General features: G+C 69.8%; 37 protein-coding genes and 1 pseudogene (1 of these 38 only partly in view). 17 read left to right on the forward strand and 21 right to left on the reverse strand.

What is annotated here, in order from left to right; genetic code table 11:
- Positions 1-32: 32 nt before the first annotated feature.
- Both V6S85_RS17425 and V6S85_RS17430 read left to right on the forward strand, forming a co-directional pair.
- Positions 33-1229 (forward strand): serine hydrolase domain-containing protein, encoded by a 1197-nt coding sequence (locus tag V6S85_RS17425; RefSeq protein ID WP_243410522.1) that lies wholly within the window; start codon positions 33-35, stop codon positions 1227-1229.
- Positions 1230-1342: 113 nt separating this feature from the next.
- Entirely contained in the window at positions 1343-2023 is a 681-nt protein-coding gene (locus V6S85_RS17430) for a hypothetical protein (RefSeq protein ID WP_334349719.1), read from the forward strand.
- A 76-nt stretch (positions 2024-2099) separates the two neighbouring features.
- Here the strand turns inward: V6S85_RS17430 and alaS are convergent, their stop codons facing one another.
- On the reverse strand, positions 2100-4742 hold the full coding sequence (gene alaS, locus V6S85_RS17435; protein ID WP_334349720.1) for an alanine--tRNA ligase: 2643 nt from the start codon (positions 4740-4742) through the stop codon (positions 2100-2102).
- Between the two features lie 175 nt (positions 4743-4917).
- On the opposite strand from alaS, the gene V6S85_RS17440 reads away from it, so the two are divergent.
- Positions 4918-5436, forward strand: a complete 519-nt coding sequence (locus V6S85_RS17440; protein ID WP_334349721.1) for a hypothetical protein — start codon at positions 4918-4920, stop codon at positions 5434-5436.
- Positions 5437-5845: 409 nt separating this feature from the next.
- On the opposite strand, the gene recA is transcribed toward V6S85_RS17440, so the two are convergent.
- Positions 5846-6916, reverse strand: coding sequence for a recombinase RecA (recA, locus tag V6S85_RS17445; RefSeq protein ID WP_116566567.1), 1071 nt, complete (start codon positions 6914-6916; stop codon positions 5846-5848).
- Between the two features lie 252 nt (positions 6917-7168).
- On the opposite strand from recA, the gene V6S85_RS17450 reads away from it, so the two are divergent.
- From V6S85_RS17450 to V6S85_RS26655, 3 genes and pseudogenes are all read left to right on the forward strand, one after another.
- Complete coding sequence (locus tag V6S85_RS17450) at positions 7169-8770, forward strand: EAL domain-containing protein (RefSeq protein WP_116566569.1); 1602 nt, start codon at positions 7169-7171, stop codon at positions 8768-8770.
- Between the two features lie 112 nt (positions 8771-8882).
- Positions 8883-9737 (forward strand): annotated as a pseudogene (locus V6S85_RS26650) (GAF domain-containing protein); the annotation flags it as partial.
- Between the two features lie 96 nt (positions 9738-9833).
- On the forward strand, positions 9834-11363 hold the full coding sequence (locus V6S85_RS26655; protein ID WP_442885684.1) for an ATP-binding protein: 1530 nt from the start codon (positions 9834-9836) through the stop codon (positions 11361-11363).
- Here the strand turns inward: V6S85_RS26655 and V6S85_RS17460 are convergent.
- From V6S85_RS17460 to V6S85_RS17490, 7 genes are all read right to left on the reverse strand, one after another.
- Entirely contained in the window at positions 11360-12988 is a 1629-nt protein-coding gene (locus V6S85_RS17460) for an alkaline phosphatase D family protein (RefSeq protein WP_334349722.1), read from the reverse strand. The two genes, V6S85_RS26655 and V6S85_RS17460, sit on opposite strands and share 4 nt — an antisense overlap.
- 99 nt (positions 12989-13087) lie before the next feature.
- Positions 13088-16324, reverse strand: a complete 3237-nt coding sequence (locus V6S85_RS17465; protein WP_334349723.1) for an outer membrane beta-barrel protein — start codon at positions 16322-16324, stop codon at positions 13088-13090.
- A gap of 91 nt (positions 16325-16415) precedes the next feature.
- A complete protein-coding gene (locus V6S85_RS17470; RefSeq protein WP_116566577.1) occupies positions 16416-17420 on the reverse strand; it encodes a FecR family protein in 1005 nt (334 codons plus the stop codon).
- Entirely contained in the window at positions 17389-17955 is a 567-nt protein-coding gene (locus V6S85_RS17475; RefSeq protein ID WP_334349724.1) for an RNA polymerase sigma factor, read from the reverse strand. The genes V6S85_RS17470 and V6S85_RS17475 overlap by 32 nt, the downstream gene beginning before the upstream one ends.
- A gap of 137 nt (positions 17956-18092) precedes the next feature.
- Positions 18093-19259: a hypothetical protein gene (locus V6S85_RS17480; protein ID WP_334349725.1), complete on the reverse strand. Its 1167-nt coding sequence runs from the start codon at positions 19257-19259 to the stop codon at positions 18093-18095.
- An 85-nt stretch (positions 19260-19344) separates the two neighbouring features.
- Positions 19345-21132, reverse strand: coding sequence for an amidohydrolase family protein (locus V6S85_RS17485; RefSeq protein WP_334349726.1), 1788 nt, complete (start codon positions 21130-21132; stop codon positions 19345-19347).
- A gap of 71 nt (positions 21133-21203) precedes the next feature.
- Complete coding sequence (locus V6S85_RS17490; protein WP_334349727.1) at positions 21204-24239, reverse strand: TonB-dependent receptor domain-containing protein; 3036 nt, start codon at positions 24237-24239, stop codon at positions 21204-21206.
- A 660-nt stretch (positions 24240-24899) separates the two neighbouring features.
- On the opposite strand from V6S85_RS17490, the gene V6S85_RS17495 reads away from it, so the two are divergent.
- From V6S85_RS17495 to V6S85_RS17520, 6 genes are all read left to right on the forward strand, one after another.
- Positions 24900-27395 carry a TonB-dependent receptor plug domain-containing protein gene (locus V6S85_RS17495; RefSeq protein ID WP_334349728.1) on the forward strand — a complete coding sequence of 832 codons (2496 nt, stop codon included), beginning with the start codon at positions 24900-24902 and terminating at the stop codon, positions 27393-27395.
- Positions 27396-27658: 263 nt separating this feature from the next.
- On the forward strand, positions 27659-29263 hold the full coding sequence (locus tag V6S85_RS17500; protein WP_334349729.1) for an NAD(P)/FAD-dependent oxidoreductase: 1605 nt from the start codon (positions 27659-27661) through the stop codon (positions 29261-29263).
- 29 nt (positions 29264-29292) lie between these two features.
- On the forward strand, positions 29293-29691 hold the full coding sequence (locus V6S85_RS17505) for a c-type cytochrome (protein WP_116566651.1): 399 nt from the start codon (positions 29293-29295) through the stop codon (positions 29689-29691).
- A gap of 101 nt (positions 29692-29792) precedes the next feature.
- Positions 29793-30281 (forward strand): RidA family protein, encoded by a 489-nt coding sequence (locus tag V6S85_RS17510; protein ID WP_334349730.1) that lies wholly within the window; start codon positions 29793-29795, stop codon positions 30279-30281.
- Between the two features lie 100 nt (positions 30282-30381).
- Positions 30382-30690, forward strand: a complete 309-nt coding sequence (locus V6S85_RS17515) for a UBP-type zinc finger domain-containing protein (RefSeq protein WP_116487975.1) — start codon at positions 30382-30384, stop codon at positions 30688-30690.
- Between the two features lie 130 nt (positions 30691-30820).
- Positions 30821-33694 carry a TonB-dependent receptor gene (locus tag V6S85_RS17520; RefSeq protein WP_334349731.1) on the forward strand — a complete coding sequence of 958 codons (2874 nt, stop codon included), beginning with the start codon at positions 30821-30823 and terminating at the stop codon, positions 33692-33694.
- 60 nt (positions 33695-33754) lie between these two features.
- On the opposite strand, the gene V6S85_RS17525 is transcribed toward V6S85_RS17520, so the two are convergent.
- The 4 genes from V6S85_RS17525 to V6S85_RS17540 all read right to left on the reverse strand — a co-directional run bounded on the left by V6S85_RS17525 (position 33755) and on the right by V6S85_RS17540 (position 36956).
- Complete coding sequence (locus V6S85_RS17525; RefSeq protein WP_334349732.1) at positions 33755-35428, reverse strand: FAD-dependent oxidoreductase; 1674 nt, start codon at positions 35426-35428, stop codon at positions 33755-33757.
- Between the two features lie 28 nt (positions 35429-35456).
- On the reverse strand, positions 35457-35603 hold the full coding sequence (locus V6S85_RS17530) for a hypothetical protein (protein WP_334349733.1): 147 nt from the start codon (positions 35601-35603) through the stop codon (positions 35457-35459).
- Positions 35604-35725: 122 nt separating this feature from the next.
- Entirely contained in the window at positions 35726-36247 is a 522-nt protein-coding gene (locus V6S85_RS17535; RefSeq protein WP_334349734.1) for a Dps family protein, read from the reverse strand.
- A gap of 121 nt (positions 36248-36368) precedes the next feature.
- Positions 36369-36956 (reverse strand): helix-turn-helix transcriptional regulator, encoded by a 588-nt coding sequence (locus V6S85_RS17540; protein WP_116487972.1) that lies wholly within the window; start codon positions 36954-36956, stop codon positions 36369-36371.
- A 160-nt stretch (positions 36957-37116) separates the two neighbouring features.
- Between V6S85_RS17540 and V6S85_RS17545 the strand changes: the two genes are divergently transcribed.
- Positions 37117-39024 (forward strand): PAS domain-containing sensor histidine kinase, encoded by a 1908-nt coding sequence (locus tag V6S85_RS17545; protein WP_334349735.1) that lies wholly within the window; start codon positions 37117-37119, stop codon positions 39022-39024.
- Between the two features lie 222 nt (positions 39025-39246).
- Complete coding sequence (locus V6S85_RS17550; protein WP_334349736.1) at positions 39247-39657, forward strand: (R)-mandelonitrile lyase; 411 nt, start codon at positions 39247-39249, stop codon at positions 39655-39657.
- Positions 39658-39670: 13 nt separating this feature from the next.
- Here the strand turns inward: V6S85_RS17550 and V6S85_RS17555 are convergent, their stop codons facing one another.
- The 3 genes from V6S85_RS17555 to V6S85_RS17565 all read right to left on the reverse strand — a co-directional run bounded on the left by V6S85_RS17555 (position 39671) and on the right by V6S85_RS17565 (position 41249).
- Entirely contained in the window at positions 39671-40321 is a 651-nt protein-coding gene (locus tag V6S85_RS17555) for a response regulator transcription factor (protein ID WP_334349737.1), read from the reverse strand.
- Positions 40322-40364: 43 nt separating this feature from the next.
- A complete protein-coding gene (locus V6S85_RS17560; RefSeq protein WP_116566600.1) occupies positions 40365-40727 on the reverse strand; it encodes a response regulator transcription factor in 363 nt (120 codons plus the stop codon).
- 87 nt (positions 40728-40814) lie between these two features.
- Positions 40815-41249, reverse strand: a complete 435-nt coding sequence (locus tag V6S85_RS17565) for a transcriptional repressor (protein ID WP_334349738.1) — start codon at positions 41247-41249, stop codon at positions 40815-40817.
- 168 nt (positions 41250-41417) lie between these two features.
- Here V6S85_RS17565 and V6S85_RS17570 point away from each other — a divergent pair, with 168 nt between their 5' ends.
- The 3 genes from V6S85_RS17570 (at position 41418) to V6S85_RS17580 (ending at position 50788) form a co-directional block, all read left to right on the forward strand.
- On the forward strand, positions 41418-42323 hold the full coding sequence (locus V6S85_RS17570) for a LysR substrate-binding domain-containing protein (protein WP_116488211.1): 906 nt from the start codon (positions 41418-41420) through the stop codon (positions 42321-42323).
- 155 nt (positions 42324-42478) lie between these two features.
- Positions 42479-44659: a catalase/peroxidase HPI gene (katG, locus tag V6S85_RS17575; RefSeq protein WP_116566602.1), complete on the forward strand. Its 2181-nt coding sequence runs from the start codon at positions 42479-42481 to the stop codon at positions 44657-44659.
- Between the two features lie 174 nt (positions 44660-44833).
- Positions 44834-50788, forward strand: a complete 5955-nt coding sequence (locus V6S85_RS17580) for a hypothetical protein (protein ID WP_334349739.1) — start codon at positions 44834-44836, stop codon at positions 50786-50788.
- Between the two features lie 22 nt (positions 50789-50810).
- Here the strand turns inward: V6S85_RS17580 and V6S85_RS17585 are convergent, their stop codons facing one another.
- The 5 genes from V6S85_RS17585 to V6S85_RS17605 all read right to left on the reverse strand — a co-directional run.
- On the reverse strand, positions 50811-51320 hold the full coding sequence (locus V6S85_RS17585) for a GNAT family acetyltransferase (protein ID WP_116566606.1): 510 nt from the start codon (positions 51318-51320) through the stop codon (positions 50811-50813).
- Between the two features lie 105 nt (positions 51321-51425).
- Positions 51426-54296 (reverse strand): hypothetical protein, encoded by a 2871-nt coding sequence (locus V6S85_RS17590; protein ID WP_334349740.1) that lies wholly within the window; start codon positions 54294-54296, stop codon positions 51426-51428.
- 315 nt (positions 54297-54611) lie between these two features.
- Complete coding sequence (locus V6S85_RS17595) at positions 54612-56450, reverse strand: DUF885 domain-containing protein (protein ID WP_116566610.1); 1839 nt, start codon at positions 56448-56450, stop codon at positions 54612-54614.
- 198 nt (positions 56451-56648) lie between these two features.
- Positions 56649-57617 (reverse strand): HAAS signaling domain-containing protein, encoded by a 969-nt coding sequence (locus V6S85_RS17600; RefSeq protein ID WP_116566612.1) that lies wholly within the window; start codon positions 57615-57617, stop codon positions 56649-56651.
- Between the two features lie 12 nt (positions 57618-57629).
- Positions 57630-57671 carry the 3' portion of a PadR family transcriptional regulator gene (locus V6S85_RS17605; protein ID WP_334349741.1) on the reverse strand. The gene runs 288 nt beyond the window's last position, so only the last 42 of its 330 coding nucleotides appear in the window; its start codon lies beyond the right edge, outside the window; the stop codon is at positions 57630-57632.

Consider the following 57671-nt stretch of genomic DNA (forward strand, 5'->3'; position numbering starts at 1 on the left):
CCGCGGTCGGCGTCGCCCTGCTGGGCGGCGTGGTGTTCGGCGTCTCGCGCTGCACCCGCGCGCCGCGCGCCGTCGACGACAAGGCGATCGCCGCCGCGGCCACGCCCGTCGTCCTGCCGCTGAAGCCGCAGGACTGGCGCGGCGATATCGACTATCGCGCCCTAGACGCCCGCATCCAGTCGATGATGCACGACCGCTCGATGACCGGACTGGCCGTGGCCGTGGTCGAGGGCGGCCGGCTGTCGTTCGTGAAGGGCTATGGCGTCACCGCGCCCGACGATGGCGAGGCGGTCGGCGCCGACACGGTGTTCCGCTGGGCGTCGCTGTCCAAGACCGTGGCCGGCTCGCTGAGCGCGCGCCTGGCGCAGGACGGCGCCTTCGCGCTGGCCGACCCGCTGGGCAAGTTCCACACCAGCCTGCGCCTGCCGGCCGGGGCCCAGGAAACCCTGACGATCGAGCAGCTGCTGTCGCAGCGCACGGGCCTGCCGCGCAACGCCTATGACGGCTGGCTGGAGGGCGGCCGCGCGCCCAAGATGATCCGCCAGGCCCTGGGCGACGTGCCTCCCCAGTGCCCGCCGGCCACCTGCCACACCTACCAGAACGTCGCCTTCGACACGATCCGCGAAGTCGTCGAGACCACCACCCACCGCCCCTATGCCGAGGAGGTGCGCCAGCGCCTGTTCCTGCCCCTGGGCATGAGCAGCGCCACGATCGGCATGGGCGAGCTCAGCGACGCCAAGCATTGGGCGCGCCCGTCGCGCTACGGCCGTCGCCTGACCCTGGCCGAGGCCTACTACCTGACCCCCGCCGCCGCCGGGGTGAACTCCAACATCGTCGACCTGGCGCGCTGGATGCAGGCCCAGATGGGCCTGGCGCCCGCCGTGCTGCCCCCCGGCGTGCTCGAGGAAATCCAGCGTCCGCGCGTCAACACCGGCAAGCCCTACGGCAACTCTCCGCTGGGCCGCACGCTGGAAAAGCCGGGCTACGGCCTGGCCATGCGCAGCTTCGGATACCAGGGCCACCGCCTGGCCGGCCACAGCGGCGCCGTCGACGGCTACCGCGCCACGATGATGTTCGACCCGCAGAAGAAGACCGGCGTCGTGATGCTGTGGAACAGCGAGAGCAGCCTGCCCTTCAAGCTGCAGGCCGAGGTCTTCGACCTCTATTACCACCGACCGTTCACCGACTGGCTGGAACTGGGCAAGGGCCAGGTTCAGCTGGAGCCCTAGGCGGCGGCCCCGTCCGGTTAAGCTGTCGGACACTCCCGGTGCGGGAAGGTGTCGTCGCGCTTGCCGCGTGCGAGCCTTCCGGGTCTTTCGGCCCGCCGCTTCGAGGAGACGGCATGACGCTGTTTGTCAGCCTGAGGGATTACCAGTCCGGCCATGTCCGGAGCTCCGTGGAGGGCGGCGCGCTGTCTCTCCTGGACGAGACCGTGAAGGCGCGGCTGGAATTGCAGCAGATCGAAATCGACAGGCCAAGCCAGAGGTCGAACCCAGCGCCCACTCTGGCAATGTGGCGCCTCGCCGCCAACGCCTTCGTCTTCAAGGATCTGGTCGATGAGACGGTCGACGAGTCGTATGACGATCAGCGCGACCAGCAGGACGGCGATCTGCACAATGATCTGAAAGCCGTGCGCCAAGCCGTAGCGGACGCCCTGGCCAAGCACCGGTTCGAAACCCACGCCTTGGTTTCTCGAGCCCTGGTCCGCATGGTGCTGGCGGGGCGAAGCCAGGAGCAGAGCCGCCAATACATTCTCGCCACGCTGAACGACGAAAACGTTCGGTTCGACCTGGTCGTCTGGATCATGAATCTGCGCGAGAACCCGATCCTGGGCTCACTTGTCGATGGTGTCGTCGCCGTGACGGTGACGGTATCCCCACTCGACAACGACAATCTCTGCACCAACGAACTGAAGGTGCTGATGGCTCGCCAGAGGGATGCACTTGGCCTCACCTACGATGAGACCATTCGGCAGTATCAGGAAATGGCCAACGCCCATCACGCCTGGGCTCACCGTCGATAGGCCATGACGCCTGAGCGGCGCCGCACGCTATCGGGTCAAGGAGCCGGAGCGACGTCGCCCCGGCTCCTTGGTCGTATCAGCCGGCCAGGACGGCCTTGATCGCCGCCAGGCCGTCGTCGGCCTTGCTGGCGTCGGGCGCGCCGCCCTGGGCGAAGTCGGGCTTTCCGCCCGCGCCCTGGCCGCCCATGGCGATCACGGCGGCCTTGGCCAGGTCCGCGGCGCTGAACTTGCCCACCAGGTCGGCGGTCACGGCCACGGTGACGGCGGCCTTGCCGTCGGTCGTGCCCACCAGGGCCACCACGCCCGAGGCCAGCTGCTTCTTGAACTCCTCGGCCACGCCGCGCAGCTCCTTGCCGCCGACGCCGTCGAGGACGCGGGCGATCAGAGCGGTGCCGTTGACGTCTTCCGGACCGGAGGCCGCGCCGCCGCCGCCCAGGGCCAGCTGCTTCTTGGCCTCGGCCAGTTCCTTTTCCAGCTTCTTGCGCTCGGCGACCAGGGCGTCGACGCGGGCCAGGACCTCGGCGACCGGGGTCTTGAACTGGTCGGCCAGGGCCTTGGCGACGCCGGCCTGGTCGAGCAGGAAGCGGCGGGCCGCCTCGCCGGTCAGGGCCTCGATGCGGCGCACGCCGGCGGCGACGCCCTGCTCCGAGACGATCTTGAACAGCGCGATGTCGCCGGTGCGGGCCACGTGGGTGCCGCCGCACAGTTCCACCGAATAGGCCTTGCCCGCGTCGGTCAGCGAGTCACCCAGGGTCAGCACGCGCACGCTGTCGCCGTACTTCTCGCCGAACAGCGCCACGGCGCCGGCCTCGATGGCCGCTTCCGGAGCCATCTCCTCGGTGCGGGCCGCCACGTTCTGGCGGATGACCGCGTTGACCTCGGCCTCGATGCGCTCGATCTCGTCGGCGCTCAGGGGTCCCCCGTGGCTGAAGTCGAAGCGCATGCGCTCGCCGTCGACCATCTGGCCCTTCTGGGCCACGTGCGGGCCCAGCACATGGTGCAGGGCCGCATGCACCAGGTGGGCGGCGGAGTGGTTGGAGCGGGTGGTGTGGCGGCGATCGGCGTCCACCGAGGCCACGACCTTGTCGCCGACCTTCAGCGGACCGGCCAGCTCGACGCGGTGCACGTGCAGCTCGCCGGCCTGCTTCTGGGTGTCGAGCACGCGGCTCTCGGCGCCATTGGCTTCGATCACGCCGGTGTCGCCGGCCTGGCCGCCGCTCTCGGCGTAGAAGCTGGTGCGGTCGAGCAGCACGTCGACGGTCTGGCCCGCCTGCGCGGCCTCGACCTCGGCGCCGTCGGCGACGATGGCCGTCACGACGCCCGTGGTCTCGGTGGTCTCGTAGCCGACGAAGTCGGTGGTGCCGGCCTTTTCCTTGATCGAGAACCAGGCGGCCGCCGCGCCCTGCTGGCCCGAGCCGGCCCAGTTGGCGCGCGCCATCTCGCGCTGCTTCTGCATGGCGACGTCGAAGCCGTCGGTATCGACAGTCAGGCCCTTGGCGCGAACGGCGTCCTGGGTCAGGTCGAGCGGGAAGCCGTAGGTGTCGTAGAGTTTGAAGGCAGTCTCGCCGTCCAGCACGTCGCCGGTCGACAGGCCCGCAGTGGCCTCGTCGAGCAGGCCCATGCCGCGACCCAGCGTGGTGCGGAAGCGCTCTTCCTCCTGGCGCAGGGTCTCGACGATCGAGGCCTCGGCGCGGCGCAGTTCCGGATAGGCCTGGCCCATTTCGGCGACCAGGGTCGGGGCCAGGCGGTGCATCAGGGGCTCGTTGGCGCCCAGCAGGTAGGCGTGGCGCATGGCCCGGCGCATGATCCGGCGCAGCACATAGCCGCGGCCTTCGTTCGACGGGGTGACGCCGTCGGCCAGCAGGAACGACGACGAGCGCAGGTGGTCGGCGATGACGCGGTGCGACGGGGCCTGGTCGCCCTCGGCCTTGACGCCGGTCAGCTCGACCGAGGCGGCGATCAGCGCCTTGAAGAGATCGATGTCGTAGTTGTCGTGCTGGCCTTGCAGCACGGCGGCGATGCGCTCCAGGCCCATGCCGGTGTCGATCGAGGGCTTGGGCAGCGCCACGCGCTCGCCGCCGGCCAGCTGCTCGAACTGCATGAAGACGAGGTTCCAGATCTCGATGAAGCGGTCGCCGTCTTCATCGGGGCTGCCCGGAGGGCCGCCGAAGATGCCTTCGCCGTGGTCGTAGAAGATTTCCGAGCACGGGCCGCAGGGGCCGGTGTCGCCCATGGACCAGAAGTTGTCGCTGGTCGGGATGCGGATGATCTTGTCGTCGGACAGGCCGGCGATCTTCTTCCACAGATCGGCCGCCTCGTCGTCGGTGTGGTACACCGTGACCAGCAGCTTGTCCTTGGGCAGCTTGAACTCGCCGGTCAGCAGGGTCCAGGCGTGGGTGATCGCCTGTTCCTTGAAGTAGTCGCCGAACGAGAAGTTGCCCAGCATCTCGAAGAAGGTGTGGTGACGGGCCGTGTAGCCGACGTTGTCGAGGTCGTTGTGCTTGCCGCCGGCGCGGACGCACTTCTGCGAGCTGGCCGCGCGCGGATGCGCGGGCGTCTCGGCGCCGGTGAAGACGTTCTTGAACGGCACCATGCCCGCGTTGACGAACAGCAGGGTCGGATCGTTCTGCGGCACCAGCGGCGCCGACGGCGTGACGGCGTGGTCGGCCTTGCCGAAGTAGTCGAGGAAGGTGCTGCGGATCTCGTTGAGGCTAGGCATCGTCGTCTCGGGAATCTCGAAAGGTCCGGTGGCTGCCGGAGGTCGGCGCTGCATAGCGCGGTTTCAAGCTTTGTGGAAATCCAACCTCTGGAATGACCGGCTTTCCAAGGCTGCGCCCTGGCGATGGTCGGCCCTGCGGGGCTATTGAATCCGGATCACGGCCGGGGGAGCGTGGATGTTCGAACGGAATCTTGGCCCGCAGCGCCGGCGTCCTCCACGTCATGTCGGCGAGGTCCGCGTGGAGGGCAAGCGCCTGCCGCCCTGGCCGCTGCGCCTGTTGTTCGCCGCAGCCGTCGTCTCGCCCCTGGCCAGTTCCTGGTACCGCGCCGAACACAAGGCCGGCCTCGAGGCCCGTGCGGAGGAAGCCGTCCGCTGGAGCCTGGACGGAGACCCCTGCCCCGTCATCGCGGCGGCCGACTTCGCGGCCGTCTCCCGCAGGGCGCCGATGACCACCGCGTTCGACGAGGCGCGCCTGTCGCGCCGGATCGGCCACGCGCAATGCTCGCGCCACGTCTATCGCCTGGACGGCCGCAAGCGCGAGGCCCAGGTCTGCGACTTCACCGGCCCCGGCGCCCTGGCGGTGGAGACGCCCAAGGCCCTAGCCTACTGGGCGCCGCCCGCCGCCGCCCGGGTGGCGATCTTCGACGGCCAGCCCCGCTGCGTGCAGCGGGCCGTGTTCCGGATGGGGGAGTAGGCGGGGCGGTCGTGGACGGCCGGAGGCTCCGGGTGCTGGGTGGTCCAGACCGCACGCGCCTCGAAAGCTGAGAACACCCCCCCTCCGGCCCTCCGGGCCACCTCCCCCAACGGGGGAGGATCTGTTGGCGTCGCGCCTCGCACAAACTGGATGCTGCCCCCCTTTGGGGGAGCTGTCGCGGAGGGACTGAGGGGGCTCAGTCCCTCACTTTTCCGTCACAGCGCTTTGCGCCGCCCCACCTCCCCCGTGCACGGGGGAGGAGAAACGAAATCGGACGCCTGGCATGGGGTCCAGGCGTCCGGGGATCGCGGCCGTCGACGGCGGTGTCGTTCCGCCGCGGGCTATTAAGGCGGGGTCGCCCTCGGCGGGCGGCGGCCGCGAAGTTCGGCGCAGGCGCGCGCCGAATTCCCTATTCCTCGTCGCCGTCCTCGGGACCGCCGACCAGCAGTTCTTCCTCGATCTTCTGCGAGGCCTTGCGCACGGCCGTTTCGATCTCGTTGGCCAGGTCCTTGTTGTTCTTGAGGAACTCACGGACGTTGTCGCGGCCCTGGCCGATGCGTTGGCTATTGTAGGAGAACCAGGAGCCGGCCTTGTCGATGATGCCGCCCTTGACGCCCAGGTCGATGATCTCGCCGAGCTTGGAGATGCCCTCGCCGTACATGATGTCGAACTCGACCTCGCGGAACGGCGGGGCCACCTTGTTCTTCACCACCTTGACGCGGACGTTGTTGCCGATGATCTCGTCGCGGTTCTTGACCGAGCCAGTGCGGCGGATGTCCAGGCGCACCGAGGCGTAGAACTTCAGGGCGTTGCCGCCCGTGGTGGTTTCCGGGCTGCCGTACATCACCCCGATCTTGTGACGGATCTGGTTGATGAAGATGACGATGGTGTTGGCCTTGTTGATCGAGCCGGTCAGCTTGCGCAGCGCCTGGCTCATCAGGCGGGCCTGCAGGCCGGGCAGGCTGTCGCCCATCTCGCCCTCGATCTCGGCCTTGGGGGTCAGGGCGGCCACGGAGTCGACCACGACGATGTCGACGGCGCCCGAGCGCACCAGGGTGTCGGTGATCTCGAGGGCCTGTTCGCCGTTGTCCGGTTGGGAGACCAGCAGGTTGTCGAGATTGACGCCCAGCTTGTGGGCGTAGGACGGATCGAGCGCGTGCTCGGCGTCGACGAAGGCGGCCGTGCCGCCGGCCTTCTGGACCTCGGCCACGACGTGCAGGGCCAGGGTGGTCTTGCCCGAGCTTTCCGGACCGTAGACCTCGACGACGCGCCCCTTGGGCAGGCCGCCGATGCCGAGCGCGATGTCGAGCCCGAGCGAACCGGTGGAGACCGACTCGATCTCGACCTTGCCCTTTTCGCCGAGCTTCATCACCGAGCCCTTGCCGAAGGCCCGATCGATCTGCGCCAGAGCCGCTTCTAGCGCCCGCGCCTTGTCGCCTTCTTCTTTGCCCACGAGTTTCAAAGCCGCCTGACTGGTCATTGGATGATCGCCTTATTCCATGATTCCGACCGCTGGGCCGGAAGTTCGGGCGCCGCTACGCCCACCGCCTGTGGAATGATTAATGCGTACACATTTTGTTCCATGTTCGCAAGATGTTCTTTTCGCTTCGCCCGGTCCATTCCGCGACCCGCCGCCGCCGCACTCCGCTCGCCACGCCCCCAAGCCGCGCCCCATGCACGGCTCCTTAAGCTAAGGGGCGCAGGATGAGGCCCTCTGGGGGAGCCTTCGTCCTTGTCTATCGATCCGCGCCGTCTCCTCGGTCTGGCCTTCGCCAGCGCCGACCTGCTTCTCGAACTCGAGGGCGATCGCGTCAGCCTCGCCCTGGGCGCGGCGCAGAAGATCATGGGCAAATCCGAAGTCTCCCTGATGGGCCGCGTCTGGCGCGACCTGTTCACCGCCGCCGACCGCCCGCTGATGGACGCGACGCTCTACGCTCTCGACGAAGGCCAGCGCCGGGGTCCGGTCACCGTCCGCGTCGCCGGCGAGCCGGAACGTTTCGTCGGAGTCACTCTGCGCGCCCTCCCCGACAATTTCGGACGTACCTCGGTGGCGATCACCGCCGCCCGCGCCCCGGCGGGGGGCCTGGACGCCTCCGGCCTGCGCCCGCGCGAGAACTTCGAGGAGATCGCCAAGGGGCTCTTCGAAGCCGCAAGGGTCACGGGGCTCGAACTCGAACTGGCCATGGTCGAGTTCGCGGGCCTTACCGCCCTGCGCGACGGCCTGGCCCCGCCCGAGGCCCTGGCCCTCGACATGAAGATCGCCGGCGCGGTGCGGGCCGAGTCCCATGCCGGGGCCATGGCCACCCAGGTCTCGCCCGAGCGCTTCGCCCTGCTGCGGGCCAAGGACGACCGTCCCGAGGCCCTGGCCGCCCGCCTGACCAAGATCGCCGCCCTCGACGCCAGCGCCCACGTGGTGCCGCTGGACGGCGGAACCTCGTCGCGCGGCCTGCGGGCCCTGCGCTACGCCCTCGACGACTTCCTGCGCGAGGGCCTGAAGGACACCCCGCCGATGACCCTGTCGGAGGCGATGAACCGCTCGGTCAAGCGCACCCTGGCCCGCGCCGGCGCCCTGGGCGCGGCCGTCAGCCAGCGCCGCTTCACCCTCGCCTACCAGCCCGTGGTCGACCTCTCCAACGGCCAGGCCCACCACCACGAGGCCCTCGTGCGCTTCGAGGACGGCGCCAGCCCCTTCGCCCTGATCCGCATGGCCGAGGAGTTCGACATCATCGAGGAGCTGGACCACGCCATCGCCGAGCAGGCGGTGCGCCGGATCGCCGCCGACCGCGCCGGCAATGTTCGCCTGGCCGTCAACGTCTCGGGCCGCACGATCGTCAGCGAGACCTTCGTCGACCATATCGGCCGCCTGCTGGCCGCCACTCCGGCGGCAAAGAGCAAGCTGATCTTCGAGGTCACCGAGACCAGCGCCATCGACGACCTGCCGCGCGCCAACCGCCACATCCAGGCCCTGCGCGGCCTGGGCTCTCTGGTCTGCCTTGACGACTTCGGGGCCGGCGCGGCCTCGTTCGCCTACCTGCAGGAACTGACCCTCGACATCGTCAAGATCGACGGCCGCTACGTGCGCGAACTGGCCGGCAACAGCCGCGACGGGGCCATGGTCCGCCGCCTTGTCGAACTGTGCCGCGACCTCAACGTCCGCACCGTGGCCGAGATGGTCGAGACCGCCGAGGTGGAAGAAGTGGTCCGCAAGGCCGGCGTCGACTTCGCGCAAGGCTGGCTCTACGGCAAGCCGGCCGACCAGCCGCAGCCCTCGCAGAAACCGTCGGCCATCACCCCCATGGCCCGCCGCGCAGGCGTGTCGGAAGGCTGGGGCTAAACAGCTTCACCATACTTGCGTGGAACCCTTGGCCGCGCCAAGCGTCTAAGGGACCGCGCCGGCCTTCCTCGTCGGCGAGTCGACACGCGGGGACCGGGGGGCCGCAACCAGCATGAACGCCGCTGCCGCGTCGGAACGCGAGGCTCGCCGCCTCGCGGCGCTCCGTCGTTACGACATCCTGGACACCCCGCGCGAGGCCGCCTTCGACGAGATCGTCGCCCTGGCCGCCGAGATCTGCGGCGCGCCCATCGCGGTCGTCAACCTGATCGACGAGCACCGGCAGTTCTTCAAGGCCGAGGTGGGCCTGGGCGTGCGCGAGACGCCGCTGGAGAGCTCGTTCTGCGCCAAGGCGATCCTCGAGGACGACTTCCTGCTGGTCCCCGACGCCACGCGCGACCACCGGTTCGACTGCAATCCCCTGGTCACCGGCGATCCGCACCTGCGCTTCTACGCCGGCGCGCTGCTGAAGACGGCCGAGGGCCTGCCGATCGGCACGCTGTGCGTGCTCGACACCGCGCCCAAGGACCTGTCGCCCCTCCAGCAGCGCACCCTGCAGGTGCTGGCCCGCCAGGTGATGAGCCAGCTCGACCTGCGCCTGTCGCTGCAGGCCAGCGCCGACAGCGAGCGCAAGTACCGCACCCTCTTCGACTCGATGGACGAGGGCTTCTGCATCATCGAGTTCCTCGACGGCCCGCACGGCCCCGACAGCGACTACGTCCACATCGACGCCAACACCGCCTACGCCCGCCACGCCGGCATCCCCAACGTCGTCGGCCAGAGGCTGCGCGAGATGGTCGGCGACGAGGCCGACGCCTGGGTGGCGCGCTACGGCCACGTGCTGCGCACCGGCGAGCCGATCCGCTTCGAGCAGGAACTGGTGGCCACCGGCCGTTATCTGTCGCTGTCGTCGTTCCGCATCGAGCCGCCCGAGCGCAGGCAGGTGGCGGTGCTGTTCCAGGACATCACCGAGCGCCGCCGCGCCGAACTGGCCCTGCGCGAGTTGAACGAGACGCTGGAGAGCCGTGTCGCCAGCGCCCTGGCCGAGCGCCGCGTGCTGGCCGACGTGGTCGAGGGCACCAACGCCTTCGTCCAGGTGGCCGACAAGGATTTCCGCTGGCTGGCGATCAACGGCGCGGCCGCCCGCGAATTCGAGCAGGTGTTCGGCGTCACACCCCATCCTGGCGACAACATGCTCGATCTGCTGGCAGGCCAGCCGACCAACCGCGAGCAGGTGCGGGCCGTCTGGTCGCGGGCCCTGGCCGGCGAGGAGTTCGTCCAGGTCGAGGCCTACGGCGATCCGGGCGGCTACCGACGCTTCTACGAGATGCGCTTCGGCGTGCTGCGCGACGACATGGGCCTGCAGGCCGGCGCCTACCAGTTCGTCTACGACGTCACCGCGCGGCTGGAGGAGCAGGAGCGCCTGCGCGAGGCCGAGGAGGCCCTGCGCCAGGCCCAGAAGATGGAGGCCGTCGGCCAGCTGACCGGGGGCCTGGCCCACGACTTCAACAACCTGCTGTCGGGCATTTCCGGCTCGTTCGAGATGATCGGCACGCGCCTGTCGCAGGGTCGCTCGCGCGACGTCGAGAAATACCTGTCCGCCGGCCAGGGCGCGGCCCGGCGGGCGGCCGCCCTCACCCACCGCCTGCTGGCCTTCTCGCGCCGCCAGACCCTGTCGCCCAAGCCGATCGTCATCAACCGGCTGATGGCCGACTTCGTCGAACTGGTGCGCCGCACGGTCGGCCCGTCGATCAAGGTCGAGACCGTGGCGGCCGCCGGGCTGTGGCCCACCCTGGTCGACGACAACCAACTGGAGAACGCCCTCCTCAACCTCTGCATCAACGCCCGCGACGCCATGCCCGACGGCGGCCGCATCACCATCGAGACCGGCAACAAGTGGCTCGATCGCCGCTCGGCCGACGAGCGCGGCATGGAGCCGGGCCAATACGTCACCGTCTGCGTCAGCGACACCGGCGTGGGCATGGACAAGGCGATCCAGGAGCGGGTGTTCGACCCGTTCTTCACCACCAAGCCGATAGGCGAAGGCACGGGCCTTGGCCTGTCCATGGTCTACGGCTTCGCCCGCCAGTCGCACGGCCACGTGCGGATCTATTCCGAGGTCGGCCAGGGCACGATGGTCTGCATCTACCTGCCGCGCCATTTCGGCGAGGAGGCCGCGCCCGAGACCGACGCCCATGCCGTACAGCCCGCCCCGGCGGCGGCCGGCGAGACCGTGCTGGTGGTCGACGACGAGCCGACCGTCCGCATGCTGATCGTCGATGCGCTGCAGGAGCTGGGCTACGCCTGCGCCGAGGCCGCCGACGGCCCGGCCGGCCTGCGCCTGCTGCAATCCAACGCCCGCTTCGACCTCTTGATCACCGACGTGGGCCTGCCCGGCGGCCTCAACGGCCGCCAGGTCGCCGACGCCGCCCGGGCGCTGCGGCCCGGGCTGAAGGTGATGTTCATCACCGGCTACGCCGAGAACGCCGCCCTCAACCATGGCCACATCCAGCCGGGAATGGAGGTGCTGACCAAGCCGTTCGCGGTGTCCGACCTGGCCGCCCGGGTCGACCGGATGATGCGCACGCTCCTCTAGGCGCTGAACGCCCGCCGACCGCGCTCCACCCGCATCCGGTGGCTGCCGGCCAGTTCGGTCGAGCGGGCCTTGATCGTTTGCAGGAACAGCCACTCGCCGGCGACGCTCCTGGGCGTCACCTCGATCATCATGTAGCCGCGCCGGCTGGTGTCGGCCCACTTCAGTTCGGAATTGGCGGCCATGAAGCCCTGGGCCACGACCTTGGGGTCGGCGCCCATATCGCCTTCCATGCCGTTGGAGGTCACCGCCTGGCCGGCGAACTCCACCCCGGCCGGGCGGCCGTCTTCCATGAGGCCGTAGGCCCAGGCGTTGTGGCTGTCGCCCGACAGCATGACGAGGTCGGCGTCGGCCGCCTGGGCGGCCTTGAGCAGGCGCGAGCGGGCGGCCGGATAGCCGTCCCAGCGGTCCATCCACATCGGCACGCCCTGCCCGGCGGCGCGGATGTTGTTGCGATAGCCGGCGACCTTCTTGTCGGCGACCTCGGGCCGCAGCCAGTCGACGGCGTCCCTGGGCATCACGGTGCGGCCCAGGATCGTGCCCATGCCGACCAGCTGCCAGGCCTTCGACGAGGCCTTCATCTGATGCGCCAGCCAGCTCTCCTGGGTCGAGCCCAGCATGGTGGCCGAGGGATCGCGCCAGGCCCCGTCGCGGAACGCTTTCAGCGCAGCGTCCGGATCGGCCGCCTTGAACGCCGCACCCAGGTCGGCGGGACGCGTGCGGCCCAGCAGGCGGGATTCCGTGCGGTAAAGCGTGGCCAGGGCGCCGATCGGATAGGCCTTCCACGGCTCGTCCGAGACCGGCATCCACTCGCGATAGACCTGCATGGCGGCCGCGCGGCGGACGTTCCAGTCGCCCTCCTTGTCGGGCTGGTGGTTCTGGGCCCCGCCCTCCCAGCTGTCGTTGGCCGACTCGTGATCGTCCCACAGCGCGACCATCGGGGCCATCTGGTGCAGGCGCTGCAAATCAGGATCGGCGCGGTAGCTGGCGTAGCGCAGGCGATAGTCGGCGATGGCCAGGATCTCGGTGACCGGCAGCAGCTGTTCCTTGCGGCCCTGCGCCCAGTCGCCCTCGCGGGTCGAGCCGACGCCGTACTCGTAGATGTAGTCGCCGGTGTGCAGCCATAGGTCCAGGTCCTGGCGGGCGGCGGCGTGGCCGTAGGCGTTGAAGTAGCCGTTGGGCAGGTTCGAGCACGAGAACACCGCCAGGCCGAAGCGCGGTACGGGACCGACCGGCAGGGTCTTGGTGCGGCCGACCGGCGACGTCGAACCGTCCGGGGCCACGAAGCGGTACCAGTAGACCGTACCGGGCTTCAGCCCGTCGACCGTCAGCTTGGCGGTCCAGTCGCGATAGGCCCCGGTGCGCACGACGCCGCCGGCGACCACCTTGGCGAAGGCCTGGTCCAGCGCCACCTCGGCCTGCAGCGTGACGACGCCGCCGTCGCCGGCGGGGACAAAGCGCGTCCACAGCAGCATGCTGTCCGGCCCCGGCTCACCGCTGGCCACGTTGTGGGTGAAGCCGCTGGCGCCCAGCAGCTGCCGGGCGGCCGCGCGGCCGGCCGGCATGGCCATGGCCCCCAGGCCCAGGCCGCCCAGCACCAGGCTGCGGCGATCGATGTGCAGAACCACGAAAGACCTCTTCGATCTGAACGACGGAATGACGAGAAGAGAAAAAGGGGGCGGCCGCGCGAAGGGGAGGAACGCGGCCGCCGGGGAGCCGAAAGCGCCTTAGAAGACGCCCTTCAGGCCCACGTTCCACATCGAGCCGTAGATGCTGTACTGCTGCACCCGGCTGCGGACGTTCGAGTAGACGATGTCCGGCTCGTTGAAGATGTTGCGGCCGGCCAGCATGACCTCGAAGCGCTTGTTGATCTTGTAGCTGGCGCTGACGTTCCACAGCTGCCGCTCGGCCCGGTAGAGGATGCCGTTGTTGGCCGTGGTCGGCGTGTTGCTGAGCGCGCTGGTCCGGTAGGCGTCCTGCCAGTTGCCGGTCAGTTGCAGGTCGAACTTGCCGTAGCTGTAGCGCAGGCCCCAGTTGGCCGAGGTCTTGGGCAGGTTCACGCGCTCGCCGTCGGGATCGATCTTGGTGACCGAGGCCCTCAGGCCAAGGCCCCGCCAGGCGCCCGGCAGGAAGACCAGCTGCTGGTCGTACTCCAGCGTGATCCCCTTGTTGGTGCTGGTGCCCGGCAGGTTCTGGGCGCTGCGGAAAGTGTAGCCGGCGTAGTCGCCCGGATTGTAGCCGACGTCCTCGGGATCGACCGTGATGCCGGTGACCTGCATGTCCTTGACGTCCAGCTGGTAGGCCGAGATCCCGACCACGCCCGACGGCTCCAGATAGTACAGCAGGCTGGCGTAGTACTTGGTCGAGTGCTCGGGCTTGAGCAGCGGGTTGGGCACGGTGACGATCAGGTTGTTGTCGTCGACGGCCACCACGCCGCCCAGGTTGCCGTAGTCGGGGCGCAGGATCGACTGGCTGAAGGCCATCTGGCCCACCAGGCGCTTGTTGAAGTCGTACTTCACGCCGCCGCTCAGGAACCAGTCGTCGTACTCGCCCTCGCGGGTCGTGTAGGTCCCGTTGCGGTATTGGTACATCAGGCCTGCGACGGTGCTGGTCGACAGGCCCGCGGCGGCCACTTCCTTGGCCGAGCGGATGTCGGCGACGCGCGCCTGGGTCTTGGTCTTCTCGTAGCGCAGGCCAAGGTCGAACTGGGCCTTGCCCAGACGCGGCTGAGCCTCGACGTAAGCCGCGCTGACCTCCTCGCCGATCTTCTTGTTGTTATCCAGCTGGCGCTTCAGGTTGCCCACGGTGTCGGGCACGAAGTACTCGGGATGGGCCTGGTAGATGTCGTAGACGGCGTAGTTGTTGTCCGCGCGCCAGCCCTGCTCGTTCATGTTGCCGGCGTCGAAGCCGTGGATCTTGAACTGGTAGTTCTGCGTCCAGGGGATGACGGCCTCGGGGGCCTTCTGGGTCAGGTCGCCGGTGGGACCCACGTACTGGAACTGCTTGAACGAGCCTTCGTTGGTCTTCCACATGTTGGTGCGGAAGGCGGCCCCGCCCAGCAGCTTCAGCTGCACGTCGCCGATGGCCAGCTGCTTCTTCAGGTCCAGGTTCACGCCGTACATCTGGTTGTTGGCGTTCGACTGCGACGTGCGGATGTTGTTGCCGATGTCGTCATCGCGATTGAAGTTGGCCGGGTCGCTCCACGAGCGGCCGGCCGTCTGCTTGATGGTCCAGGCGTTCGAGTCCTCCGACGCGCGATCCAGCGTGAACCCGATCCGGGTCAGGTAGCTGTCGGTGCGGGCGAAGAAGCCCTGGTCGTTGTCCTCGAAATTGAACTGCGAGCTGGAATAGTTGGCGCGCAGCAAGGCCTCGAAAGTGTCGCCGCGATATTCCAGCTTCGGCGCGAACACCCAGGCCGGCGTGCCGGCGTAGCGGTGCGAATACTGGGTGTGCAGGCGAGTGTTGGTCGTGCTCGGGTTCACGACGATGTGGGTGGGCGTGGAGTCGGCCGTCGCCCGCGACACCGTCGTCGTGCCGAAGATCAGGTAGGTGTACTGGTTGAAGTACTCGACGTCGTAGAACGAGTAGGTGCTGCGCAGGCTAAGCGCCAGCTTGTCGGTGATCTTGTAGTCGACGCTGAGGTTGGCGGCCTTGCGGCTGGTCAGCTTCGGACCCGGACGCCACATCACCTGGTAGGGCATGACGCGGCCGTCGGCGAGGTAGGACCAGTCGGTCTGGACCCGGTCCTGCTGGACGAAGTTGGCGTTGTAGCTGGCGTTGAACGCCACGCCCAGACGGCCGTCCAGGAACACGTCGCCATAGCCGATCTGCGCCGAGGGGTAGATCGTCATATGCTTCTTGTCGTCGGGCAGGTACTGCCGCGACAGGGTCGAGTCCGAGGTCCCCACGCCGCCGATCTGGAAGCGCAGCAGGCAGCTCTTGCGCTGGAAGGCATACTTGCTGCGCAGGTTGATCGAGCCGCCGGGGCTGTCGGCGTCCATGCTGGCCTGCAGGGTGTTGTTCAGCTCGATGGAGTCGATGCCGGTGATCGACATCTGCTCGAACGAGTTCTGGCGGCCCGAATTGTTGTTCGACGTGGCCGTGGCCATGCGCGCGCCGTCGGTGGTGAAGGTCGAGTACTTGGGATCAAGGCCCCCGATGCGCACGGCCGTGGCGTCGACCTCGGTGTAGTCCAGCGACACGCCGGGCATGTTCTTCATGAACTCGCCGACGTCGCCCATGGTCAGGGCGCCGAAGTTGTCGGCGGCCACCACGTTCTTGGCGTTGGTCGAGGCGCGGCGCTCCATGATGGCGGCGGCCTGGCCGTCGCGGGCGGCGGTGATCGTCACCGCCTCGACCGCGTCGCCGCCGGCGGCGGCATAGGCCGTCAGGTCGAAGGTCACGGCCGCGGTCTGGCCGGGCTCGATGGTGACGACCGTGCGAGCGGTCTCCAGGCCCGTATACTTGGCCACCACGGCCACCTCGCCGGCCGGCACGCCGGTCAGGCGAAAGTCGCCGCCGTCTTCCGAGAAGGCCACGATGGTCGTGCCCTCGACGCGGATCTCGGCGTTGCGGACGTACTGGCCGGTGGCGGTGTTCATCACCTTGCCGCGGACCACGCCCGAGCCGACCGCCGCCGACGGACGGGCCCCGGCCGGACCGGCCGACTTCAGGGTGATCACCTGGCCGTCGTCGCTGTCGATGCGCAGCGGCGTGCCGGCGATCAGCCGCGACAGCGCCGTGCGCACGTCCATGCGGCCCTTCACGGCCGGGGTGCGCACGCCGTCCAGCAGGCGGGCCGGCGCCACGATCTGCACCTGGCCCTGGCGGGCCAGTTCGGGGATGGCGCGCACGGCCGGCTGGGCCGGAATGTCGAAGTCGCGGTCCTGCGCCTGGGCTTGCGAGGCGACGGCGAGCGCCACGGCGGCGACGCCGCAGGCGAGGATGGAGTAGCGGGAATTCATCGGCAGTCAGCCCCCAATCGTCGCCCAGATCGCGACGTCGCGGGTTGAGAGCCGCCGGCCGCGGGCTTCCGTGACCGGTCACAAAAAATTCTCAGTCCGAGGCGCTCGTCTGGGTAGAGGCGCGGCTCAGGACGACCAGGTCGCCCTTCTGGTCCAGGCGGGCGTCGAACACCCGGGCGATGGCCCGACTGAAGCCCACCGGATCATTGGCGGCGAACAGGCCGGCCACCGGCTCGCGGGCGAGGGCCGCGTCGGGGATCGCGATGCGGGTGTCGCTGTAGCGGGCGAAGGCGTCGGCGGCTTCCTTCAGGCTCTCACCCTCGAAGGCCAGCTTGCCCTCGCGCCAGGCCAGTTCACGAGTGATCACCGCCGGGGTGATCGGCTGGGGGCGCGGAACCAGGTCGGCCATCACCAGCCGCGTATTGCCGTCCAGGGCCAGCTGCGAGGCAGGCGCGGCCAGCCTGGGGATCGTCACGTCGACCCGCCCCTGCTGCACCAGCAGGTCGACGGGATCGGCCGCCAGCTTGCGCACCCGGAAACCCGCCTGGGTGGTGCGCAGCCGCCGGCCGTCGATCTCGACCACGAACGGCCGCTCGTCGCGCGCCACCGAGAAATAGGCCTCGCCCTTCAGCAGGGCGACGAACCGCTCGTTCTGGCCATAGCGCACGCGGATGCGGCTGTCGGTGTTGAGCAGCACGGTCGAGCCGTCCTTCAGCGGCACGAGCCGGATCTCGCCGCGCCGGGTGCTGGTCACCGCGCCCGCCGCCGGCACGCCCACGGCCAGGGCCGCCAGCGACGCCGCCGCCCCAGCGCCGCCCGCCCACAGCAGGGCCCCGCGACGCGACAGCCCACGCGGCCTCGGCGCCGCCGGTTCCTGGAAGTCCGCCGGGTCGTAGCGCGCGCCCAGGGCCTGGGCGGACTCGCTCATCATGAACAGCGACTGGGCGCGCAGCAGCGCGCCCCGGCTGCGGGGATCCCCCTTCAGCCAGCCCTGAAACGCCTGGTCTTCCTCCGGAGTCAGCGGCCCACGATCCAGCCGCGCCGTCCAGTTGGACGCCGCTTCGTCAATGTCTCGACTGGTGTCTCGTTCGGCCATCTGGCGAGGCGATCTCCGCATCCACTGTACTAGAGGTTTGGGACCGCTTGTTTCCGCTACGGCCGAACCAATCAATCAAGAACGAAACGCCGCGCGATATATGCGTCTCGACCGTATTCTCCGAAATCCGCATCCGCTCGGCGATCTGGCGCTGTGACAGCCCGTCCACCCGCCGCAGCACGAAGGCCTCGCGAACCTTGGCCGGCATGGCCGCGATCGCCCGGGCCAGCTGCCGCAGCTCGTCCCGGTCCAGCGCGTGCTGCTCGGGCGAGGCGGCGTCGTCGGGATGGTCCAGCCGCTCCAGGTCGCCCACCGCGTGGATCGAGACGATCCTGGCCCGCCGCACGTGTCGCATGATCACCGAGCGCGCCACCTGGAACAGATAGGCCCGGGGATAGCGGATGGTCTCCACCGTCTCCAGCTCGGCCAGGATGGTGTAGGCCTCCTGGATGACGTCCTCGGGATCGACCCCCGCCGGCGTGCTGCGCGACAGCCAGCCGCGCAGGGCCGGCTCGTGCGGCAGGACGTTGCGCACGAACCATCGCTGTCTTTCCCTGTCGGCGCCGGTCATCCTGATCCGCTGGCTGGACGTTGCGCTGGCGCGGGGAGCGGTCCGGGACCGGACTTTCCCCGCAGCGAGTCGGCGCCCTGCCTAGACGCCGATTGTGACAGTCAGTCCCGACCGCTCGTTCCGGGCGAGTTCAGGTCGGCCGCTGTCGCGGGAGCCAGCGGGCGCTCGGCGTCGCCGGTCCAGCGCATCAGGGTCAGGTCGGCGGTCTGCCGGCCGTCGACCTTGGTGTTCGCCGCCACATAGACCAGCCCGCCGCCGATCGGCTGGAAGCCGACATCGGCCTTCTGGTTCCAGCCGCGCACGCCGCTGGCCTCGTCCTTCAGGCCGTCGCCGGCCAGCGGCAGCACCCTGCCCTGCTCCCAACCCTTGCCGCCCGGTCCCGGCACGCCGACCAGGTCGCCTGTCGCCGGCTCGGCCTGCGCGTCGAAGGCGAACAGCAGATAGTTGGGAAAGACCGGCTTGGCGCCCTGGTAGACGCCCATGAACCAGCGCTTCAGCGTCTCGTCATAGGCCAGGGTCTGGACGCCGAAGCGGGTGTTGCCGGTGCGCACGAACACCTTGTCGCGCGGCGCGGCCGGGCCCTCGTGGTGCGGCGCGGCCTCCGACAGCGGCCTGGCCAGCTTCGCCCAGTCGGCGACGTCGTACTGCAGCAGCACCTGGTGGTCGTTGTCGGTCCGCCCCTCGTCGCCATAGATTCCGTAGGCCACCGTCAGCAGTCGCGGTCCGTCCGTGCGCCCGAACGCCGGCCCAAAGCTCACGCCGTCGATGCCCGAGCAGCCGTAGCGATGGTCGCTCGTCCTGGCCGTGTCGCCGTCGAACCGGCCGTCGCCATTGAGGTCGGCGGCATAGTCCTTGGTCACCTCGGGCAGGTAGACGGTGCGGAAGAGATCGCTCTTGGCCGCCTCCACGCCCACCCGGTCCAGCCGGGAAACGTCGATCACGGCGATGTAGAAGGCCTGGTCCTTCTTGTACTCCAGCGAGCCGTACAGCCGGCCGTCCTCGGGATTGAAATCGAGATCGCCCAGGTGCCCGGTCCAGCCGACCAGCGTGCCCACCAGCTTGCCCTTGAAGTCGTACTTCGCCAGCAGGTTGGTGAACGAGTAGTAGACGTAGCCGCCCTTGCGATCGACGGCGACGCCCTGAACGTGGCCCGCGGCCCAGGTCCCGCCGTTCTGGGTCAGGGGCGGAACCGGCGTCGCCGCGGCCGCCGGCAGGGACAAGGCCAGCAGGCCGGCGGCGAGCAGGAGCGAAAGACGCGTCTTCATCATGGGGACCGGGCGCTGGCGGATCGGGAAATCGCCCCTCTAGCGCCCGTCCATGACGGTCCGGCGACAAGCGCCCTTCGCCACGCCCTCAGTAGAACGCCACGTCGTCCAGCTCGAACCACAGCTTGGTTCCCGCCGCGCGCTCGCCCTCGACGCCGACCTGCAGCAGGTCGGTCCCGGTGAAGGCCGGGGCCTCGCCCCGCGCGGCCACCGGCTTGAAGGCGGTGAACGGCAGCTCGACGCTCTTCCACTGCGGACCAGCCTCGACCTTGGTGGTCCAGCGGCCGGCCGCGCCGACCAGCGTCACGACATAGGCGCCGCCGTCGCCGCGCACGGCGAACTTCAGGCCCTTGAACGCGGTGGCGTCGGCCGGAACCACCGAACCCCGGGTCAGGGGCAGCAGCACCCCGGCCGAGGCGTCATCCTTGGTCGCCATGCGCGCGCCGACGCTCAGCACCTTGCCGCCGCCCTCGCGGGTGATGACCTGCGAGACCTCCAGGCTGCGGTCGCGGCCGCCATCGAAGTCGTCCAGCCGCAGGGTGTCCAGGCTGGTGCGGCCGTCGGCGCGCTCGAAGTCGTCGATCAGGGCGCTGGCCTTGACCGCCGGCGGCGTCGGCCTGTCGTTGGCCGGGGCGCGCACCGCGCCAGGGCCGAACACCGCCTGGCCATCGAGGAACACCCGCTCGGTCCGGCGCAGGTCGGTGATGGTCTCCCACGGCTTGCCTGCGACCAGCACGAAATCGGCCCGCTTGCCGACCTCCAGCGTGCCGCGGTCGGCCAGCAAGTTCATGGCCCTGGCGCTGGTGGCGGTGCCGGCCACGAGGGCTTGCGTCGGCGTCAGGCCGGCCTGCACCAGGAGCTCCAGCTCGCGCAGGGTCGAGGGGCCGTGCGGCGTGCCAGGCATGCCGGCGTCCGTGCCCAGCGCCACCGGCACGCCAGCGTCGAACAGCGCCTTCACGTTCCCCAGGGCGTAGCCGAACTTGCGGCGCGCCTGCACATTGCGCGGGCTGTCGGGATCGGCGGGCGGCTTGGCGCCGGGCTTGACCGGCTCGTAGACCGCCAGGGTCGGGGCGTAGAACAGGCCCGAGGCCTTGATCGCCGCGATGGTGTCGGCGTCGACCGGCTCGTCCTGAAGACTGTGGGCGATGACGTCGACGCCGCTGGTCGCCGCCACCTTGCCGCGCTCGACCGTGACGGTGTGGGTCAGGACCTTGAGGTTGTGCTTGTGCGCCGCCTCGGTCAGCGCCTTCAGCGTCCAGGCGTCCATGCTGGTGTTGTCGGGCGCGCTGCCATAGCGCCAGCCGTCGGTGAAGGCCTTGATGGCGTCGGGCTTGTAGGCGGCGATCTCCTCGACCGCCAAGCGCGCGCTCTCGGGGGTGTCGACCCAGCGGGTGGTGGCCTGGTCGGCCCAGTCGGCGCCATGGCCGCCCGGGGTGCTCATCCGGGCGACGAAGTTGACGTGCGGCGCGGTCAGGGTTCCCAGCCACGCTCGGCGCGGCGCGAAGCTCTCCGGCTGCTGGTGGAAGTCGTTCACCGTCGTCACGCCCGAGGCCAGGTAGGCGTCGGCGATCTTCGGCGTGACGGCCGGGGCGCCGGCCGGGGTCCAGTGGGTGTGGACGTCGAACAGGCCCGGGATCAGCGCCGCGCCCTTGGCGTCGACGATGCTGGCGCCCCTGGGGGCCTTCACGGCCGGGCCGACGGCCACGATCCGCCCGTCCTTGACCACCAGCGTCCCGCGATAGGGCGCGGCGCCGGTGGCGTCGAAGATCTCGGCGTTGACCACCGCCAGGGGCCTGGTCTGGGCGACGGCGATCGAGGTGGACAGCGCCGCGGCGCACAGGCCGCCGAGCAGGATGCGGGCGGAACGCGATGTCATGGGATTTCCCCTAACTGATGGAAGGAAGACGCCCGGGCCGCGCGCGGCGGCCCGGGGCTTGCTCGAGCGGCCTAGAACCGCTTCTTGACGTTGAAGTACCAGTAGCGGCCGTACGGCGTGTAGACTGTGCCGTCGTAGCCGGCCGCGCTCAGCGGCGGCTGCTCGTCGGTGATGTTGCGCACGCCCAGCCGCACCTTGGTCCCGATCTCGGCGACGTCGACCTCGCCATAGAGGTTGCCGGTCAGGGTCGAGTCGACCACCCAGGGCTGGCCCGACGAGTCGATCAGGGCGGTGTCGTCGTAGTCGCCGATGTACTGGGTGAAGCCGCCGACCGTGAAGCGGTCGTAGCGCCAGGTCAGGGCCGCCGACCACTTCCATTCCGGCTTGCCGTTCTGGCGCAGAAGGTCGCCGCCGCCGGTGATGGTGGTGCCGGCGTTGATCACCCCGTCCGAGCGCGCCTTCAGCAGTTCGGCGATGCCCGGCGACGGCGACTGGTAGTATTTCAGCAGGTGGGCGACGTTGACGTTCAGGTCGAAGTCGCCGAACCGGTCGGTGCCCAGCTTCCACAGGAAGCCGAAGTCCAGCCCCTCGACCACCTGCGGCTGGAGGTTGGTGTACTTGTCGTTGACGTACAGCACCTGGCCGGCGGCCGTCAGGCCCGTGCCGGCGAAGGCCGCGACGTCGTCGGCGGTCGGCGCGGCGCGCACCACGTTCGGATTGCTCGAGCCCTGCTGACGCAGCAGGTAGTCGAGGATCAGGGCGTTGCCCTCGCCGAACACGCCGATCAGGCCGGTCTGCTTCACCTTCCAGTAGTCGGCGGTGAAGGTCAGCCGGCCGAAGGCCTCGGGCACGAACTTCGGCTCGAAGACCACGCCGTACGACAGGGTTTCGGACTCCTCCGGCTCCAGGTCCGGATTGCCCGCCCGCCGCGCCGTCGTCAGCTGCGAGCGCGAGCACGACGAGAAGGCGCCGATCCGCCCCGCCCGCAGGTCGGCCTCGCAGAAGGCGTAGTCGGTGCGGGTGTTCGAGCGCGAGATGATCGAGGCGTTGATCTGCTCCAGGTTCGGGGCGCGGAAGCCCTGGGCCCACGAGCCGCGGAAGCGCACGCCGTCGATCACGTCCCAGGCCAGGGCGACCTTGGGTTTCGCGGTATTGCCGAAGTCGCTGTAGCGCTCGTAGCGGCCGGCCAGCTGGCCTTCCAGGCGGTGGACCAGCGGGATCGACATCTCCGGCGAGACCAGCGGCACGGCCAGTTCCAGATAGGCCGAGCCCACCGTGCGGTGGCCCTTGGTGTCGGGGTTGATGCTGGAGTTGATCAGGTCGCTCAGCACCGCCCCGCTGACCGGGTCGGTGAAGGTGGTCGTGCCGTCGATGCGGCCGTCGCGGTCGTCCAGCTGGGTCTCGCGGCGGAACTCCACGCCCGAGGCGATGCCAAGGTCGCCGCCCGGCAGGGTCAGGAGGTCGGGGCGCGAGACCTTGAAGTCCCACAGGGCCAGCGTGCTCTTGGTGCGGCGGATGGTCTTGACCCGGATGGCGTCGATGGCCGCCTGGCTGTTGCGGGTGCTGTCGGGGCCGCTGGTGTAGGCGAGGTCCGAGCCGTTAAAGACGTTGTAGGCGTCGGGCGTCGACAGGGCGAGCTGGGCGTAGAGCTTGGTGGTCGAGATGTTGTCGGCCACGTCTTCTGCGGTGGCCTCGGAGTAGACGACCGCCGACTCCCAGTCGAAGCCGAACTTCTCGCCGCGCAGGCCGCCCAGCACGCGGTACTGCTTGTTGGTGACGTCCACCTGGGTGAGGCCCAGGTCGGCGAAGGTGTAGCCGCGCAGCGTGACCGCCAGGCCCGCGGCCGGGACGTTCAGGTTGGGCAGGCGGTTGGGATTGACCGAGCCGTTGGCGAAGACGGCCGGGCCGAACGGGTTCCAGTAGTTGCTGGCCGGGATGGTGATCACCCCCGACGACAGGGTCTGGATCGGCGCCTGACCGGCGTTGGTCTTGGCGTGGTAGACGCCGAGCTCGCCGAAGGCCGTGACGCTGTCGTTGATCTCGTACTTGCCGGTGGCGAACAGGTTGGCGCGCTTGACCGACGGAACCACCGTCGTGCCCAGCGAGGCGGCGTCGAAGCGCAGGTCGCGGTCGACGCCCGAGGTCGCCAGGGCCCCGTCGTCGATGCAAAGCCCGTTGCCGATGTTCAGCTGGCAGCCCGAGAAGGTTGTCGGCTGGATATGGAAATAGCCGGCGCTGCTGGTCAGGGCCGTCGTGCCCTGGCGCACCGTGCCGAAGCTCGCCGGCGTCTGCAGATAGGCCCAGGGCGTGGTCGTGCTGCGACCGTCCAGGCTGGTCGCGCCGGCGAAGCGGGTGTCGGCGAACAGCGAGCGACGATCGGCCGAGGCGGTGAAGGCCTGCTCGTGCGAGCGCAGGTGCGTGCGCGCGTCATAGGAGAAGAAGGCGCTGATGTTGCCGCGGCCCTCGGCGAAGTTGTGGCCGCCATAGGCGTTGAAATTGTACTCCTTGAGGTTCGTGCCCTCGGCGAAGCCGTACTGGGCCGCGACGTTCAGCCCCTCCAGGTCGTCGCGCAGCACGGTGTTGACCACGCCGGCCACGGCGTCGGCGCCGTAGATGGCCGCCGCGCCGTCGCGCAGCACTTCCAGCCGGCGCAGGCCCGTCACCGGAATGGCGTTGGAGTTGTAGGTCAGCACCGGCACCAGGTTGTCGTTGGCCTGGCTGGTCGGGTGGGTCACCACCCGGCGGCCGTTCAGCAGCACCAGGGTGTTGCCGATGCCCAGGTTGCGCAGGTTCACCGAACCGACGTCGCCGCGGGCGCTGTTGCTGGTGCCCGGCAGGTACTGCGAGTTGAAGTTGACGTCGCCCATCTGCGGGATGGCGCGGAACAGGTCGTCGCCCGAGACGGCGGCGGTGGCCTGGATCTGGTCTTCCCCGACCACCGTCACCGGCAGGGCGGCGGTGACCTTGGCGCCCTTGATCTGCGAGCCGACGACGGTGATCTCCTCGACGGTCGCGGCCTCGCCCTCCTGGGCGTTGGCGTGCGCGGCCAGGACGGCGGCGCAGAGAGTCGTGGTCGCCAACAGGGCGACGCGTAGGCGAGTGTTCATGGTATCCCCTCCAGAACTGCGACCCGACGCTCCCCGCCGCACGAGCGCGCCCGCAATCCACATTTCAGGAAATGCCGGCGCGTCGTCCCGATGCTGACGAAACGAACAGGTCGTGCCGGATCATTGCCGGCGCCGGTCAATTCCCACTGAATCGATGGGAATTGAATTCGAGTTTTTCTGAACCGCTTGCGACCAAGTTTGCCGCCGACGCGTCAAAAAATGGGTTGGAACGGCAATTTTCACCACACGCCGTTCGGGCCGGAATCCAGCGCCGACAGGGTCTCGCCGCGATTTCACCGTCGCGGCGGCCTTGGCGCCCGGACCGGGGAACCGTCTGTCGGCGTCGCCGTGCGCGTAAAATCAAACGGCGTTATCCGAGTTGCCGGCGTGATGATCAGCACAATCTGGAAACCTCCGGTCGGCGCCCTGAAATGTGGCGGCCGTATACGAAGAAGGCCCGCAAAGCCCTTCCTCGCCCCCTCCCCCATTGCCGAACCCGCCCGCCTGATCAACGCTGAACCGCGGCCAAAACCGCTGTTCAGTCTAGTATTCGCGTTCCAACAATAAGAACACGATTAGGGCGGACCCCACGAAGGAGCCATCAGTCATGCATTGACTATGCGGAGAGGGGCACTAGTGAACAATAATCTCAAAAAAATCTTGACCGCGAGCATTTCGACTCTGTCGATCGCCATCGGTACTTCGACCATCGCACACGCGGCAGAGCCCGCGCCTGATCCTTCCGTCGAACTCGACACCGTCATCGTCACCGGCACGCGCCAGACCGGCCTGCGGGTCGCCGACAGCCCGGCCCCCGTCCAGGTAGTCGACACCGCCACCCTCGAGCGCACCGGCCAGGTCGACCTGCGCCTGGGCCTGGCCAACCTGGTCCCGTCGTTCAACGCCCAGGCCTTCGGCGGCGACACCGCCAACCTGACCCTGTCGGCGCGCCTGCGCGGCCTGTCGCCGAACCAGGCCCTGGTGCTGATCAACGGCAAGCGCCGCCACACCACCGGCAACTTCGCCGTCCTTTCCGGCCCCTACCAGGGCGCCGCCGCCGCCGACCTCGGCTTCATCCCGATGGCCTCGATCGGTCGGATCGAGGTGCTGACCGACGGCGCCGCGGCCCAGTACGGCACCGACGCCATCGCCGGCGTCGTCAACATCATCCTCAAGAAGTCGGAGTCGGGCGGCGCGGTCTCGGTGACCGGCGGCGAATATTTCGACGGCGGCGGCAAGACCGCCTCGTTCTCGGCCAACCTGGGCACGGCCCCGACCGAGAACAGCTATCTGAACTTCACGGTCGAGAGCAAATACCACGGCTTCTCCAACCGCGGCCTGCCCGACCAGCGCGTCTACAACCCCGCCAGCCCCAGCTACTCGGCCGCCAACAACGCCGTCGAGAGCCAGATCAAGGGCTACCCCAACCTGAACCTGATCTCGGGCGACGCCGAGTACCGGATGCACGTCCTGGCCTTCAACGGCGGGGTCGAGCTGCCCGGCGACTTTGAGGTCTATTCGTTCGGCACCTACGGCCACAAGGACGCCTCGGCCTACGAGAACTACCGCCGCTACAACCGCATCCAGGGCAGGATGGGCGCGGCCGACCGGCCCTTCCCCAACGGCTTCAGCCCGCGCGAGCGGATCATCGAGGACGACTACGCCCTGACGCTGGGCCTGTCGGGCGTGGTCGCCGGCTGGAACCTCGACCTCAGCGCCACCTACGGCAAGGACGACATCGAGGTCCGCGTCGAGGACTCGGCCAACGCCAGCCTCTACACCGACACCTCGACCCTCACGACCAAGGGCTTCACCCCCACCTCGTTCCACGCCGGCAGCTGGCAGACCACCCAGTGGACCAACAATCTGGACCTTTCCCGCGGCTTCGACGTGGGCCTGGCCACGCCGCTGGACGTCGCCCTGGGCATCGAGCAGCGCCGTGACACCTATGCCATCGGCGCCGGCGACGCGGCCTCGACCTACAAGGAAGGCTCGCAGTCCTATCCGGGCTTCTCCAAGACCGACGCCGGCGGCCACAGCCGCACCAGCTGGGCGCTCTACACCGACCTGGCCGTCTCGCCGGTCACGCCCTGGAAGGTCGACGTCGCCCTGCGCTACGAGGACTTCAGCGACTTCGGCGACACCACGGTCGGCAAGCTGACCAGCCGCTACGACTTCAACGAGATGTTCGCCATCCGCGGCACGGTCAGCACCGGCTTCCGCGCCCCGACCCTGGCGGAGTCGTTCTACTCGGCCACCAACGTCTCGCCGACCTCGGCCTTCGTGCAGCTGGCCCCCAACTCGGCCGCCGCCGCCCTGCTGGGTATCGAGAAGCTGAAGCCCGAGAAGTCGACCAACTACAGCTTCGGCGTCGTGGCCCACCCGATCCCGAAACTGACCGCCACGATCGACGCCTACCGCATCAAGCTGGAAGACCGCATCTTCGGCTCCAGCTCGGTCTACGGCCTGCGCAACGGCGTGGTGGTGAACCCGAACGTCAACGCCGCCATCGCCGCCAACGGCAACATCCTCGACAGCACCGTCACCAGCACCGGCATCAACATCTTCTCCAACGGCCTGGACACCCGCACCACGGGCGTCGACGTGGTGGTCTCCTACCCGACCGACCTGGGCGACTGGGGCCGCATCGACTGGACCCTGAGCGGCAACTACAACAAGACCAAGATCACCAGGGTGAAGTCCGCCCCGGCGGCCCTGGGCGTGACCAGCACCGCCTTCCCGACCGGCCAGGTGCTGTTCGCCGGCAACGCCGCCTCGCTGCTCGAGACCGCCGCGCCTAAGTACAAGATCGGGATCAACGGCCTCTACAGCTTCGGCCCGGTCACGGTCAGCCTGACCGAGACCTTCTACGGCAAGGCCTCGGCCCTGGCCGACCCGGGCACCGGGCCGTTGCTCGACACCGTGGTCAGCGCCACCGCCCTCACCGACCTGGAGATCTCCTACAAGTTCCCGGTCGGGGTGGTCGCCGCGATCGGCGCCAACAACCTGTTCAACGAGTATCCGGACAAGTTCTCGGCGGCGTTCCAGTCGGCCTGCGTCGCCTCCGGCGGCGGCTGCGTGACCCAGTACCCGGCGTTCTCGCCGTTCGGGATCAACGGCGGCTACTACTACGGGCGCCTGACCTACACCTTCTAGGTCGCCCTTCCACCGCATCGGCAACGAGGGAGTCGGGCGTCCGTCCGGCTCCCTTTTCCGAAGGCGATTCCACGGGACGCGGCCTTCGCGCCCCAACTTCGCTCAAGCCGCGATCAGGGCGCCCAAGCAGGCGGCACAACGCCGTTCCGCGACAGGCTGACCGCCCTGCCCGGCTTAAAGGGATTGCCCCGCAGAGACGGGGATTTCGAGATGGACCCGCCGCCGAAACATCCGGCAGGCGGACACAAAGCACGGGGTGGCGTATGGACGGTCGAGCGACTTCGGCATCTGGCGCGGTTCTGACGCGCCGACGGTTTTTCGAGAGCCTGGCGGCCTATGGCGGGGTGTCGCTGGCCATGGCCGGCATGGACGCCCTGGGCTACGGCTTCGCCTCGGCCCAGGCCGCCCCGCCCCCGCTGGAAGGCGGCGGCAAGGGGATCAAGGTGGTGGTGCTGGGCGCAGGCCTGGCGGGCCTGACCGCCGCCTATGAACTGACCAAGCACGGCTATGAGGTGCAGGTGCTGGAGGCCCGCGACTTCGCCGGCGGCCGCTGCCAGACCGCCCGCAAGGGCTTCCGCCACGTCGACCTCTTGGGCAACGACCAGACCTGCCAGTTCGACGAGGGCCTCTACATCAACCACGGCCCCTGGCGGATCCCGTACCACCACCGCTCGACGCTGCACTACACCAAGCTCCTGGGCGTGCCGCTGGAGAGCTTCGTCAACGACAACGACGCGGCCTACGTCTATTTCGAGAAGGGCGAGGGCCCGCTGAAGGGCAAGCCGGTCCGCAAGGGCGAGATCGCCGCCGACGCGCGCGGCCACGCCGCCGAGCTGATGGCCAAGGTCGCCTCCAAGGGCGGCCTCGACGGCGCCTTCACCACGCAGGACCGCGACCTCTTCGTCGCCTACATGGTCAACGAGGGTCGCCTGTCGCCAACGGACCTGGCCTATACAGGCACAGACGGCCGCGGTTTCGACGTCCATCCCGGCGCCGGCGTCTCGCCCGGCCCCGGCAAGCCCTCGACCCCGCGCAGCATGGCCGACGTGCTGCACTCGGGCGCCTGGCGCACCCTGACCTCGGTCGCCGGCTACGAGCAGCAGCGCACCATGCTCCAGCCGATCGGCGGCATGGACCAGCTGGCCAAGGCCTTTGAGCGCAAGGTGGCCGACAAGATCAGCTATTCCTGCGTCGTCGAGACCATCGGCCAGGACGCCAAGGGCGTGAAGATCGGCTACCGCGACGCCGCCGGCAAAAAAGCGCAGGTCGTCGCCGACTACTGCATCTGCACCATCCCGCTCAGCGTGCTGCGCAGCGTCGACATGCAGACCTCCAAGCCGTTCAAGGCGGCGATGGAGGGCGTGGCCTACGCACCGGTCAACAAGATCGGCCTGCAGATGAAGCGCCGCTTCTGGGAGGAGGACCACTTCATCTACGGCGGCCACATCTACAACGACATGCCCGGCATCGGCACGATCAGCCTGCCCTCGACCGGCTGGCAGAGCCAGAAGGGCGTGCTGCTGGGCTACTACTCGTTCGGCGGCGAGGCCGCGAAGATCAGCGCCAAGAGCCCGGCAGAGCGCGCCGCCTTCGCCGTGGCCGGCGGCCAGAAGGTGTTCCCCGAATACGCTGACAGTTACGAGAACGCCTTCTCGTTCTGCTGGCACCTGGCCGAGCACAATCTGGGCGGCTGGGCCGAGTGGGGCGAGGAAGGCCGCAAGACCGCCTATCCGGTGCTGTGCGAGCCCGACGGCCGCCTCTACCTGGCCGGCGAGCACCTCAGCTATCTCGGCGGCTGGCAGGCCGGGGCCATCGAGTCCGCCTGGCAGCAGATCGCCAAGCTGCACGCCCGCGTCCGCGCCGCGTGACGAACTCCATCCAGACCTTCGGAGACCTGATGCTTCGCCACGCTTTCCCGGCGCTCGCCACGCTCGCGCTCGCCTCGACCGCCGCCTCGTCGGCCCTCGCCGCCCCGCCCGGCCAGACCCTCTACGCCGACAACTGCTCGGCCTGCCACCAGGTCACCGGCAAGGGCGTCAAGGGCGCCTTCCCGGCCCTGGCCGGCTCGCCGCTGGTGCAGGGCGACGGCAAGTCGATGGCCAATGTCGTGCTCAACGGCCGCGCCGGCATGCCCGCCTTCAAGGACGACCTGTCCGACGCCGAGCTGACGGGCCTTCTGAACTACGTCCGCACCGCCTGGGGCAACAAGGGCAAGCCGGTCAGCTTCGCCGACGTCTCCAGCGTCCGCGCCCAGTCCAAGGCCGGCGCCAAGGCCCGCGGCCTGCAGGCCCACTAGTTCGCATAAAACCGCTAAATCCCCGCCTTCGCGGGGAAACTCGGAGCACGGGGACTGTCTGGTCCGCCCCCCCGATTTCGACTACAGAATGGAGCCGCCCAATGAAACGCCTCGCCCTCGCCCTCGTGGCGACCGCCGCCTTCGCCGCCCCCGCCTTCGCCCAGGAGATCGTCCGCGGCGGCGATCCCAAGTCGGCGATCGCCAGCGTCGTCACCGTGCCGGCCGGCTACGACACCATCTATGTCAGCGGCATGACCCCGCCGGTGGTCGACGCCAACGCCACGGGCGTGGCCAAGTTCGGCGACACCAAGACCCAGACCATCGGCGTCATCAAGCGCCTGGAAGACGCGCTCAAGAGCCAGGGCGCGACCCTGTCGGACGTGGTGATGATGCGCGTGCTGCTGGTCGGCGACCCGGCCAAGGACGGCAAGATGGACTTCGCCGGCATGATGGAGGGCTACAAGACCTTCTTCGGCACGGCCGAGCAGCCCAACAAGCCCTCGCGCATCACCAGCCAGGTCACCGCCCTGGTCGCCGACGGCATGCTGGTCGAGATCGAGGTCCAGGCCGCCCGCAAGCCGAAGAAGTAGCCCCGGCCGACCAAGAAAGGGTCGAGAGGCGCAAGCGCTCCGGACGGTTTGGCGGCATGATCGCCCAGACTGTCCGGACGCCAGGAGGAAGGCCCACCCGATGAGCTGCAGCCACCTCTCGACCATCGTCGTCGTCACGCCCAGCGCCGACGGCTGCGAGGAATGCCTCAAGACCGGCGGCTGGTGGGTGCACCTGCGCCTGTGCCGCGCCTGCGGCCACGTCGGCTGTTGCGACCAGTCGCCCAGCCGACACGCCAGCGCCCACTTCGCCGCCACCCAGCACCCGATCATCGAAGGCTACGACCCGCCCGAGGGCTGGGGCTGGTGCTATGTCGACGAGGTCATGTTCGACCTTACCGCCTACAAGACGCCCCACCCGCGCCCGATCAAGCGGTGGGTCGAGGGGTAGCGCTACCCGATCGGGTGTTGCCCGCAAAACGCCGTTCGCTCTACTGCCCGAATGATCTTCACGACTCTCGTCCATGGGCCGGCGGGAGACATCAGGGCGGGTCGGGGTGACCTCTAGAGAACGACAAGACTTGCTCCGTGGCCTGACGGCCGCCGCCTGCGCCTGGGCGCTGGCGGCGCCGGCCGTGGCGGCCGAGCGCATGGCCACCCTGGCCCTTCCCGCCCAGCCGCTGAACCAGGCCCTGGCCGAGCTTGGCCGCCAGGCGCGGGTCGACATCCTGGTCTCGGCCGCCGTGGTCGGCGACCGGCGCGCGCCGCCGCTGCGCGGCCGCCTGACGCCCAGCGAGGCCCTGGATCGGCTGCTGGCGGGATCGGGCCTCGAATACCAGGCCGTCGAGTCCGGCGCCTATGTCGTGCGCGCCCGGCGCGGCGCGGCGCCCGAAGCCGAAGGGCCCGTCGCCCTGCCCGAACTGCTGGTGGTGGGCGTACGCACCCAGAACGTCGACCAGCGGCGCGATCCCGACGACATCCAGCCCTATCGCGTCTTCGAGCGCAGCACGCTGCGCACCGCCCAGGCCCTCTCGGCCGACGACTTCCTGCAAACCTGGCTGACCAGCAACGGCGACAGTCGCCAGTCCATCCCGCGCCCCGGCCGCGGCATTCCGCCGTCGCGCTCCAACTTCGCCTTTCGCGACTCCAACGCCCAGGAAAAGACCCTGGTGCTGGTCGACGGGCGGCGCATGCCCGCCATCCCCAACTACAACCGGCTGGCGCAGGCCGACGTGGGACCGATCCCGCTTGGGGCGATCGGCCGTATCGAGACCCTGGCTTCCAGCAGCGGCGCCCTCTACGGCCTGGGCGCGGTCAACGGCGTGGTCAACCTGGTGCTCGACCGCGACTATCGCGGCGCCGAGGTCGCCGTCACCGCCGGCGCCAGCAAGGGCGGCGACGGCGGATATGGCCGCTTCGACGCCCGCCTCGGCTACAGCACCGACGACGGAAACACGGCGGTGATGGTCCGCTACGGCCAGAAGCGCTTCAACGGCGTCGCGATCGGCGACCGGTCGGAAGCCTACGCGCCGCTCGACGGATCGTCGCTCAAGGTCGGCCAGAGCTACAGCCGGTCGCCCGGGAACGGCATCACCCTGTTCGGGGTCAACGGTCCGTTCACGGTCGGCGGCGTCTCGATGTCGCAGACCTACATCCCGGCCGACTACGACGGCTCGACGCCGATCGATACGGTGCTGATCCAGAACGCCGGCAAGGCGGCCCCGGGGCTGGCCCCGGCCCACAGCGCCCGCCCGCTGTCCAACGACAGTCGCACCGACGCCGTCCTGATCAATCTGCGCCAGAAGCTGTGGCGCGGCGCCGAGGCCTATCTGGACTACATCTACCTGGCCAGCCTCGACACTTTCCCTACCGTCACCGGCGCGTTCTACACCACGCTGACGCCGGGCCAGGGGACGGCTTCGATGCTCTCGGGTTCGAGCCCGATCGAACTCGTCGCGCCCATCCCCTTCGTCCTGGGAACCCAGTCCGCCCGGATGATTTCGCGCCGTTTCACCGGGGGCCTGGTGTTCGACCTGCCCGCGCGCTGGCGGGGCGGCGTCGACTACGCCGTGGGCAGCGTACGCGCCAATCAGCGCATCGACGACATGGGCTACGAGGCCCTGGCCTGGTCGACCGTCGCCAGCGGGGTCGCCCCCGCCGACGGCCGGCCGGTCCCCAACCCCTTCGGCGACCAGGCCGGGTTCCTGGCCGACCTGGCGCGCTACAAGGCGCCCTGGGCGGGAAGCGACCCCTACGCCTCCTCGCGGCTCGAGGACATCTCGCTGCGCGCCTCCGGACCGATCGCCCGGATCGGAGACCGCGACCTGACGCTGTCGCTGACCGCCCAGCAGCTGTGGGAGGCCATGCCGAGCTTCCCTCCCAACCGCACCAACCACCTCTCGAGCCGCACGCGATCGGTCTTCGCCGAACTGCGCGCGCCGCTGGAAGGGGTGCTCGGCGTCAGGGGCCTGGAACTGCAGGCGGCGGCGCGACGCCAGGTCGGCCGGATCCTGATCTCCGAAGGATCGCCCGCCAAGCCGATAGAGAAGTCCGCCGACCTCTTCCTGCTCGGCGCGAAGGCCGAGCCCAGGCCCGGCCTGGTCCTGCGCGCGTCCTACGCCCAGGGCGCGCAACTGCCCGAGCCCTACCTGCTCACGGCCACCACCAGCCTGACCACCAGCGGCGCGATCGATCCCAAGCGCGACCCTCGCCAGCCCGTCTATGCCGAAGGATGGTTTCCCATCGTCTGGGGCGCCCCGGCCGACCTGCGCCCCGACCAGACGCGGACCTACTCGGCCGGCGCGGTGCTGACCTCGCCGCTGATCCCGCGCACGCGCCTGTCGATCGACTATACCCGCATCGAGGGCTACGACCTGATGGTCGCCGTGCACAGGAGCGTCGACCTCTACATCCTCAACGAGGACCTCTATCCCGGCGCCGTCGTCCGCGCCCCGCTCACCGACGCCGACCGCGCCAAGGGCTATACGGGCGGCCGGATCATCGAGGTGCGCGACCTCAACGAGAACACCGGCTCCAGCCTGATGCAGTCGGTGGACATGGTCGCCGAGCACGACCTGGACCTGGCGGGCGGACGCCTCGGCCTCAGCGCCGCCCTGACCTGGCAGCCGACCCTGCTGAACTACATTCCGCCGGCCAGCACCGCCTACAAGCGCGCCCCCTACGGCGCTCCCCCGAAATGGCGCGGCGCGATCGGAGCCCGCTGGTCGAGCCGACGCTTCGCCGCCTCGGCCACCGTCCGCTATGTCGACGCCGACCTCGCGATGGCGCTGCCCGACAACACCACGATCGACCTGTCCCTGGCCTTCGAGCTTCCCCGGCCGCCCGGCGCGTCCGAGACCGAACTGCGGCTGGGCGTGCGCAACCTGCTCGACCGCTGGTCGGACGACGACCCGCTGAAGCGCCGGCTCGAAGCCACCCTGATCGCGCGGTTCTAGAGCATTGTCCGACGAAGTGGATTCCGGTTCGTCGTCAGAAAATGCGTCAAAACAAAAGCTCTACACCGCCCGCAGCGCCTCCAGGTCGCGGTGGATCGCCGAGACCACCACCGAGCCCTCGCCGACCCCGGCCGCCACCCGCTTGATCGAGCCCGAGCGCACGTCGCCGACCGCATAGACGCCCGGCCGTTCGGTCTCGTAGGCCGAACGGGCGCCGGGGACCTGGCCGCTCTCGCCGGTCAGGACGAAGCCGCGCTCGTCCAGGTCGATGCAGCCGCGCAGCCAGTCGGTGTTGGGCTCGGCGCCGATCATCACGAACAGCGCCCCGGCGTCGACCACCGTCTCCTGTCCGCTGCGATGGTCGGTCCAGCCGATCCGCCTCAGGGTGCGCTCGCCCTCCAGGCGGGAAACCTCGCTGAACGGATGCAGGGTGATGCGGGCCGAGCCCTCGATGCGCTGGACCAGATAGTCCGACATGGTCGCCGCCAGCCCCTCGCCGCGCACCAGCATGTGCACGTGGCCGACGGTGCGCGACAGGAACATCGCCGCCTGGCCGGCCGAGTTGCCGCCGCCGACCACCACCACCGCCTGGCCCCGGCAGAGATCAGACTCCATGGCCGTGGCGGCGTAGTGGATGGCCTGGCCGTCGAAGCGGTCGTAGCCCTCGACGTCCAGCTTGCGGTAGCGCGCGCCCGAGGCGATCACCACCGCCCGCGCCAGCAGGGTCTGGCCGTCCTCCAGCTTCAGGCGGTAGGGGCGCTTGTCGCACTCGACCCCGACCACGGCCCGCGACACCGCCAGCCGCGCCCCGAACTTCTGGGCCTGCACCTGGGCGCGGCCGGCCAGGGCCTGGCCCGATATGCCGGTGGGAAAGCCCAGATAGTTCTCGATCTTCGAGCTCGCCCCGGCCTGGCCGCCGGGCGCCAGCCCTTCCAGGATCACCGTCGCCAGTCCCTCCGACGCCGCGTAGGTCGCCGCCGACAGGCCCGCCGGCCCCGCCCCGACCACCGCCACGTCGAACACCGCCTGCGGGTCGAAGCGCTCGGTCATGCCCAGCCGGTCGGCCAGGGCCATGGTGTCGGGATTGAGCAGCAGGCTGCGGTCGGGCAGCACCACGGCCGGCAGGTCGGCGACGTCTAGGCCATGGCGGCCCATGCAGCCGGAGGCGGCCTCGTCGCTCTCCACGTCGACCAGTCGCAGGGGATAGCCGTTGCGCACGGCGAAGCGCTCGATGCGCAGGGTCTCGGGATCGTCGGGCCGGCCGATCAGCACGATCCCCGCCTCGCCGTGGTGCAGGAAGCCCATGCGGCGCAGGATGAAGGCCCGCATGACGATCTCGCCGATGTCGGGCTCGGCCGCCATCATCCGCGGCACGTCCCTGTTGGCCACCCGCACCACCCGGCCGTCGGTCAGGGCCCGGGCCCCGACCAGCAGGGCGCGGGCGTTGATCTGGTCGAGCTCGCCGCTGAACTGGCCGGCCCGGTGGATGGTCAGGATCTCGTCGTCGCCCTCCTCGCCGGTGCGGGTGATGCCAACCTGCCCGTCCAGCACCAGGAAGAAGTCGGCCCTCCGGTCGCCGCGCCGAAACAGCACCTGGCCCTTGGCGATGGCCTCCTCGACGCCGTAGCCGGCAAGGCGCTCGGCCATCTCGGGCGACAGCACGGGAAAGATCTGGGCGGTGCGGGCGTAGGGGTCGTCGGGGGCGAGCGGCTTGGTGGCGATGATATCGGTCACGGCGGGCCTCCTGGCGGTCCTTCGAACCCTAGTTCACGGAACGCCGCGAGGCGATGTCTTGAACGGAAACAGCGGAGCGATCGGGCGCGCCGCGCGGCGCCACAGCGGCGAAGGCCGTCAGCGCCAGGAGGGCGGCGGTCGCGGCGCTGAGCGCCAGTTTCTGGAAGCCGTTCACGAGCAACGCCCCTTGGTTGGAAAAGGAGGCGGCCCCGCCGGCCGCCGGGGGGGGAGGTGCGGCGGGCGGGGCCTTTTCGGGGTCTCGGCCTGGGGGGAGAGGTTCCAAGACCCCGAGGGGCGTCAGGCGCGGTCGCGGCGACCAGCCTCGAACAGGAACCAGACGCGCTTTTCGGTCTCGTCGATCCAGTTCTCCAGCAGGCTGGCGGTGGCGATGTCGCCGTGCTCGTCGCAGGCGGCGTGCACCGCCCGCATGGCCGCGGCCAGGCCGCCGTTGTCGTCGCGCAGCTCGGCCAGCATGTCGTGCGGCTCCACGTAGTCGGCGTCGTTGTCGAGCACCCGCTGGGCGCGGGCGATGTGGCCGATCGAGCGCAGGGTCGTGCCGCCCAGCTTGCGCACGCGCTCGGCGATGGGGTCGGTCATGGCGTACAGTTCGTCGCCCTGCTCGTCGAACATCAGGTGGTAGTCGCGGAAGTGCGGGCCCGAGACGTGCCAGTGGAAGTTCTTGGTCTTGATGTAGAGGGCGAAGACGTCGGCCAGCAGCGCGGTCAGGGCCGAGGAGATGTCCTTGGCGGCGGCCTCGCCCAGGCCCGTGGGGGTGGTCAGCGGGGCCAGGCGGCGGGTGCGGGCGGTTTCGATGTCCATGGTCGTCTCCTTCGAAGGCGGGGCCAGCGCCGCGCCGTTGAGATCATCCTTGCGCCTGAAAAGGCGGGCGCTCTTGGCGCGAGGCGCGCCGGCTTGAACGTCGGCGCCGCCGCGAAGCGGTTCAGGCCCGGCGCAGCGAACCCATCACCAGGGCCCGGCCCCAGGGGCGGTTCTCGCGCCGCCAGACATTGGGGGTCTGGCCGGTGTGGCGGCGGAACAGGCGCGTCAGGTGGGCCTGGTCGGCCAGGCCGCAGACGGCGGCGATATGGGCCAGGCTCTCGTCGGTCTCCAGCATCATCGCCTGGGCGTGCTCCAGCCGGCGGCGCATGATGTAGGCGTGCGGCGTCTCGTCGGTGCTGACCTTGAAGGCGCGGCAGAAATAGCTGGCCGAAAGGCCCACGCGGCCCGCCAGCACGGCGACCGAGACGGTCGAGCCGATATGGGCCTCCACATGCGCCGCCACCGCCCGGATCTGCCAGCCGGCCAGGCCGCCGCGCGCCGGGCCCGAGGACCGCACCCGCGAGCCGGGCAGGAAGCTGCGCTCTTCGCGCTGGACGGCGGTGTTCAGCACCACCGCCAGCCGGTCGAGCATCTCGCGGGCCGAGCCCAGGTCGGCCTCGAGGGCGGCGCGGGCCTGCTCGACCAGCCAGATCGCCTGGGGCGCGTTGGGAAGCGGACGGGCCGCCTGGGTGTCGATGGATTGCAACATGGCTCCGGCCTCCTGCCGCCTCGAATGACCGCAACCCTAGCGAGGGTCGCCCATCCGACACACCGAACGGACGTTGACCGCGCGTATCGACTTGGTTGGTCCGCCCCAGACCTTGGTAGGGGGTCCCGGCCTGGGCCAGGCTTGCGCTATGAATCGCCTGATGCGCTTTTCGCCCTTCCCCTCGTCGCGGCCCTCGGCGGTCGGCCGTCGCCTGCGTCTGGCCGGCGCGGCCCTGATCGCGGCGGCCGTGTTCGTCATCGACACCTTCACCCCGCTCTCCAGCGCGGTGGCGGTGCTCTATGTCCTGGTGCTGCTGCTGGTTGGCGAGGAGCTGCCCGGCCGCAGGCTCTGGGTCGTCACCCTGGCCTGCGCGGCCATGGCCACGATCAGCTTCGCTTTCGCGCATGGGGAAGACGTCGAGCTGGCCCCCACCCTGCGCCTGATGGTCAGCCTGGCGGCGCTGGGCGTGGCGGCCTTCCTGACCGGCCGCAACCTGGCGGCCCGCGAGATCCTGCAGGCCCAGGCCCGGCTGCTCGACGTCACCTCCGACGCGATCTTCATCCGCGACGCGCAGGGCCGCGTCACCTTCTGGAACCGCGGCGCCGAGCGGCTCTACGGCTGGACCCGCGACGAGGCGCTGGGCCAGGACGCCCACCGCCTGCTGGCGACCGCCCTGCCCGCCCCCTCCGAAGAGATCGCCGCCCTGGTGGCCCGCGACGGCGCCTGGCAGGGCGAGGTCGGCCAGCGCCGCAAGGACGGCGCGCCCCTGGTGGTGCTCAGCGAATGGATCCTGGAGCGCGACGAGACCGGCGCCCACGCCCTGCTGGAGAGCAACACCGACATCTCCGACCTGCGCCGCGTCGACGAGGCCCTGCGCCGCAGCGAGGCCCGCTACCGCACCATCTTCAACACCCTGGCGGTGTCGATCTGGGAACACGACTTCCGCCCGGTGAAGGCCGCCCTCGACGACCTGCGCGCCCAGGGCGTCGCCGATCTGGCCGAGCACCTGGCCCGCAATCCCGAGGTCGCCCGCCAGATCAAGACCAGGGTCGGCATCACCGACGTCAACGCCACGGCCCTGAAGATGATGGGCGTCGCCGACAAGGCCGGCTTCTTCCAGCGCCTCGACGAGCTTTTGCCCGAGACCGACGACAGCTTCGCCCAGTTCCTGATCGCCTTCGACGCCGGCGCGCCGCGCTTCGAGACCGAGACCACCGTGCGCAGCCGCACCGGCGAGATGATCCCGGTCATGGTCGCCCTGAACTTCCCGTCCGACTCCCAGGGCCTCGACCGCGTCCAGGCCTCGATCGTCGACCTGACCGAGCAACGGCGGATGCAGGAGCGCCTCGACCGCGCCCGCGCCGAACTGGAGCACGCCCTGCGCGCGGCGACGCTGGGGGTGCTGTCGGCCTCGATCGCCCACGAGGTCAACCAGCCCCTGGCCGCCATCTCCAACGCCGCCGGCGCCGCCCAGCGCTGGCTCGACCGCGAGACCCCCGACCTCGACGAGGCCAAGGAGGCCGTCGCCGACGTCGTCCACGCCGCCGCCCACGCCGCCGAGGTGGTGCGCGGCATCCGCGGCCTGATCGCCCAGACCCCCGCCGACCGCGCGCCCCTGCCGCTCGACGGCCTGCTGGCCGCCTCGGCCGGCTTCGTCCGGCGCGAGATCGCCGAGCACGGCGTCGATCTGGTCCTCGACCCGCAGGCGCCCGACACCGTCGTCCACGGCGACCGCGTCGTGCTTCAGCAGGCCCTGGTCAACCTGATGCTCAACGGCGTCCAGGCCATGGCCGCCGTCCCCGTCGAGGCCCGCCGCCTGCACGTCCGCTCGCGCCGCGAGGGCGGCGAGGCCGTGATCGAGATCGCCGACACCGGCCCCGGCTTCCCGCCCGACGCCGCCGACCGCGCCTTCGAGGCCTTCTTCACCACCAAGCCCGGCGGCATGGGCCTGGGCCTGGCCATCTGCAGCTCCGCCGTCGCCGCCCACGACGGCCGCATCGCGCTCCTGCCGCCAGCGGCGGGCGAGAGCGGCGCGCGGATCGAGGTGCGCCTGCCGGCGGTGACCTGACGGCTCGCCATCGATGAGCCTGGCTCATCACCCCATGGAGCGCCGCGCCGCTAATCGCCCCGCCGGCCCGCTGCTAGATTACCCCGACGATTTCACCGCTCGGAGAGCCTCATGCCGGACAGGCGAACCGTTTCGGCCCTCGGCCTCGGCGCCCTGTGCTGGAACCTGCTGCCGGGCCTGGCGAGCGCATCGAGCCGCCCGACATCCTCAAGGGAGAAAGCCATGATCCTCAAGCGCGCGGGCAGCCAGCCGTCGCAGAAGGGCTCCGCCGACTGGTTCACCGGCCAGGTGCGCCTTGACCCGCTGCACACCGCCCAGGCCCCGGCCCGTGTCTCGGCCGCCAGCGTCACCTTCGAACCGGGCGCCCGCACGGCCTGGCACACCCACCCGCTGGGCCAGATCCTGGTGGTCACCGCCGGCTGCGGCTGGACCCAGTGCGAGGGTGAGGACATCGTCGAGATCCGCGCCGGCGACGTCGTCGTCTGCCCGCCCGGCCACCGCCACTGGCACGGCGCCACGCCGACCACCTCGATGACCCACATCGCCATCCAGGAGGCGCTGAACGGCTCGCCCGTGACCTGGATGGAGCATGTCACCGACGCCCAGTACCTGGCCGGCCCGCCCAAGGCCTGACGACGGCCAGGGCCTAGCCGCCCGCCCGATCGCGCTCCAGGGCCTCGGCCATGCGCACCAGTTCGGCGAAGGATCCCGCGCGCATCTTCTTCATCAGGCTGCCGCGGTGCAGCTTGACGGTGATCTCCTGCAGGCCCAGCTCGCCGGCCACCTGCTTGTTGAGCAGGCCGGCGGTGACAAGGGTCATGACCTGCTGCTCGCGCGGGGTCAGGGCGTCGAAGCGGGCCTTCACCTGCGCGACGTCGCGGGCCAGGGCGCGGCGTTTTCCGTCCTTGGCGAGGGCGGCGGTCACGGCGTCGATCATGTCCTGGTCACGGAACGGCTTGGCGAGAAAGTCGACGGCGCCGGCCTTCATCGCCCGCACGGTCATCGGCACGTCGGCATGGCCGGTCATGACGATCACCGGGGCCCGCACGCCGCGCGCGGCCAGGGTCTCCTGGAGGTCGAGGCCGCTCATCTTGGGCATGCGCACGTCCACCAGGATGCAGCACGGGGTGTCGGGCAGGGCCGCGTCGAGCAGTTCGCCAGCCGAGCCGTAGAGCGCCGTGCGCAGGCCCACCGACCGGAACAGCTTGTCCATCGAGCCGCGGAACATCTCGTTGTCGTCGACGACCAGCACGGTCTGCACCGTCTCGTCGTTCCGGCTCTCGGCCTTGCCAGGCATAGCCCTCTCCCCTTCCCCCAGGCCCGCCCTCGGGCCCCGATCTTCAAGCCTCGTCGAGCATCCGCCTCAAGGTCGCCTCGATCCGGTCGGGCGCACAGGGCTTTTCGAGAAAATCCCGCGCCCCGGCGCCCATCGCCTGGTCGCGCATGTCCGGAAAGGCGGTGACCACCACCACCGGCAGGTCCGGGTGGCTGGCCTGCAGCCGGCGCAGCAGATCGAGGCCCGAGATCTCCGGCATGTGGATGTCGGTGACCACGCAGCCCCAGGCCTCCGGGCCCGAGGCCAGGAAGCTGGCCGCCGAGCCGAAGACGCCGACCTCCAGCCCGAACGAGCGGATCAGTCGCGCGAGGCCCGAGCGGACAAGGGCGTCGTCGTCGATGACGGCGATGGCGCGCCGGCGGGACATGGCGTTTCTCTAAGCACGCCCGTTACATGGACGCTGACGGGGACTGGATTAGACCACCGCCCCCGCGCCCGACACCCATACGCTGGTTTATCCCCCGCTCGCCGGCCCGTTCTCACGGCGCATGACCACCACCACCTCCACCCCGCCCGGGCGTCTGGCCAAAGCGTCGCGCAGCATGGCCAGCAGGGTCTCGGGCGAGACGTGCAGGTCGACGATCCGCGCGGTGTCCTCGTAGATCAGGTGGAAGTGCGGCTCGGGCTGGGTGTCGAACACCGGCTCGGCCGTGGTGGTCGGCAGCCGGCCCAGCAGGCCGTGATCGGCGAAGGCCTCGACCTGGCGGGCGATCTCGGCCGGCGGCATGGCCAGGCCCGCCTCCGCCGCCAGCTCGGCGATCTCGGGCGCGGTCAGGTGCGTCTCCTCGGAGGCGCGCAGCAGCGCCAGCAGACGCGAGGTCGGGCCGCGGCAAGGCAGGCCCGCGCGACGCAGCTCGTCCTGCAGGACGGCGTCCACGGCATGGGGCATCGACAGGCGTCCTCCCGGGGGCGAAGGACGGTCACGATCGTTTGCGCGTCGCGACCTCTTCCTCGCGTCCGTATCTCGGCGAGCTTGGCGCAACGGACCGTGGAAAAGAAGTTTCAAAGATCAATGATCGCGATAGGCTGCGGCTATCGAGAACCGGGAACCGGCGGCATGAACCTGCGCGATCTCCGCTATCTGCTGGCCGTGGCCGAGCACGAGCATTTCGGCCGCGCCGCCCGCGCCTGCGGCGTCAGCCAGCCCACCCTGTCGGTGCAGATCCGCAAGCTGGAGGACCTGCTGGGCGTCGTCCTCTTCGAACGCGGCGGCAAGACCGCCACCCCGACCGCCGCCTGCCGACAGCTGCTCGACCACGCCCGCGCGGCGGTGACGGCGGCCGAGGCCGTGCTGGCCACCGCCCGCAGCCTGCGCGACCCGCTGGCCGGCCGCTTCCGCCTGGGCGTCATCCCCACCCTCGCCCCCTACCTGCTGCCCCTGGTGTTCGGCCCGCTGCGCGAGGCCCTGCCCGCGCTGGAGCTGGAGCCGTGGGAGGACCAGACCGCCGCCCTTCTGGAACGCCTGCGCGCCCACGAACTGGACGCCGTGCTGCTGGCCACCGACGAGACCGCGCCCGACCTGATGGGCGCGCCGCTGTTCGCCGAGCCGTTCCTGGCCGCCCTGCCGCCCGACCATCCGCTGGCCGCGCGCGAGGCCGTGGCCGAGACGGATCTGGCCCGCGACATCCTTGTGCTGTCGGACGGCCACTGCCTGCGCGACCAGGCGCTGGAAGCCTGCGGCCAGACCACGGCCCTGGGCGCCTCGCTGCGCGCCTCCAGCCTGACCACCCTGCTGAACATGGTCGCCGCCGGCTACGGCACCACCCTGATCCCCGGCCTGGCGGCCGGCGCGGCCCAGGACGCTGGCATCGTGCTGCGGCCGCTGTCCACCTGGACGGGCCGCACCATCCGCATCGTCTGGCGCGCCCAGTTCCCCCAGCGCCCCGCCGCCGAGGCCGTGGGCGAGGTCATCGCCCGCCGCCTGCGGGGATATACCGAGAGCACCGCCGCCGACGCCGCCTGAAGATCGGCCGACGGCGGACGAAACGATCGGCAAGGGTTGGCCGCGTCTATCGAAGCGATAGGAACAATCAATTGTACCAATGGCTGAAAGGGCGCGTTGACTAGGCCCGACGGGGGAAATGGCGAACGCAACAAGCCAACCGGAGGAAGCCGACAATGGATGGGAACGTCGATCCTAAAGCGCAGGGCCAGTGCCCGGTCGGCCATGGCCGCGGACGAGCGAACCGCGACTGGTGGCCCCAGCACCTCAGCCTCGAAAGCCTGAACCAGCACAATCCACGCTCCAATCCGCTCGGCGCGTCCTTCGACTACGCGCAGGCCTTCCACAGCCTCGACCTCAATGCGGTGATCGCCGACCTGCACGCGCTGATGACCGACAGCCAGGACTGGTGGCCCGCCGACTTCGGCCACTATGGCGGCCTCTTCATCCGCCTGGCCTGGCACAGCGCCGGCACCTATCGCACCAGCGACGGCCGCGGCGGCGCCGGCGGCGGCCAGCAGCGCTTCGCCCCGCTCAACAGCTGGCCCGACAACGCCAATCTCGACAAGGCCCGCCGCCTGCTGTGGCCGATCAAGCAGAAGTACGGCGCCAAGCTCTCGTGGGCCGACCTCTACGTGCTCGTGGGCAACGTCGCCCTGGAATCCATGGGCTTCAAGACCTTCGGCTTCGGCGGCGGCCGCGCCGACCAGTGGGAGCCCGAGGAGCTCTACTGGGGTCCTGAAGGCAGCTGGCTCGGCGACGAGCGCTACAGCGGCGAGCGCCAGCTGCATCCGTCCCTGGGCGCGGTGCAGATGGGCCTGATCTACGTCAATCCCGAAGGCCCCAACGGCAATCCCGACCCGAAGGCGGCCGCGCGCGACATCCGCGACACCTTCGCCCGCATGGCCATGAACGACGAGGAAACCGTCGCCCTGATCGCCGGCGGCCACAGCTTCGGCAAGACCCACGGCGCGGGCGATCCGTCCTTCGTCGGCGCCGAGCCCGAGGGCGGCGAGATCGAGGCGCAAGGGCTGGGCTGGAGCAGCAAGCACGGCACGGGGATCGGCGCCGACGCCATCACCGGCGGGCCGGAAGTGATCTGGACCCAGACCCCGACGAAGTGGAGCAACCACTTCTTCGAGAACCTCTTCAAGTTCGAGTGGGAGCTGCACGAAAGCCCCGCCGGCGCCAAGCAATGGCGGGCCAAGGACGCCCCGGCCGACATCCCCGACGCCTACGACGCGTCCAAGACGCACGTGCCGCGGATGCTGACCACCGACCTCGCCCTGCGCTTCGACCCGGAATACGAGAAGATCTCGCGCCGGTTCCTGGAGAACCCCGACCAGTTCGCCGACGCCTTCGCCCGCGCCTGGTTCAAGCTGACCCACCGCGACATGGGCCCCAAGCAGCGCTACCTCGGCCCGCTCGTGCCGGAAGAGACCCTGATCTGGCAGGACCCGATCCCGGACGTCGACCATCCGCTGGTCGACGGCGCCGACGTCGCCGAGCTGAAGCGCCAGATCCTGGCCTCGGGCCTGTCGATCTCCGAACTGGTCTCGGCGGCCTGGGCCTCGGCCTCGACCTACCGGGGCTCGGACAAGCGCGGCGGGGCCAACGGCGCCCGCATCCGCCTGGCCCCGCAGAAGGACTGGGAGGTCAACGACCCGCCCACCCTGGCCAAGGTCCTCGGCGTACTGGAAGGCATCAAGGCGAAGTTCGACGCCGGCGCCGAAGGCGGCAAGAAGATCTCGCTGGCCGACCTGATCGTGCTGGGCGGCGCCACGGCCGTCGAGGAAGGCGCCAAGGCGGCCGGCTCGCGGATCAGCGTGCCCTTCGTCCCCGGGCGCGCCGACGCCTCGGCCGAGCAGACCGACGCCGACAGCTTCGATCCGCTGGAGCCGCTGTCCGACGGCTTCCGCAACTATCGCCGCGAAGGGACCCAGTTCATGGCCCCAGAGGAGGCCCTGGTCGACCGCGCCCAACTGCTGCGGCTCTCGGCGCCCGAAATGACCGTCCTGGTCGGCGGTCTGCGGGTGCTGGGCGCCAACGCCGGCGGCTCCAAGGCCGGGGTGTTCACCGAGCATCCGGGCGTGCTGAGCAACGACTTCTTCGTCAACCTGCTCGACATGGGCACGACCTGGAACCCGACGGCGGTCAACGCCTTCGCCGGCGCCCCCCGGACCGGCGGCGACGCCCGCTGGACCGCCACCCGCGTCGACCTGATCTTCGGCTCCCACGCCGAGCTTCGGGCCCTGGCCGAGGTCTACGGCTCGGCCGACGCCCAGGACAAGTTCGTCACCGACTTCGTGGCGGCCTGGAACAAGGTCATGAACGCCGACCGGCTTGACCTGAAGTAGACGGCGACAGGACGTCGATCTCCGGGGCGCTGGTCGAAAGGCCCGCGCCCCGTTTCATATCCGGCCCACCGCGTGCAGGAACTGACCAGGGCGCGAGGATATATCCCGGAGCATCTGGACGTTGCTTCACGGCAAAGCTAGACGCCATCTCAGTTGATGTCCCGGGGGGCGTACATGCTTCAGTTGAATGGTCTCAAGGCGCGGAGCCTGCGCGCGCGCCTGCTCGGTTGCAGCCTGGCGGCCCTGGCCGCGGGCGTGGGAAGCTCGGCCTGGGCGGCCTGCTCGCCCCTGCCCATCGTCCTGAACGGCGTCACCACCTGCACCGGCGCCACGGTCGGCGGCCTGACGATCGACAGGTCCAGCCGCATCATCGTGGCCTCCGGCGCCAGCCTTTCGGCCGCCTCGGGCGACGTCGCCGCCCTGCGGGTCTTCACGCCGCAAGGCTCCAGCGGGACCTACGCCACGCTCGACGTCCAGGGCGTGATCTCGGGCGGCTCGGCGGCGGGCCTCGTCATCGAGCACAACAACAATCCGGCGGTGTACATCCCCCCGTCGCAGCTGAACATCACCGTCGGCGCCAACGGCGTGATCGAGGGCGCGACCGCCATCCGCTTTCCGACGTCGCTCTATCAGGGATCCCTGTACTCGACGCTGAACAACAGCGGCACGATCCGATCGACCTCGGGGCCGGCCATCGTCAGCGCCAGCACGAGCAGCGGCGGCTTCTACACGATTACCAACAACGCCACCGGCTTCATCGGCGGCATACTGGCGCCGGTGGACGCCATCACCAACGCCGGCGTGATCGACGGCGGCTCGAACGCGGCCATCGGCCGGCCCTCCGGTTCCAGCTACTACGGCTATCTCCAGCGGCTGACCAACACCGGACAGATCCGCTCCAACAGCGCCGCCGCGACGGTCACGGCGACCTTCAACACCACCATCAACAACAGCGGCGTGATCGCCAACGCCGGCTCCGGCCTGGCCCTGGACGTCGATAGCAGCGCGGGCGTGACCAACAACGCCGGCGGCGTCATCTCCAGCGCCGGCGCCGTGGCGATCCGCAGCGCCGGAGCCAGCCTCTACAACCGTGGTTCGATCATCGGCTCGTTCGTCTCGACGGGCGCTTACTACCAGACCACCGTCAACACGACCGGCGGCACGATCCAGGGCGACGTGCTGCTCGGTTCCGGCGACGACACCGTGTCGGGCACGCTCGACGCCACGACCGGCCGCTTCCGCGAGATCACCGGTCGGGTCGACGGCGGCGCCGGCCGCAACACCTTGAACTTCCTGGTAGACCAGAGCTTCACCCTGGGCGCGACCCTGCCCGGCGCGGGCTATGTCGGCTTCCAGGACTGGCGCCTGACCCTGGCCAGGGACGTCGTGCTCACCCTCGACGGCGAGGCGCCCGACATGCTGGTGACCGGCTACGGCTCGCTGGTCTCCAACGGCGCGGTCACCTCGACCGGCACGGCCTTCGGGACCTACTACGACAGCAACTACTACGGGTCCGGCGACAACGGCCTGTCGTTCATCAACAACGGCTCGATCACCAGCACGGTCGCCCCGCCCTCGCCGGGCTACTACGGGCCAGCGGCGATCAACCTGTCGAACCTGAAAAGCTTCATCAACAACGGCTCGATCGTCTCCAGCGGCGCCGGCGTCGTCGCCTCGCTGAACTACGACGTCGAAGGCTTCGTCAACCACGGCTCGATCAACGCCGTGGGCACGGCGCTCTATGTCAGCGGTTCGCCGTTCCGCAACACCGGGACCATCCGCTCCAGCGGCGACCGGGGCGTCTATGTCAGCCTGGGCGGCGGCGTGGTGATGACCACCACCTCGACGAACGAGGGCCAGATCGAAGGCGCGTCGAGCGGCGTGCACGTGTCGTACGTGATCCTCGCCAACAGCGGCGCGATCACCGGAACCAACGGCGTTGGCGTGCTGCTCGACAGCTCCTCGCGCCTGGACAATCTGGCCGGCGGCGTGGTCACCGGCTCCAAGGGCGGGGTGCGCGCGGGCTCGGGCGGCATCGTCAGCAACGCCGGGACCATCAACGGCGACGTCATCTTCACGGGGGGCGGGACCTACATCGACGATGGCGGCTTGCTGAACGGCTCGCTGACCTTCAGCAACGACGCCGACACCCTGATCACCGACCTCGACCGCTTGAAGGACGGCAAGCTCGCCTTCCTCACCGGCGCGATCGATGGCGGAGCGGGCGAAGATCGGCTGGTCCTTCGCGCGGGCCAGGACGCCAAGGTGAACCTCGAACTGCCGACCGGCTTCGACACCGCGGGCTTCGAACTGCGGGACGGCGCCAAGGTCGAGGCCGTGATCGACAAGCCGCTGGCCGCCATGGTCACCATCTCCGGCAACGGCGCCGTCGACCTGACGGCCGACATCACCACGACCGGCGGCGCCATCCGCGTAACCGAGCCGTACGGGACCTGGGGCGAGGCCAGCAAGGTGAACCTCACCAGCCGCGGCGCGCTGAACTTCACGGAACTCTACTACAGCTACTACGGCTCGGCGGCGGTCAGCCTGTTGGGGAACTCCAGCTTCGAGAACGTCGGCACGATCCATGTCACGGCGGCGCCGCCGGCTTGGGGGGGAACGACGCCCGCGGCGGCCGTCGCCTATGGCGACACCGTCACCAACTCCGGCACGATCACGCTGGACGGCGGCGTCGGCGTGTTCGGCGCCGGCACGGTCGTCAACACCGGCGAGATCCGCCAGGCCGAGGGCGGCCGCACGGCGGCCGGCGTGCAGGCCGTCGGCAAGCTGGAGAACAGCGGCGTCATCGAGGTCGCCGGCGTCGCCGTCTCGTCGGGGAACTATTCCACCCAGGTGAACGTCGAGAACACCGGCGTCATCCGCAGCACCGGCGGTACGGCCATCCAGGGCAACTTCGCGCCGGTGACGATCGTCAATGGCGCCGGCGGCCTGATCGAGGCCCAGACCGCCGCGATCAACGCCTCCTACCACGCCGACACGCTGCGCAACGACGGAACCATCGTCGGCATCATCGACATGGGCTCGGGCGACGACCGCATCGAGAACTACGGAACCATCCGGGGCCCGGTCTACCTGCGCGACGGCAACGACACCTTCGTGCAGTGGGTCGGAGCCACGATGACCGGGATCGTCGACGCCGGCGCGGGCCTCGACACGCTGACCATCGACTCCACCGGCGGCGGCTCGGTCGACGGCGCCAACTTCATCAACTTCGAGCGCTACACCCAGATCGGCGACGGCGAGCTGACCTATTCGGGCCGCTTCACGCCGGGTCCGATCAACCTGGCCGGCGGCGGCGCCAAGGTCCTGGCCGGGACCACCGTGAACACCTCGGGCCCGCTGTCGTTCGTCGGCTCGGCGTCGCAGGAGCGGATCACGATCGAGGGCTCGGTGTCGGGCGGCCTGTCGCTGGGCGGCGGCGCCGACAGCGTGGTCAATCGCGGCGCCATCGGCGGCTCGGTCCTGCTGGGCTCCGGCGACGACACCTATACCGAACGCGCCGGCGCCACCCTCGCGGGCGTGCTGGACGGCGGCCTCGGCGTCGACACCTTCCTGCTGGAGCTGGCGGGCGATCACGCCGGGCTGCGCGCCCGCACGGGCTTCGAGCGCCTGGGCGTCAGCGGCTCGGGCGTGCTCGGCCTGACCCTCGACCAGAACTGGGACAGCGTCGCCCTCGACGGCGCGGGCGTGAACCTGGCCCTGAACGGCTTCACCGTCGGCGCGATCCTCGGCGGCGACGCGGACGAAAGCGTGACCCTCGACGGCGACGTGGCCGACATCCGGCTGGGCGGCGGCGCCGATCGCCTCACCCTGGCCGCCGCCACCATCGCCGGCGTCAAGGACGGCGGCCTGGGCGACGACGTCCTGACCCTGACCGCCGCGGGCCCGGCGCTGCTGACCGGCGTGGTCAGCGGCTTCGAGCGCATCGACGTCGCGAGCGGTTCGCTGTCGGTGGCCGGCGCGCTCGGCGCCAGCGGCGAGAAGATCGCTTTCGGCGACGGCGCCCAGACCCTGACCGTGCTGTCGGGCGGCGTGCTGAAGGGCGCGATCGACCTGGGGGCCGGCGACGACAACCTGCATCTGCAGGCCGGCGGTCGCCTGGAGGGCCAGGTGTTCGGCGGCGCGGGCTCGGATCTCGTCCGCATCGACCTGCTCTCCGACCTGACCCTCGACGGCGCGCAGCTGCAGCAGTTCGAGACCCTTCAGGTCACGGGCACGGGCGCGCTGAACTTCACCGGCTCGGCCAGGTTCGACCGCCTGCTCACCTCCAGCCTGACGCTGAACGTCGGCGCCGGCGCGGGCCTGTCGACGGGATCGGTCCAGATGAGCGGCGACAACAACCTGGTCACCGTGGCCGGCCAGTTCGCCGGCGCCCTCGACCTGGGCGCGGGCGACGACGTCCTGCGCCTGCTGTCGGGCTCGAGCTTCACCGGCGGCGCCAGCGGCGGGGCCGGCTACGACCGCCTCGAACTGGCGCTCGGCGGAACCGAAGCGGCCCCGATCGCGCTGGGCTCGACCGCCTTCACCGGCTTCGAGGCCCTCAGCCTTCAGTCGGGCGTCGTCTCGCTGGCGGGCGACTACGGCTTCGACAGCGTCACCGTGGCGGGCGGCCGGCTGATCGGCCTGGCCGGCTCGCGCCTGTCGGCCGCCAACATCCTGGTGCAGAGCGGCGCGACCTTCGGCTCGGCCGGGTCGGTGGTCGGCAACGTCACCGTCAACGGCGTGCTCAGCCCCGGCGCCTCGCCCGGCACGATGACGCTCACCGGCAACCTGACCATGGCGAGCGGTTCGTCGGCGGTGTTCGAACTGGGCGCGACCAGCGACAGGCTGGACGTCTCGGGCGCGGTATCGATCGCCTCGAACACCACCCTCAAGCTGGTGGGCGACAAGCTGCTGGCCCCGGGCCGCACGCTTGACCTGATCACGGCCGGCGGCGGCCTCACCGGCCGCTTCACCAGCGTCGAGGGGGCGCAGGCGCTGAACGTCCACCTGCGCCAGAGCTCCGATCGCCTGCAGGCCGTCGGCCTGTTCATCAACGACCAGAGCCTGCCCGGCCAGGCCGCCGACGCCGTCGGCGCGTTCAACGCCGCGATCGTGGCCAACACGGCCAGCGCGACCCTGGTCGCGGCCATGCCGACCCTGACCCTGGCCTCGACCGGCCGCAGCGACGGCGCCGCCCTGATCCGCGTCACGCCGCAGGCCTACGCCTCGGCCCTGCAGCTGGGAACCGAGAACGGCCTGACCATCGTCGACGCCGCCCGCGCCCAGTCGGCCTCGGCGCCCGAGACCGCCGGCCTGTTCGGCTTCGGCCAGGCCATGCTCAACCGCCGCACCCTGGACGGCGACGCCGCCGAGGGCGTGGCCGGCGGCAAGGTCGACGGCGCCGGCGTGCTGGCCGGCGTCGGCTACGGCGCCCGCCAGGCCTGGGCCGGCGGCTTCGTCGGCTATCTCGACGGTCGCGAGCGCCTGGGCGGCCTGGACGCCCGCACCGAGACCCGCAGCTTCGTGGCCGGCGTGCAGGGCGGCCTCGGCTTCGGCGCCTTCGCCCTGGGCGGCGTCCTGGCCCACGACAGCGCCGAGGCCGACACCCGCCGCGCCCTGCCGGGCGGGGCCTCGGCCAGCGCCGAGGACTACAAGCTCAAGACCTGGTCGGCCGACCTCAACCTGACCTACGCCGCCGCCCTGAACGGCGACTGGCTGCTGGCGCCCAGCGTCGGCGTCAGCTGGATCCAGGCGCAGCGCGCGGCGGTCAGCGAGACCGGCGGCGGGGCCTTCGCCCTGTCGGTGAACAAGGAGCGCCTCTCCAGCCTGTTCGTCGACGCCCAGGTCACCCTGATCGGCGGCCAGGCGGCGGACGCGCGCCTGCGCCCGTACGCCTCGCTCGGTCTGCGCAGCCTGGTCGACGGCGACGGCGTCAGCTCGACGGCCAGCCTTGGCGGCGTCCAGCTGCGTGCGGTCGGCGTCGCCCGCGCCGACACCCTGGCCACGGCCGGGGCCGGCGTGAGCTATCGGGTCAAGCCGAACGTCTCGGTCTCGGCCCGCTACGCCGGCGAGTTCGGCGACGGCGGCCGCCAGTCGGCCCTGCTTGGCGTGCAGTGGGCCTTCTGACCGGCCTCACCGCCAGCAACCTTCAGCCGCCGGCGCGTCCGCGTCGGCGGCTTTTGTCTTTGCGGTCCTCGGCGTCGTCGTCTTCGCCGACCTTCTCCTCGACCGCGGCCGAGAAGCGCTGGTAGGCGCCCAGCCCCACAAGGACCAGCACCGAGGCGACCAGCAGCATGGTCGGGTAGACCAGCTGGGAGACATCGCCCCGCGCGGTCTTGAACACCACCACCAGCGCCTCGAGGAACAGGGCGATGACGATGGTCGACAGGAACTTGGTCAGGCTGCGCCGGGCCTCGGCCGCGCTGCGTCTTTCGCTGTCGCGCCGCACCTCGTCCTCGAACAGGTACTTGGCCACGTCGAACACGGCGATCGCCACGATGATGTAGCCCAGCACGTCCAGCACCGCCTCCGCGCCCGACTGCTCGGGATTGCGCACGCCGGCGATCGCCTCGTTGATCCCCAGGGCCACCAGGCTCATGGCCGCCAGCATCAGCAGCAGGCTGGCGCCGGCGAAGACGGCGCGGGTCACATAGATCACGGCGGACTCCCGAAGGTCCGGCCCGAGCGGAGCCGGTCGCGGGGCATCAACGTTCGCCGCCCCGCTCCGGTTCGCCGCCCCGGACGCCGCCGCGGACGCCGCCGGCTAGCAGCAGCCGTCCTTGTCCTTCATCTCCAGATCGATGGTGATGCGGCGCACCTTCACGCTCTTGAGGTCGTCTCCGGGAAGATCGAGACAGTCGAGCAGTCGCGCTGCCTGCTCGACGCAGGCGTTCGACTTGCGCTCGCCCTTGCCCTCGTTGAACGGCGCCTCGATGTCGGGATCGATCTTGTAGACCATGCCGCCGATGACCTCGCCGCCGGCCCTGGCCGTCACGACGATGTCGCGCTCACCCGCCTCGGCGGCGTCCGAGGCCGTGAAGGCGGCCCCCGCCTGGATTTCGAAGGTCACCAGCCGCGACTCGCCGGCCTTCAGCCGGGCGCCTTCCGCCGGCAGGCCCTTGATGTCGATCCGCCATCCCCTCCGCGCCAGCAGCGGCGGCAGGGCCACCGAGACCTCGACCAGGGCCGAGACCCTCTGCGGATTGCCGACCCAGAAACCCTTGCCGTGCAGACCGGCCATCAGGCCGCGGACGCCGCCGCCGCCCGGCACCAGGGTGACGTTGCGCTGGGCGACGTTGTTGTCGTTGGGAACCAGCCGCCAGTCCTGCACCACCTCGCCGGCCGTGAACTTGTCGACATTGCTCGGGTCGCCCGTCGCCGAGACGATCATCAGCATGCAGTCGTGGCCCCAGGTGTTGGTCACCGGCGTCCAGGAGAAGGGGCCGACGATCTTCTCCTCGGTGTCATTGGCGGCCAGCGTCCCCACCGCCAGTTGCGGCGTCGTCATCGGTTGCAGGTCGTTGGGCCACAGCACCCCCGCCGAGGGCTTGCAGTGATAGGCCTTGACCACGACGTTGCTGGCCGGCGAGGTCCCGCGGTTGCGGACCTTCACATAGGCGTAGTTGGTCTCGTCCAGCGCCGGCTCCTGGTGCCCGGCCAGCCCGTCGGCGCTGCGGCGGTTCCAGATGGTCGTCGTCGCCCAGTGCGCCGCGAGATACGGCAGGTACTCCCCGCTGCGGCCGTCGTCGATATAGACGTCGACGGCCGGCGGCGCGCCGCCGTTCAGGTTCTGCTTCTCGAACGCCCAGGTCAGCACCTTGCCGTAGGCGCCGCCGTAGAGGCCCTCCGACGTCCAGTCGCCGGCGTCGGCGGCCAGCAGGGCGTCCAGGAACAGGGCCGGCGAGGACGGGTTGCTGGCTGGCGTCAGCGTGCCCACGCCGCGCAGGATGAGATAGGCCATGCAGCGGGCCGCGAACTTGCGCCGGCCAAGATCGCCGGAGTCGCCGCCGATCGAGCGATAGGCCCTGAAATGGCTGGTCGCCAGGATCTGCTCGCTCGCATAGCCGCCGGTGTCGCTGGCCCCGCCCCATCCCCAGCCCGCCGCGACGCTGCGGTCGTGACGGCGGCCGATGAAGTTGACCCACGGATAGGACTCGAACCGGTCCGTGGCCGCCGTCTCCGGGTCGTTGAGGATCACCGCCAGGCTGTCGCCGGCGCTGTGCGCAAAGCCGAAATTGGCCGTGTTCACGTGATCATAGAGGATGCCGTGGCCGCCCAGTTCGTGCAGCACCACGCGCCAGTCGGCGGCGATGCCGATCGGGTTGGCCAGGTCGCCCAGGTCGGCCAGTTCGAAATCGACGCTGGCTATCCCGTCGCCGTCGCCGCCGCACGAGGCGTTGCGCTCGATGCCGTCGGCCGATCCGTAGCGTCCGCGATGATCGACCGGGATCGGAAAGGTCGTGCCGCCGAAATAGCTGCTGATCGTGAAGCCCAGGTCCTCGCAGAGCCTGAAGAACCGGTCGCAGTGATAGTATGCGTTGACCGCCGCGAAGTGGTTGGTGCGCGAGTCGTAGTCGAAATTGCTGCCGACGGGCCGGGTCGGGGGCGCGACGGTCGCCAGTTCGAAGTCCGAGATGCGGACGAAGTTGCCGCTCAGCGCCTGCTCCAGGCCCGGTCCCGGCGCGGTCAGGCCGGGCAGGGTCACGCTGGTGCGCAGCGCGGCGGCGCTCAGCGTGGCGTTGTTGGCCGAGGGGCCGTTGGCGGCGTTGCCCGAGGTGGTGATCGGGTCGCGGTCGAAGACCAGTCCGTTGACGTTCGACGTCAGCCCCCGAAGGTAGAGAATGGCGCCGGTCTCGATCTCGACCAGCGCTCGCCAGTTGATCGGCTGGCCGTTCCAGGGGGCGCGGAAGATGAGCTCCGCCACCAGGTACCAGTGCCCCGGCCGGATGGCGGTGGGCACGTCGGGCAGGGGCAGCGTCGGGTGAACATCGGCGTGCGCGCCGGCCGCGGCGACGCGGGGGATCTCGCCCTTGGGCTCGCCATGCTCCTGCGGGAAGTCGTCCAGGCGCGTCCTGGGGTCGTAGCGATAGACGTAGAACCGGCCCCGGATCAGCTTCGTCGCGGCCTTGCCGGTGGTCGCGCCCTTGGTCTCGGCGCCCAGCACCTCGGCCAGGCCGATGGGTTCGGCCGGCTTGGCCTGCCTGGCCTTGGCCTCCTCGCTGGTCCTGGCCGGCGCCAGGAGTTCGGGATCGACCTTCTCGCCGGTGCGGAACAGGTCCCTGAAGCGCTCTATGGCCTTGGCCGACGGCAGCTTGGCGTCGATGTCGCTCTCGCTGGTGTTGGTCACGCCCAGCACGCGCGCGGGCCCGTGCTTGAGGGTGGTGGTCAGCCCCGCGCCCCACACCGGCACGTTCAGATAGGTCTGTCGCCAGCCATAGGTCGTGGTGTCGAAGGCGGCCTTCTCCTCGCCCAACCGGTATTCCGCCTTCTGGTCCCTGGGGTCGTGGTAGCCCACGGGCTGGTCCATCGTGCGCAGCGTCTCGACGCCGATCCCCAGGTTGGGAGATATCCCGCGAAGATGAGCCGCGGCCGCCTCGCGCCCCCGAAGCTTTTCCAGCACCGGATATTCGTCCACATAACTAATACCGCGAACCTGATCCTTCGGATCTACCGTAATATTTGCCTTGAAATTGTGATCGTACACCCGAGTCATGCGGAACAACCTTTCAGGCTGAAATCCAGGCAAGATTCATGCGGATGGGGAACTCGCCCAGATGAAATCTGTAAAGCGAAGATGACGGGCGAACATATCTCAGGAAGACGCAGCAAGCAACCTTTGCGTGCATTTACGCAAATGCACGCAGATTGACGGCGTGCGCAAAAGAAAAGGGACGCCCGCACAGGCGGGCGTCCCTCGTCGCTCCAGGCCCCTTTCGGGGCCGGCCAAGCCTTACTTGCCGGCCTTGGTCGCGGCGACGTAGTCGTCGACCACGCGGTCCAGCACGGTCAGCGGGGTCATGCCCGACAGCAGGCCCGCATCGTGGAACTTCTTGATGTCGAACTTCTTGCCCAGGGCCTTCTTGGCGCGCTCGCGGGCGCGCAGCCAGGTGATCTTGCCCAGCATGTACGAGCAGGCCTGGCCCGGCCACACGACGTAGCGTTCGATCTCGGTGATCGTGCCGCTTTCCTCGTCGCCCATGGTCTCGGCCATGTACTTGACGGCCTGTTCGCGGGTCCACTTCTTGTGGTGCATGCCGCTGTCGACCACGAGGCGCACGGCGCGGAACAGGGCGTCGTGCAGCATGCCGATGTGGCCGCGCGGGTCACCCTTGTAGATGCCCATCTCGACGGCCAGCTCTTCGGAATAGAGCGCCCAGCCCTCGGCGTAGCCCGAGAAGCCGATGACCTTGCGGATCAGCGGCAGGCCCTGGGCTTCGTTCGACAGCGACAGCTGCAGGTGGTGGCCCGGGACGCCCTCGTGCACCGTCAGGGTGGTCAGGGTGTACTTGGCCTGCTCGGCGGTGTCGCGCAGGTTGATCCAGTAGATCCCCGGACGCTTGCCGTCGAGCGAAGGCGAGTTGTAGTAGCCGCCCGGCGCGCCGGCCTCGATGGCCTTGGGCACGCGGCGGATTTCCAGCGGCGCCTTGGGCAGCTGGCCGAAATAGGCCGGCAGCTGCTTTTCGATCCACTTGGCCTTGGTGTTGAGGTCAGCGATCAGCTGCTCCTTGGCCGGGTCGGTGTTCTCGTAGATGTCCTTGCCCAGCTCGCGCATGCGCTCGCCGACCGTGCCCTTGCTCATGCCGATCGACTTGAACAGCTTGTCGGCCTCGGCCGAGATCGACTTCACCAGGTCCAGGCCCAGCTGGTGGATCTCTTCGGGACCCATGGTCGAGGTCGTGTAGTTCTTCAGCGACACGGCGTAGTAGTCGCCGCCGTCCTTCAGGCGCCACACGCCGGCGTCGTGGTTGGCCTTCGGGCGCACGCTCTCCAGCAGCGCGATCTGGCGCTTGAGGGCCGGCAGCACCGAGTTTTCGTAGACCTTGCTGGCTTCGGCGGCCCAGTCGCCGGCGATGTTCTTTTCCTTGGTCCGGCGGGCGATCGACTTGACCAGGGTGGTCTCGGCCGTCGGGGTGTCGGCGAAGGCCTTCATCTGGATGAGGGCCTTGTCGATGACGAAGTCGGGCGGGATCACGCCGTCGGCGTAGTCGCGCTTGGCGATCAGGGTTTCCTGATCCATCAGGCGGGCGAAGCCCTCCATGCGCTGCAGGTAGGCGTCGGCGTCGGCCTTGGTCTCGATGCTGTGCTGGGTGTCGAGGAAGTCGGGCATCTGCTGGTAGCTGCCCGTCAGCTGGCTCAGCACGTAGGGCGCGCCCGAACCGCCGCCGGCGTAGGTGAACTTGCGGTTGCCCTCGTCCTGCACCGCCAGGGTGAACTCGACGGTGTCGTAGTTGACGGCGTCCATGCCGGTCAGTTGCTTGCGGTCGATGCCGCGCAGCTCGGCCAGCTGGGCGGTCGTCTGGGCGGCGCCCGCGGCGATCGCCTCGAACGAGCGGTCAGACAGCAGGCCCTTGGTCCAGGCCAGGTCGTCCTTGTCGAGGCCCAGGCCCGTGGTCAGCTCCGGCGCCTGGCGCATCAGCTTGGCCATGGCGGCGTCGAAGAACGCGTTCATCTTGGCGGCTTCGCCAGAGGCCGAGGCGGCGGCCGGCTGGGCGAAGCCCAGCGACGGGGCGGCGGCGGCGGCCAGGCCCGCGGCCACGGTCGACAGCAGGAGTTCGCGGCGGTTTTGCAAGAGAAAGTCCCCTTCCCTCGAGCCCTCCCCCTCCGGTCGGGCCCTGACATGAATTCCGGCGCGTTGGTCCGCGCCGGAAAGGCTGGGGCGAAGGCGTAAATGCCCCTGGCGGGCGGGGCAACTGGGGACGGATTAATTCCGTGTCATTCGACCGTGGAAAAATCCGCCCCGCTCGTGTCGCCCCCCAATAGGCGCCCCTTAGCGGGCGCCCTTGTACAAGCGCCAGGCGGCCGCGCCGATCTGGCAGGCGAAGGTGATCCCCGAGACCAGCATCACCACGTGGACGCCCATGTCGAACACCTGCTGCAGCTTGGCCGCCTCGGGCAGGCCGGCGGGCTGGACGGTGAACAGCGGGACCGATTTCCACAGCACGGTGGTCAGGGCCATGCCCGCCACGCCCAGGGCCAGTTCGAAGACGGCCCGCAGCCGCACCCGGCCGGTCTGCAGCAGGGCGACCAGCGCCCCGAGCAGCTGCACCGCCGCCAGCGCCAGGATCGGCCAGAACAGCGCGCTCCAGATCGCCGACGGTTCCAGCGACAGGCCATGCCTGACGTTCATCGGGCTGGCGATGTCGACCTTCCACAGCCCCGTCCACCACAGGATGAACAGCGCGGTCACGACCACCTCGGCCACGGCGTTGAAGCGGGTCTCGAACACCCCCTTCTTCTTCTTGCTCGGCACGGGCAGTTCGCTGACCTTCCACTCGGTCAGGCCGGTCAGCGGCACCCAGCCGCGCTCGATGCCGGCCGCCACCAGCGTGACCAGGCCCGCAAGCATCAGGGCCGAGCTCGGGAAGTGGTCGAAGGCGGCGTTGGCGAGCAGCCGGGCCGGATTGTCGCCGCCCAGGACGATGGACGCCAGGGCCGGGATCACCGAGATCGCCGCCGCGACCGCCACGGCGATCTTCAGGGCGAACATGTAGAACGGATAGACGGTCGGGCCGATCAGGCTCTGCTGGGGGCCGTAGCGCCCGGCCACGGCCAGCGGATGGCCGAAGTCCTTGAGCACGGCCTCGCGCTCCTTGTCGGTCAGGGGAGCCCCCTTGGCCTCCTCCTTCTCCTCGATGCGGGTGAGCAGCAGGTCGCGCAGTTCGGCGACGATGTCCTCGCGCTGGGCCTTGGGCAGCAGGGCGGCGACGGCGGCGAGATAGCGGTCGAGCAGGTCCATGATCCAGTCCCCTCAGATCAGATTTTGCAGGGTGTCGTTGATGGCGCGCCACTC

It is taken from the genome of Caulobacter sp. CCNWLW153 (assembly GCF_036889365.1).
GTDB lineage: Bacteria > Pseudomonadota > Alphaproteobacteria > Caulobacterales > Caulobacteraceae > Caulobacter > Caulobacter radicis.

Coding starts and splice junctions, on each gene's coding strand:
- V6S85_RS17430 (WP_334349719.1), top strand. CDS start 1,343: ATGACGCTGTTTGTCAGCCTGAGGGATTACCAGTCCGGCCATGTCCGG.
- alaS (WP_334349720.1), bottom strand. CDS start 4,742: ATGCCTAGCCTCAACGAGATCCGCAGCACCTTCCTCGACTACTTCGGC.
- V6S85_RS17440 (WP_334349721.1), top strand. CDS start 4,918: ATGTTCGAACGGAATCTTGGCCCGCAGCGCCGGCGTCCTCCACGTCAT.
- recA (WP_116566567.1), bottom strand. CDS start 6,916: ATGACCAGTCAGGCGGCTTTGAAACTCGTGGGCAAAGAAGAAGGCGAC.
- V6S85_RS17465 (WP_334349723.1), bottom strand. CDS start 16,324: ATGAATTCCCGCTACTCCATCCTCGCCTGCGGCGTCGCCGCCGTGGCG.
- V6S85_RS17470 (WP_116566577.1), bottom strand. CDS start 17,420: ATGGCCGAACGAGACACCAGTCGAGACATTGACGAAGCGGCGTCCAAC.
- V6S85_RS17480 (WP_334349725.1), bottom strand. CDS start 19,259: ATGATGAAGACGCGTCTTTCGCTCCTGCTCGCCGCCGGCCTGCTGGCC.
- V6S85_RS17485 (WP_334349726.1), bottom strand. CDS start 21,132: ATGACATCGCGTTCCGCCCGCATCCTGCTCGGCGGCCTGTGCGCCGCG.
- V6S85_RS17490 (WP_334349727.1), bottom strand. CDS start 24,239: ATGAACACTCGCCTACGCGTCGCCCTGTTGGCGACCACGACTCTCTGC.
- V6S85_RS17500 (WP_334349729.1), top strand. CDS start 27,659: ATGGACGGTCGAGCGACTTCGGCATCTGGCGCGGTTCTGACGCGCCGA.
- V6S85_RS17505 (WP_116566651.1), top strand. CDS start 29,293: ATGCTTCGCCACGCTTTCCCGGCGCTCGCCACGCTCGCGCTCGCCTCG.
- V6S85_RS17510 (WP_334349730.1), top strand. CDS start 29,793: ATGAAACGCCTCGCCCTCGCCCTCGTGGCGACCGCCGCCTTCGCCGCC.
- V6S85_RS17515 (WP_116487975.1), top strand. CDS start 30,382: ATGAGCTGCAGCCACCTCTCGACCATCGTCGTCGTCACGCCCAGCGCC.
- V6S85_RS17535 (WP_334349734.1), bottom strand. CDS start 36,247: ATGGACATCGAAACCGCCCGCACCCGCCGCCTGGCCCCGCTGACCACC.
- V6S85_RS17540 (WP_116487972.1), bottom strand. CDS start 36,956: ATGTTGCAATCCATCGACACCCAGGCGGCCCGTCCGCTTCCCAACGCG.
- V6S85_RS17545 (WP_334349735.1), top strand. CDS start 37,117: ATGCGCTTTTCGCCCTTCCCCTCGTCGCGGCCCTCGGCGGTCGGCCGT.
- V6S85_RS17550 (WP_334349736.1), top strand. CDS start 39,247: ATGATCCTCAAGCGCGCGGGCAGCCAGCCGTCGCAGAAGGGCTCCGCC.
- V6S85_RS17555 (WP_334349737.1), bottom strand. CDS start 40,321: ATGCCTGGCAAGGCCGAGAGCCGGAACGACGAGACGGTGCAGACCGTG.
- V6S85_RS17560 (WP_116566600.1), bottom strand. CDS start 40,727: ATGTCCCGCCGGCGCGCCATCGCCGTCATCGACGACGACGCCCTTGTC.
- V6S85_RS17565 (WP_334349738.1), bottom strand. CDS start 41,249: ATGCCCCATGCCGTGGACGCCGTCCTGCAGGACGAGCTGCGTCGCGCG.
- V6S85_RS17570 (WP_116488211.1), top strand. CDS start 41,418: ATGAACCTGCGCGATCTCCGCTATCTGCTGGCCGTGGCCGAGCACGAG.
- katG (WP_116566602.1), top strand. CDS start 42,479: ATGGATGGGAACGTCGATCCTAAAGCGCAGGGCCAGTGCCCGGTCGGC.
- V6S85_RS17580 (WP_334349739.1), top strand. CDS start 44,834: ATGCTTCAGTTGAATGGTCTCAAGGCGCGGAGCCTGCGCGCGCGCCTG.
- V6S85_RS17600 (WP_116566612.1), bottom strand. CDS start 57,617: ATGGACCTGCTCGACCGCTATCTCGCCGCCGTCGCCGCCCTGCTGCCC.